This is a genomic window from Microbacterium sp. CCNWLW41, assembly GCF_037083505.1.
The window spans coordinates 228,618-283,480 of the sequence record NZ_JBAOJP010000003.1; the positions used below are offsets into that span (position 1 = coordinate 228,618).

A 54,863-nucleotide genomic window follows, 5' to 3' on the forward strand; every position below is an offset into this window, starting at 1 on the left:
CGGCGTCGTCGATGCGCGAGCGCAGGCTGTCCGCGCTGAAACCGCCGAACACGACGGAGTGGATCGCGCCGACGCGTGCGACCGCGAGCATGGACGCGATGGCCTCGGGGATCATGGGCAGGTAGATCGCGACCCGGTCGCCGTGGCCGATGCCGAGATCGGTCAGCACGTTCGCGAGGCGCTTGACCTCGTCGGTGAGCTCGGCGTAGGTGATGCGTCGTTCGTCGCCCGGCTCACCCTCCCAGAGGATCGCGACGCGGTCGCCGTTCCCGGCCTCGACGTGCCGGTCCAGGCAGTTGTACGCGACGTTGAGCTCGCCGTCCGCGAACCACTTCGCGAAGGGCGGCGTGCTCCAGTCCAGCACCTGAGTGAACGGGGTGTGCCAGTGCAGGAGCTCGCGGGACTGCTCGGCCCAGAACCCCTCCCGATCGGCGGCGGCCCGGTCGTAGAGCTCGGGCTTGGCGATCGACTGGGCGGCGAACTCCGGCGACGGGGGGAACCGGCGGTCCTCGTTCAGAAGGTGGTCGATCTGGCTGCTGCTCATGATGAGGAGGCGCTCCTTTGCGGCACGGGTGTTGCGGGGTCGCGACGGGACCGCGACATCGGGAATCTAGCCCTGCGGCGTGATCCGAGAGTACCGCCGAAAGTCGGTAGGCGAATGGGTTTTGTCAGACCCCTTACGTTGCGTATGCTGACCCACGGCCGAATTAACGATTCCGGCTTCACGCCGCGATTCCCCCGATCGCGCGCGTCTCTGGGCGGCATCCCATTCCCCCCGTGGGGTGCCGCCCTCTCTCCGTCGTGGGAGCGCTCGCACGCTCCTCGGCCGGCCATGCGTCTCGTCCTCCACGGAGGCGGATCCGGACGCGTTGTGCACCGCTGGTGTCCGGCCGTCTCCACGGCCGCGCGCCGGTTCCTAGCCTCGGCGTATGTCTGGTCCTTTCGTCATCGTCCCGCGCGGCGGGGAGGGGGATCCGCTCGTCGCGGCCCCCGATCCCGTCGCTCTCGATCCCGCCTTCGGGGATCTCGCCGTGCATTGCGCCGACGAACGCGTGACCGACCTCTTCGTCAACGGCGCGGACGGGCTGTTCGTCGACCGGGGCGCCGGTATCGAGCGGGTCTCCGGGTGGTCGGCCTCCGAGCGCGAGGTGCGCGACCTCGCCGTGCGGCTGGTCGGCGCCGGCGGGCGCCATCTCGACGACCAGTCCCCGTGCGTGGACGTTCGGCTCGGCTCGGGCATCCGGGTGCACGCGGTGCTCGCACCGGTCTGCACCGGCGGCACGGCGGTGTCCGTGCGGATCCCGCGCGTCCGCGCTGCGGACCTCGACGACCTGGTGGCTCTCGGCGGGCTCGGGCCGGAGAGCAGGTCCTGGCTCGAAGGCGCGGTCCGTGACCGCGAGAACCTCCTGATCACGGGCGGGACCGGCACAGGCAAGACCACCCTGCTGTCCGCGCTGCTGGCGCACGTCCCCTCCGCCGAGCGCATCGTCACGATCGAGGACGTGGCCGAGCTGCGGCCGCGGCACCCGCACCATGTGGCGCTCGAAGCGCGGCAGCCGAACCTCGAGGGCGTCGGCGGGATCACCGTGTCCCGCCTTCTGCGCGAATCGCTGCGGATGCGTCCCGACCGACTGGTGGTGGGCGAGTGCCGCGGCGAGGAGATCCGAGACCTGCTCACCGCGCTCAACACCGGTCACGACGGCGGCGCCGGCACCCTGCATGCGTCGGGACTGGCCGACGTCCCGGCCCGGCTGGAGGCGCTGGGAGCGCTGGCCGGAATGGATCCGCCGGCGTTGGCGCGACAGGCGGTGAGTGCGTTCTCGTTCGTGCTGCACCTCGTCCGGGGGTCCGACGGGACGCGCCGGCTGGCGCATGTCGGACGCCTCCGCCTGGAAGAGGATCGCCTCGGCATCGAGGAGGTGCGACCGTGGTGATCGCGGTGCAGCGCCGCCGCGCGGCGGGCCCGTCCGCGGTGGCGGTGCCGGTGCCCGAGGCGGTGCGCACGCTCGCGGTGCTGCTGCAGGCCGGGGCCGCGCCGCTGTCCGCGTGGCGCCACCTCGCCGACGCCGGGATCCCCGAGGCGGACGAGGTCGTCTCCGGCGTCGAGGGCGGGCGAGGGATCGCCGACGCCCTCCGGGAGACGAGCGTCGCGGCGGAGCCCCGCGGCGGCCCTCGCGGGCGCCGACGGACCGATGATCGGCAGCGGCGGGGAGCCGCGTGGCGTCAGGTGGCATCGGCATGGGCGATCGCCGCCACCGTCGGCGCGCCGCTCGGCGACACGCTCCGCGTGATCGCCGACTCTCTCGACGACGCGGAGGCGACCCGCGACGATGTGCGGATCGCCTTGGCCGAGCCGGCCGGAAGCGCGCGGCTCATGATGTGGCTGCCGGTCGCGGGCCTTCTCCTCGGCACGGCACTCGGCTTCGACACCCTCGTCGTCCTCCTGACGAACCCGATCGGGATGACGTGCCTTGCGGTGGGGAGCGGCCTGATCGGGGCGGCGCGGATCTGGACGACCTCCCTCGTCCGGGCCGCCGAGCCGCCTCCGGACGTGCCCGGCATCCGCGCGGAGCTCCTGGCCATCGCGCTCGCCGGCGGCGCGTCCATCGCTCGGGCCCGCGCCCTCCTGGCCGACGAGGGCGATGCGGCGGCCCCGACCTCGAACGGCGCGGCCGCCCGTGGCGGTCCCGGCGACGGACCCGACGACGCGATCGACCGGGTCCTGCGGCTGGCCGAAGCGGCGGGGGTGCCCGCCGTCGAGCTGCTCCGAGCGGACGCGACCCGGGCCAGGCGCGAGGCGCGGGTCGCAGGACGCACGAGCGCCGCCCGGCTTTCGGCCCGTCTCCTTCTTCCGCTGGGCGTGTGCACGCTGCCCGCCTTCCTGCTGCTCGGAGTCGCGCCCCTCGTCCTCAGCGTGCTGACGACGACCCCGTTGCCCGTTCCGCCGTGACGAGCGGGCGACGTCGCGCCCGGAGCGGCGCGGCGGCGCGGCGGAGCGGTGCGGCGGAAGACCCCGCGACGGACTCCCGAGAAGAGCCCCCATAAGAAGAGGTACACCCGAGGAAAGGAAACACCACGATGACCGATGCACGAACGACCCCCTGCCCAGCGACCACGTCCTCCCGGAGGGCCCGGTCCGCACCGACGAGCGCACCGCCGCTTCCCCCACTGACCCGCCGGCGTTCGGCCGCGCTCTTCGGCGACGATCGCGGCGCCGCGACGGCGGAGTACGCGATCGCCACGATGGCGGCCGTGGCCTTCGCCGGTCTGCTGGTCGTCATCATGCGATCGGACGAGGTGCAGGGCATCCTCACCGACCTGGTCCGTCGCGCCCTCACGGTGTCCTGATGCCGCGGTCCGCTCGGTCCCGCTCACGGGGGCCGGGCGCACCGGGGCTCCGGCCGGGCCTGGCCTCGCCTCCCTCGGGGCAGGCGACCCGGGACCCGACCGGGGACGCGGTCCGTGGCGAGGGGCGCGGCGCGGACGTCGGCTCGGCTCGAGGGGCAGGGCAGCGCGGCGCGGCGACCGCGGAGCTGGCGGTCGCCCTGCCCCTCGTCGTCGGCGTGCTGCTGTTCGGCGTGGCCGTGGCGGGTGCGGGGGTCCGCCAGGTGGCGCTGCAGGATGCGGCCGCCGATGCCTCGCGACTGCTCGGCCGCGGAGAGGGCGACGCCGTCGCCGCCGCCGCGGTGTCACGGGTGGATCCCGCAGCCGGGATCTCCGTGCACCGTGCGGACGACCTCGTGTGCGTCACGGCGTCCGTCGATCTGCCCCTCTTCGCCGGGTGGGTACTGCCGATCCGGGCGGGCAGCTGCGCGCTGGACGGCGGGCGCTGATGGCGGGCACGATCCTGGCCGCCGGGTCCGCGACGGTCGCGGCAGGGCTCGTGGTGGGGGCGGCGGTGCTCGCCGGGGCGGCCACGACCGCGCAGCGTGTGACGTCGGCCGCGGACGCCGCGGCGCTCGCCGCAGCCGACGTCGTCTCCGGCGCTGTTCCGCTCGCCGCCGACCCCTGCGCGGTCGCGGAGCGGGTGGCCGCCGCATCGGGAGCGACCCTGGAGTGGTGCCGCCTCGACGACGGCCCGGGCGTGGCGACCGTGCAGGTTTTCGCGGCGTACGCTGGTATCACCGCCGCCGCCCGATCCCGAGCAGGCCCACCCGAGGCCGCTGCGGGCGGCGGATGAACCGCATGAGGACGACCTCCTCAGGGCGGTGTGTATGGTGTGCTTCGAAGAAAGGACGCACCCGTGGCGCAAGGCAAGAAGCTCGTCATCGTCGAGTCCCCGACGAAGATGCGCTCGATCCAGGGTTACCTCGGCGACGGCTACGAGGTGCTCAGTTCGGTCGGGCACATCCGCGACCTCGCGGACAAGAAGGACATCCCCGCCTCCGACAAGCAGGCGTATGGGAAGTACTCGATCGACGTCGAGAACGACTTCGACCCGTACTACGTCGTCAGCGACCGCAAGACGAAGACGGTCGCCGAGCTCAAGCGCGCGCTCAAGAACGCCGACGAGCTCCTGCTCGCGACCGATGAGGACCGCGAGGGCGAGGCCATCGCCTGGCACCTCCTGGAGACGCTCAAGCCCAAGGTGCCGGTCAAGCGCATGGTGTTCCACGAGATCACCAAGGACGCGATCCAGGCGGCCGTGGGAAACACGCGCGAGCTCGACCTCGCTCTGGTCGACGCCCAGGAGACCCGCCGCATCCTCGACCGCCTCTACGGCTGGGATGTGTCTCCGGTGCTCTGGTACAAGGTGAAGTCCGGGTTGTCCGCCGGGCGTGTGCAGTCCGCGGCGACACGCATGATCGTGGACCGCGAGCGCGAGCGGATGGCCTTCGTCTCCGTCGAGTACTGGGACGTCGACGCCCAGGCGGCTGCGGGAGCCGGTACCGGGTTCCGGGTCCGGCTGGTGCGCGTCGACGGCGGGCAGCTCGCCCGGGGGACCGACTTCGACGACTCAGGGAAGCTCAAGAAGGCCGTCGTCGTCCTCGACGAGGCGCGGGCGCAGGCGCTCGCCGCCGCGATCGAGGACGCCGGATCCGGCACCGTCACCAAGGTCGAGGCGAAGCCCGGCACGCGCAGCCCCTACGCCCCGTTCACCACCTCCACCATGCAGCAGGAGGCGGGGCGCAAGCTCTCGATGACCGCGAAGCAGGCGATGAGCGTCGCCCAGCGGCTGTACGAGAAGGGGTACATCACCTATATGCGTACGGACTCGACCGCGCTGAGCAGCCAGGCCGTCCAGGCGGCCCGCGAGCAGGCGGTTGCGCTCTACGGCGATGCGTCGGTGCCGCTCAAGCCGCGCGTCTACAAGTCGAAGAGCAAGAACGCGCAGGAGGCGCACGAGGCCATCCGCCCGTCGGGGGAGCACTTCCGCACGCCCGCCTCGCTGGCGAGCCAGCTCGACCGCGAGGAGCAGCGGCTCTACGACCTCATCTGGAAGCGCACGGTCGCCAGCCAGATGGCGGACGCGAAGTACGAGACGACCACGGTCACCCTCGCGGTGGACGCGTCCGGGCAGTCCGCGGAGTTCACCGCGTCCGGAACCGTGTACACCTTCAAGGGGTTCCTTGAAGCGTACGAGGAGGGCCGCGACGAGAAGCGCGGCGAGGACGCGAACGCGGAGAACCAGTCCCTCCCTGCCGTCGCCGTGGGCGACGAGCTCGCCGTCTCGGACGCGCAGGCCAAGTCGCACCGGACCACGCCGAAGCCCCGCTACACCGAGGCCTCGCTGGTGAAGGCGCTGGAAGAGCACGGCATCGGCCGCCCTTCGACGTTCGCCAGCATCATCGGCACCGTCATCGATCGCGGGTACGCCACCAAGCGCGGCCAGGCCCTCGTGCCGACGTGGCTGGCGTTCAGCGTCGTGCGGCTCATGGAGCAGCACTTCTCGGATCTGATCGACTACGACTTCACCGCCTCCCTGGAGGACGATCTCGACGCCATCGCCCGGGGCGAGCAGAAGCGCGTCGAGTGGCTGCGCTCGTTCTACTTCGGCTCCGACGCCCACGTCGGGCTCCGGCAGATCGTCGACAACCTCGGGGAGATCGACGCACGCGCCCTCAACGCGACGCGGATCACCGACACCGCGACCCTCCGCTTCGGCAAGTACGGCCCCTACCTGGAGGTCGTCGACCCGGCGAACCCCGACGCCAAGCCGCGCATCGTCAACGTCCCGGAGGACCTCGCCCCGGACGAGCTCACCGCGCAGAAGGCGCAGGAGCTCATCGACGCGCCGGTCGCGGGCGATCGGGTCCTCGGGGAGAACCCGGAGAACGGCAAGGTCATCGTCGTCAAGGACGGCCGGTTCGGTCCCTACGTCCAGGAGAACGACCCGGAGCCCGAGGAGCAGGTCGACGAGGCCACCGGCGAGATCCTGCCCGCCGCGGCGCCCGCGAAGAAGTCGACGAAGAAGAAGGAGGCCGCGCCGAAGCCGCGCACCGCCTCGCTCCTGCGTTCCATGTCGGTCGACACGATCGACCTGGAGACGGCGCTGAAGCTGCTCAGCCTTCCCCGCGTCGTCGGCGTGGATCCCGCGACGAACGAGGAGATCACCGCGCAGAACGGACGGTTCGGTCCGTACCTGAAGAAGGGCACGGACTCCCGCTCCCTGGAGTCGGAGCAGCAGATCTTCGACATCACGCTGGAGCAGGCGCTGGAGCTCTACGCCCAGCCGAAGTACGGCGCGCGGCGGGCGTCGAGCGCGCTCGCCGAGTTCGAGGCGGATCCGGTCAGCGGCAAGCCGATCCGGATCCGCGACGGACGCTTCGGCCCGTACGTGACGGACGGCGAGACCAACGTCACGATCCCGCGCGGCCAGCAGCCCAGCGACATCACCTTCGAGATCGCCGTGCAGATGCTCGCCGACAAGCGCGCGAAGGGCCCTGCTCCCAAGCGCGGCCGTGCGGCCGCGACGAAGAAGGCGCCGGCCAAGAAGGCTCCCGCGAAGAAGTCCGCCGCGAAGGCGCCCGCCAAGAAGTCCGCGGCGGAGGTGTCGGCGGCGCGGTCGGCGGCCGCGAAGAAGGCGGCGGCGACCCGCGCGGCGAACGCGAAGAAGAAGGCGGATTCATGACCCCAGGGCGCGGGCTCTGGATCACGTTCGAGGGCGGTGACGGCTCGGGCAAGACGACGCAGGCGACGCTGCTCGCCGATCGCCTCCGGGGGCAGGGGCGCACCGTCGTGCGCACCCGGGAACCCGGGGGCTCGGAGGTCGGCGTCCTCATCCGCGACATCGTGCTCCACCACCGCGGCGACATCGCGCCCCGCGCCGAGGCGCTCCTCTACGCCGCCGACCGGGCGCACCACGTCGCCACCGTCGTTCGTCCCGCTCTGGACCGGGGCGAGGTCGTGATCCAGGATCGCTATCTGGACTCCTCGGTCGCCTACCAGGGTGCGGGCCGCGTCCTCGACGGCGACGAGGTCCGCGGACTGTCGCTCTGGGGCGCGGAGGGCGCGCTTCCCGACCTCACCGTGCTGCTCGACCTCGATCCCGTCGTCGCCCGGGCACGCCTGGACGCCGACGACAAGCCGTTCGACCGCCTGGAGGCGGAGCAGGAGGAGTTCCACGGACGGGTCCGCGCGGCGTTCCTCGCCCTCGCGGACGCGGAGCCCGAGCGGTTCCTCGTGCTGGATGCGACCGACGACCCGCAGACGATCGCCGCCCGCGTGGCGGCACGGGTCGACGACCTCGGGGCCTGATCCCTTCTCCGTCCGGAGTCGGGGCGCGTTCCGGGAGGAATGGGCCCCACGACGAGCCCCGAACGACCACGGCGGACCCCAAACCCGGAGGCGAGGGGGATGAGAGGGGACGAGGGGAGGGAGTGTCGGGTGGCGCGGCTAGGCTGAATCCATGCCCGACCCCGTCACCGCCCCCTTTCCGTGGACGGACGTCTGGGGGCAGGAGGAGGCGGTGCGGGCGCTGCGCGCGGCCGCGGCGGATCCGGAGGCCCTCGCGCACGCGTGGCTCATCACCGGCCCGCCCGGATCGGGGCGCTCCACGCTCGCCTACGCCTTCGCCGCGGCTCTCATCGCCGAGGGGCCGGACGACGAGGCGACCATGCGCCAGGTCCTCGCGCGCACGCATCCGGACGTCACGGCCCTGCGCACCGACAAGGTGATCATCACGATCGCCGAGGCGCGCGCGCTCGTCGAGCGTTCCTACTTCGCCCCCTCGTCGGGACGCTACCGCGTCATCGTCGTCGAGGACGCGGACCGGATGGTAGAGCGGACCTCGAACGTCCTGCTGAAGGCGCTCGAGGAGCCGCCGGAGCGGACGGTGTGGATCCTGTGCGCTCCGAGCGAGGCGGATCTGCTTCCCACGATCCGCTCGCGCGTGCGGCCGTTGCGCCTGCGGGAGCCGGAGGTCGACGACGTCGCCCGGCTGATCGTCCACCGCACGGGCGTCTCCCCGGAGATCGCCGAGCAAGCGGCGCGGCATGCGCAGCGGCACATCGGGATGGCGCAGCGCCTGGCCACCGACGAGGCCGCGCGGATCCGCCGTGACGACACCATGCGCGCGGTCCTCGGCGTGCGCGGCGTCGGCGACGCCGTGGAGGTGGCAGGGCGCATCGTCCAGGCGGCGACGGAGGACGCCAAGGCCCTCACCGCCGAGCGGGACGCCGCCGAGCGCGAGTCGCTGCTGCGGACGGTCGGGATCGCCGAGGGCCAGGCCGTTCCGCCGGCGCTGCGAGCGCAGGTCTCCGCGCTTGAGGACGAGCAGCGCAAACGTGCGACCCGGAGCCTTCGCGACGGCATCGACCGCGTGCTCACGGACCTGCAGTCGCTGTTCCGCGACGTCGTGCTGCTGCAGTTCGGTCGCACCGACGACCTGATCAACCGCGAGCTGAGCGATCAGCTCGCCGCGCTCGCGGACGCCTGGCCGGCCACGCGTACGCTGGACGTGCTCGACCACCTGGCGGAGACCAGGGAGTCGCTGGAGCGCAACGTCGCTCCGACCCTCGCCCTCGAGAGCTTGCTCGTCACCGTGACGAGCGGGAGGAAACCGTGAAGAACCGATCGACCCGGCGGATCCGCCGCCTCGCGACCGTCCTGGCGGGCCTCGCCGTCGCCTCCGTCGCCCTCTCCGGATGCCTGTACGCGATGATCCCGCCGGGGACGTCCTCGTCGCCGCTGCCGGAGCGCACCACGGAGCCGGACACGAGCGGCGTGTCCGAGGAGCTGATGCCCTTCTACGCGCAGAAGCTCGACTGGAAGCCGTGCTCGTCCGGGATGGAGTGCACGACCGTCACGGCTCCGCTGGACTGGGCCGCCCCGCAGGCCGGGGAGATCGACCTCGCGGTGGTGCGCCACCGCGCGGAGGGCACGCCGGCCGGTTCCCTTCTGACGAATCCCGGCGGTCCCGGCGCGAGCGGCCTCGACTTCATCTCGGAGAGCATCGACTACGCCGTGGGACCGGACGTCATCGCGGCGTACGACGTCATCGGCTTCGACCCGCGCGGCGTGGGCCAGTCGACGGCCGTGCGCTGCTTCGACGCCGCGGAGATGGACGAGTACCTCTACGCGATCCCCGAGGGCGTGCGCGGCTCCGACGAGTGGACAGCGGAGCTCGACGAGGCCAACGCCCGTTTCGCAGAGGCGTGCGAGGCCAACAGCGGCGGGATCCTGCCGTACATCACGACGGTCAACTCCGCGCGCGACATGGACCTGCTGCGCGCTGTGCTCGGCGACAAGAAGCTGAACTACCTCGGCTACTCCTACGGCACCTTCCTCGGGGCCACCTACGCGAACCTGTACCCGGAGCGCGTCGGTCACCTGGTGCTGGACGGGGCGATCGACCCGGCCGTCTCGGGCCTGGACGTCAGCACCACGCAGGCGCTCGGCTTCGAGTCTGCGCTGCGGGCGTACATGGCCGACTGCCTGTCCGGGAACGACTGCGCGTTCAACGGCACCGTGGACGAGGCGATGGCGGACCTCGGCGCTCTCCTGGCGAGCGTGGATCGGGTGCCGCTGCAGAACGGCGACGGCCGGATGCTGGGCGCCGACGCCCTGATGACCGCGATCATCTCCGCCCTCTACTCGCAGGACAGCTGGTCCTACCTCACGGACGCTCTCAGTGGTGCACTCGAAGGGGATCCGAGCACCGCGTTCTTCCTCGCGGACTTCTACAACGGCCGGACCCAGAACGGCGAGTACGAAGACAACTCGTCGGAGGCGTTCCGGGCCTACAACTGCATGGACTACCCGGTGGAGGACGACCCGCAGGCCGAGGCGGCCGCGAAGGCGCTGATCGCGGAGAAGGCTCCGACGATCGCGCCGTACTGGGAGGGCGCGGATCCGTGCGCCGTCTGGCCCTATCCGCCCACCGGCACCCGCGGAGAGATCACCGCGCCCGGTGCGGGGCCGATCCTCGTCGTGGGCACCACCAACGACCCGGCGACGCCGTACGACTGGTCGGTGTCGCTGGCCGAGCAGCTCGAGGGCGGGGTGCTCATCACCCGCGTCGGGGAAGGGCACACCGGATACAACAAGGGCAACCGCTGCGTCGACGGCGCCGTCGACGACTTCTTCCTCGACAGCACGGTGCCGGAGGACGGCCTGCGCTGCGAGTAGGACGAGCGCGCCTGTACGCCGGGGCCCGGCCGACCCACGTGGTCGGCCGGGCCCTCGCGGTCTCGCGTGCCCACCGCCATCGGCGCGCCGGTGCGGTCGCTGGGTATGCTGGTCCCGTGCTCAGGCAGCAGCGATTTCGGAACCCCCGGCCGGGACATGGCCGCGGGGTCCTCGACGCGCGCAGCTAGCGCCCAGGTCTTCGCAGGTGCGGCCGGGGGAAGCCCCTCCACCCCGACCGACCACCCCGGAGACCTTTCATGTCGAAGACCGACCACCTGACGCCCGCACAGCTCACGCGGGCCCTGTCCATCCGCGATCTCACGGATCCCGTCCAGGGACCGCATGCCGTCCAGGCGCTGCTCGACGGCGTCGTCGACGCTCTCCGCACGTCGTGGGGCTGCACAGTACGGATCGTCCGTTCGTCCCCGCTCGTCCCCGTGCGGGACAACTACGACCGCCTCGGCTACGGCGTCGAGGACGTGACGCGAGCCCGCCGCTACACGCGGTACGTCAACCCCACGGTGATGCTGCGCAGCCATACGAGCGCCCTTCTGCCGACCGCCCTGGAGGACTACGCCGGCGCGGACCGCGTCGATGAGCTGATCGTCGTCCCCGGTCTCGTGTACCGGCGGGACGTCGTCGACCGTACCCACGTCGGGGAGCCTCACCAGGTCGACCTGTGGCGCATCCGCACCGGAGCGACCACGGACGAGGAGATGCGAGAGATGATCGCGCTCCTGGTCGAGGCGGTCCTGCCCGGGGCCGAGTGGCGGGTGACGGACGCGGTGCACCCGTACACGATCGGCGGGAGGCAGATCGACGTTCGTCACGACGGGCGGTGGTTGGAGCTCGCCGAGTGCGGGCGCATCCATCCCGACGTGCTCCGCGGCGCGGGCCTGGACCCCGAGCGGTGGTCGGGACTGGCGCTCGGGATGGGCCTGGAGCGGGCGCTGATGCTGCGCAAGTCCATCCCGGACATCCGCTACCTGCGGGCCACGGATCCGCGGATCGCCGCGCAGATGCTCACCCTCGACCCGTGGCGCCACGTGTCGCCGCTTCCGGCCACTCGCCGGGACCTCTCCGTCGTGGTCGGAGCCGAGGCGGACGAGGAGACCCTGGGCGATCGCATCCGCACCGCCCTCGGGGACGACGCCGAAGTGATCGAGTCCGTCACGATCCTGGCGCGCACCCCGCACGAGGAGCTGCCCGGGTCGGCCCGCGAGCGCCTGGCGACGCGGGCCGGGCAGGTCAACGTCCTGCTGCGGATCGTCCTTCGCCCCATCGACAGGACGCTCACCGCAGAGGAGGCGAACGGGATCCGCAACGCGGTCTACCTCGCCGTGCACGAGGGGCCTGCCCGGGAGCTGATCTGATGCCGAAGGGCCCTGCCGGTGCGCTTACTCCATGTTCTCCGGGACGAGGACGATGCCTCCGGACGAGTGCGAGGAATGCGCGAGGTCGTCGATCCACTTCCGGCTCAGCGGCGGCGGCTCGGGGTCGTCGAACACGAACCGGAGCGGGATGGACGGGTGCAGCCAGATCGTGCTGCGTCCCTCCGGCTGACTGTCGGGGTGCTTCCAGGAGACCGTGAAGCTCTCTTCTCGCCGGAGCTTGGTCGTGATCACGACCTTCAGGTGCGCGAGCGCGCGATCATCGATCTCGATGGCGGTTTCGGGACTGCCGTAGTACAGGGTTCCCATGTCCCGACACACTACGCTCCCGCATCCGTCCCGCACCATGCGAGGACGGAGGAACGATCCTCCGTCCTCGTGCGGTCTTCGTGCTCCCGCGGGCGGCGGGTCAGAGGTCGCTGAAGTCGTTGCCCGGCGCGCTGATGGACTCGAGGACGCCGTTCACCACGTCGTAGCTCACGAAGACGCTTCCGGTCTCTCCCGGGTGCACCAGAGATGAGGTCCCATCGATCGCCTTCCGTTGGGAGACGAAGACCTCGTGGTTGCGGCCGTTCGCGTCATCGGACCAGGTCGAGTCCAGGCCGGCGCCCGTCGCCGCGACCTCGTCGCCGGTCATCCCGACGCTCGCGCCGTCGGACGAGCGCAGAGCGAGCGCGTCGATCTCCGCAGCCCGGAAGCTCACGCTGGCGTCGGACGACTGATCCGCCGTCCCGACGATGACGGCCTCGTCCCACTTCGTGGAGGTGAACCCGTACCGGTCGTCGCGTGTCGTGGCGGTGGGCTCGCCGAGATGGTCGGTCAGCACCGAGGTCACGGCCGCGGCGTCCGAGAGGGGAGCGCTCGTGAGGACGGCGCCGTCTGCGGACACCGCCGACAGGGTGTCGAGGGAAAGCACCAGCGCCGAGGTCTCGGGCGTCTCCTCCGGTGTCGGGGCGGGGGAGGGGCCGGCCCCGGTGCCCGTCGTCGGCGACGTCGAGGGTGTCGGTCCCGCGGCGGACGGGGCGCAGCCGGCGAGCAGAACGGCGGCGAGGGCGAGCGGGACGAGCAGGGAGAGGCGGCGCATGCCCGGATTGTACTCACCGTGTGGGTCTCACCCGTTGCGTGACGAGTCGAGTCGAGACGCGGTGGCCCGGGGGCGTTTCGTCTCGCTGCGCTCGCTCAACGACCGACAGTCCTCCTGGTCGTTGAGTGAGGAGCGCAGCGACGAGTCGAAACGTGGGGACCTGGGGCTGCGGGGCGTTTCGTCTCGCTGCGCTCGCTCAACGACCGACGCCGCAGCAGCGTCCGGAGCCCTGTCCATCCGATGGGGTAGGCTGTCCCCAGGTTGTTGAAGTTGTGTTTCTGCTGGAGCCTGGCTCCAGACCAGCTTCTGGCCCGGGCGATGGCCCGGCGGGTATCCAGTTCAGTGGCTTCGGATGCATCGCGCCCGCGGTGCCCGCTCTGTCGATTGGTTGCCGTATCTGCTCCGCCGCCCTCCTCCGCTCCGGCGAGAACCTGTGCATGATCGGAGCGCCCACGGGAGCTCGCCGATCACCCGACCACCTCAGACTTCCGCCGCGAAATCGCTGCGGATACACGGATCACTCCCGTGGTCCCGGACAACGAAGGAATGACGTCATGGCCACTGGCACCGTCAAATGGTTCAACTCCGAGAAGGGGTTCGGCTTCATCGCGCCCGACGACGGATCCGACGACGTGTTCGCGCACTTCAGCGCGATCACGGGCGACGGCTACCGCAACCTCGAGGAGAACCAGAAGGTCTCGTTCGACTCCGAGCGCGGTCCGAAGGGAATGCAGGCGGCGAACATCCAGGTCATCTGACCTTTCGCACCGAGACGGGTCCTCCGGCGCCGACGCGTCGGGGGACCCGTCTTCGTGTCCGGGGAGAGTGGTGCCTCCCGCCCGACGACGCGCGGGAGGAGTCGTATTCGGTTCGGGGCATGCGAGGACGCGTAGCGTGGCGCGTAGCGATCGGCGTCCGCCCTTGGCTTCCACGGCTCAAGGGCTCCGATCAGAGGAGAGAATCATCTCCCTTTCCCTCACTGCACCATCCCCGGCGGGCACCCTCGGTCCGGTCCGGCAGACCTACGCAGGCGCGGACGCGTTCCCGCCGATGGCGAAGGCGTACACCCAGCTCTCCCGGACCGTCCGGGAGACGGGGCTCCTGTCGCGGACGCCGCTCTTCTACGCCGCCGTCGGCACGGCGCTGACCCTGGGGTTCGCGGCCTGCATCGCGGGCTTCCTCCTTCTCGGCGACAGCTGGTTCCAGCTCCTCATCGCCGCGGCCCTGGGGGTGCTCTTCACCCAGGTCGCATTCCTCGCTCATGAGGCGGCCCACCGGCAGATCCTGACGAGCGGTCCCGCGAACCTCCGGCTCGCACGGGTCCTCGGCGGCGTGGTCGGAATGAGCTACTCCTGGTGGGACTCCAAGCACACCCGTCACCACGGCAATCCGAACCGGGTCGGGAAAGACCCCGACATCGAGGTCGACACGATCTCGTTCCTGGACGAGGACGCCGCCCGCTCGCGAGGGCTCGTCCGGGCGATCACCAGGAGACAGGGCTGGTTGTTCTTCCCGTTGCTCACCCTGGAAGGGCTCAACCTGCACGCGCTCAGTGTGCGTCACCTCCTCTCGCGGGGGCGGATCGCCGGCCGCGGCCAGGAACTGGCTCTGCTCGCCGTCCGCTTCGCCGTCGTGCTCGTCCCGGTGTTCGTTCTGCTTCCGCTGGGCATGGCGTTCGCCTTCGTGGGCGTCCAGCTCGCCGTCTTCGGCGTGTACATGGGGGCGTCGTTCGCCCCCAACCACAAGGGCATGCCGGTCATCGCCGCGGACGCACGCCTGGACTTCTTCACCAAGCAGGTGCGCACGTCCCGCAACATCCGCGGCGGCTGGTGGGCCACCTGGCTCATGGGCGGACTGAACTACCAGATCGAGCATCACCTGTTCCCGAACATGCCGCGGCCGCACCTCTCCCGTGCCCGCGCGATCGTGCGCGAGCACTGCCGCGCCAACGACGTGCCCTACACGGAGACGACGCTCGTCCGGTCGTATGCGATCGTGATCCAGTACCTGAACCGTGTCGGGCTCGCGGCTCGGGATCCCTTCGACTGCCCGATCAGCGCCGAGTACCGCCGCGGCTGAAGCGGTCCGGTGCGCGGTGAGCGGAGCGGGGGAGGACACGTTTCCGATTGGTGAGAGCCCGGAGAACCACGAAGCCCCCGTCCGGACCGGTGTCCTGACGGGGGCTTTCTGTGTGAGCCGCCTAAGGGAATCGAACCCTTGACCTATTCATTACGAGTGAATCGCTCTGCCGTCTGAGCTAAGGCGGCGTGCCACGAGTGGCGCCTGTGCGGCGAACCGCACGAACAACGATCTTACCCTGTCTGGAGCCGTGCTGCGAACCACGCGCCGGATCCCGCGCGGCCGATGCGGGCGCGAGGGTGGGGGCGTACGCTCGTGACATGGCCAGGGCACTGCTCATCGTCGACGTCCAGAACGACTTCACCGAGGGCGGGGCGCTCGCCGTGGACGGCGGCGACGCCGTGGCCGCGGGCGTGTCCGCGTATCTCGCCGATCACGCCGCGGAGTACGACGTGATCGTCGCATCGCGCGACTGGCACGACGCCGACGGCGACAACGGCGGGCACTTCGCCGAGGAGCCCGACTATGTCGATACCTGGCCCGTCCACTGCGTGGCGGGGACGCCGGGAGCCGAGTACGACCCGCTGCTGACGACCGACGCGGTGACCCACCACGTGCGCAAGGGCCAGGGCGTGCCCGCGTACTCGATGTTCGAGGGCGCCACCGAGGCGGGGGAGAGCGTCGCGGAGATCCTCTCTGGGCGCGGCGTCCTCGTCGCGGACGTGGTCGGGATCGCGACCGATCATTGCGTGCGCGCGTCCGCCCTCGACGCGATCGCTCACGGGGTGCGGGTGCGGATCCTCACGGGGCTCGTCGCCGGGGTGGGCGCGGCGTCCTCGGAAGCGGCCCTCGCCGAGCTCGCCCACGCGGGCGCCGAGCTCGTCGAGACGGCCGAGTGAGCACGGCAGCGGCCCCGGACGTCGAGCCGGAGGAGCGCGAAGTCCGGCAGCGGTGCGTCCTGCTGCTGCGTGCGGTGAACGTGAGCGGGCGCAACCGGGTTCCCATGGCGCAGCTGCGCGCGCTGCTGTCCGACCGGCTGGGGCTGGGCGATGTGGCCACGTACATCGCGAGCGGCAACGTGATCTGCCCGGATCCCGGTGACGCCGCTGCACGGGCGGACCTCTGCGAGCGCGTCCGCCTCCTCATCGCCGACGAGTTCGGGGTGGACACCCCGGTGATACTGCGCACCCGCGGACAGCTCCTCGACGCCCTCGACCGCAATCCGTTCCCGGACGCTGCGCACGACAAGCTGTTGCACGTCATGTTCCTCGCCGGACCGCCCGCGGGCGGCGCCGAGGATGCGCTCGCGGCACGGCTGGTGCCGGGGGAGCGGATCGCGCTGTGCGGGGAGGACCTCTGGATCGACTACGCGTCGTCCGGCGTGCACGGCACGAAGCTCACGAAATCGGTCCTCGACCGGGCGCTGGGCGTTGCGGGCACGGCACGGAACGTCCGCACCGTGCGCACTCTCGCCGAGCGGACCGCCTGATCGGGCAGGGCGTTTCAGACCGGGACGGCCCGGACCGCGCGGGCGGACCAGCGGTGGTCCTCGCGGCTCACCGCGATCGGATGGGCGAAGGCCGCGGAGATGGTCTCGGTCGTCACCACGTCTTCGACCGCACCCGCCGCGACCACCCGGCCCTCGGCGACGACCATCGCGTGCGTGGTGCTCTCCGGGAGCTCCTCCAGGTGGTGGGTGACGAGGATCGTCGCGAGGCCGGGCTCGCGGCGTCCGAGATCGTCCACGGTCTCCAGGAACTGCTCGCGCGCGGCGACGTCCAGCCCGGTCGTGGGCTCGTCCAGGAGGAGCAGACGCGGGTCGGCGATGAGGGCGCGGGCGATCAGCGCTCGTCCCCGCTCGCCCTGGGACAGCAGCGGCCAGGCGGTGCGTCGGCGGTGGGACAGCCCGACCCCGTCGATCTCCCTCGCGGCGCGGGCACGCTGCGCGTCGGTGGCGACCCAGCGCATCGGCGTCTCCACGGTCCCGGTGATCCCCGTCAGGACCACGTCCTCGACGGTCAGCGGGCTGCGCAGCGGGTGGCGCGGGTCCACGTGGCCGATCTCGCGCCGCAGCTCCTGCAGGTCCACGCGCCCCAGCCGTCGGCCCAGGACATCCACGGTGCCGGAGCTGGGATGCGTGCGCGCCCCGCAGAAGCCGAGGATCGTGCTCTTGCCCGCGCCGTTGGGCCCGAGCAGCGCCCAGTGCTCGCCCCGGTGCACGGCGAGGTCGATGCCGTGCAGGATGGTGTTGCCGTCGCGTCGGAAGACGACGCCGCGCAGCTCCAGGACGCGGTCGGCGGGGGAAACGGATCCGAGGGCCGTGCTCATGCGAGGGCCTCCGCGAGACCGGTCAGGTGCGCACGACTGCGCCGCGCCGCCTCCGTCGCGTCCCGGTCGGCGATGCTCGCGGCGAGCTCCTCGTGCGCCCGGTGGTCGGCCTCCGTGTCGTGGGCGCCGCGGATCCGCAGCATGTCGACCATGGCGGGGCGCAGGCGCGGCGTGAAGCCGTCGAACATCTCGCCGAGGATCGGGTTGTGCGCCGCGGCGACGATGCTGCGGTGGAACGCCATGTCCGCATCCACGGAGGACTCGATCGACGCGTGCTCCCCGGCACGGGCGCCCAGCGCCCGCCGGATCGCACGGAGATCCGCGGGAGTGCGACGCACGGCGGCGAGCGCGGCCGCCTCGGACTCGATGGCGACGCGCGCCTCGATGACCGAGAGGATGTCGGCGCGCTGCAGCACCGCATCCCAGTCCTCCGCGGCGTCCAGGGCCGCGACGAACACGCCGGCCCCCTGCCGGCTCACGAGGACCCCGCGACCCGCGAGCTGGCGGATCGCCTCCCGCACCGTGGAGCGTCCGACCCCGAGCTGCGGGCCCAGGGTCGTCTCTCCGGGAAGACGCGCGCCCAGAGCCCACTCGCCGGCGCGGATCCGATCGAGCAGGAGGGCCGCTGCCTGATCCGCGAGAGTGCCCCGGACGACCTGTCTCATGTCATTCCTATCTGCTTGTCTGAGGAGTTGTGCTACATTCTAGCCATGCTCGCGGGCATCCTCCTCCTTCGCTGCCACGGCGGGGCCTGATCGACCGGACCCCCTCCGTGGGGGTTCGACGTGTGCCGGTCGTCTCATCGATCCCGACCAGAAGGACCCGGACATGCCTCATCCCACCCTCTCGACCCCGCGTGGCCCCCGCCCCGCCGACGCTCCGGCCTGGAACCGTCAGCGTCACTCCCAAATGCCGTCGCACCGCTACGCCGACGTGCACTCCCGTGTGGAGGTCCCGCTCGTCGAGCGGACCTGGCCCGACCGTCGGCTGGAGCGCGCGCCGCTGTGGGTGCCCGTCGACCTCCGCGACGGCAACCAGGCCCTCGCCGAGCCGATGGATCCCCTCCGCAAGCGACGCTTCTTCGAGCTCATGGTCGCCATGGGGTACAAGGAGATCGAGGTCGGCTACCCGTCGGCGAGCCGCACCGACCACGACTTCGTGCGGCTGCTCGCCGAACAGCCGCTCGCGCCCGACGACGTGACCATCGTCGTGTTCACGCCGGCGCGGGCCGACCTCATCGCGAAGACCGTCGAATCGATCCGTGGGATCCGCAACGAGGTCGTCATCCACATGTACACCGCGACCGCCCCCGTCTGGCGCGACGTCGTGCTGGGGCGGGATCGAGAAGAGCTGCTGCGGCTCATCCTCGACGGCGCCCGGGAGGTCCGTGACCGCACGGCTTCCCTGGCGAACGTCCGGTACGAGTTCTCGCCCGAGGTCTTCAACCTCACCGAGCCGGACTTCGCGATCGAGGTGTGCGACGCGGTGACCGCGCTGTGGGAGGCGTCGCCGGACCGTCCGGTGATCCTGAACCTGCCGGCCACCGTCGAGATCGCGACGCCGAACGTCTACGCGGACCAGATCGAGCACATGCACCGCAGCGTGGCGCGTCGCGACGGCGTCATCCTGTCCGTGCACCCGCACAACGACCGCGGGACCGGCGTCGCCTGCGCGGAGCTCGCGGTCCTCGCCGGCGCCCAGCGCGTCGAGGGGTGCCTGTTCGGCAACGGTGAGCGCACCGGCAACGTCGACCTGGTGACGCTCGCGCTGAACCTCCACGCCCAGGGCGTCGATCCGATGATCGACTTCTCCGACATCGACGAGATCCGCAGGGTCGTCGAGCACAGCAACCGCATCGAGGTCCATCCGCGCCATCCGTACGTCGGCGACCTCGTCCACACCGCCTTCAGCGGCACGCACCAGGATGCGATCCGGAAGGGCTTCGCGGAGCACCGGGAGCGGGCGCGCTCGACCGGCGTCGCGGAGCGGGAGATCGCCTGGCGGGTGCCCTACCTGCCGATCGACCCGGCGGACATCGGGCGCAGCTACGACGCGGTGATCCGCGTGAACTCGCAGTCCGGCAAGGGCGGGATCGCGTACCTGCTGGAGAGCGAGTACGGCGTCGAGCTGCCCCGCCGCCTCCAGATCGACTTCGCCCGGCACGTGCAGGAGCACGCGGACGAGGCCGGGGACGAGATCTCCGCGGCGGCCCTGTGGGACATCTTCACGACGGCATACCTCGCCTCGCCCGCCTCAGCGGTCGCGCTCGCCGGGTTCGACGTGGCGGAGGAGGACGGGCGCTCGCGCACCCGGGTGATGCTGGAGGCGGACGGCGGCCGGGCCGACTCGGTGTTCGACGACATCGGGCCGGTCGAGGCACTCGTGGCGGCGCTGGCGGAGCGCGGCATCCCGGTCGACGTGCTGAGCCTGCACCAGACGAGCCTCGACCGGGGGAGCGATGCGCAGGCGCTCACGATGCTCGAGTATCGCCGCGGCGACGAGGTCGCGTGGGCGGCGGGCGTGCACGCCTCCACGCTCGGGGCCTCCCTCGCGGCGGTGATGGCCGCGGCGGCGCGAGCGTCCGCAGCGGTCCCGGCGGTCTGAGGCGGCGGTGCGCACGACCCGCGGGTCCGGTCGTCAGCGGCCGGGCGCCGCGGGCGTGCGCGGAGGCGGGGTGTCGGCGGGCGCGCCGATGCCCCGGCTCACGGCGAGCGGGGGCAGGGCCGGCGTGGGGACGAGATCGACCCGTCGGGTGCCGCAGGCGGCGCAGCGCACGTACACGATCACGCCCTCCGAGGTGGGATGGCGGGACTCGGAGATCCACCCGTGCTCGTGCCGGGCGGCGGTGCGCTCGACGGGGGCCGGCAGAGGGACGGGACGCGTGGCGGGAGCGGACATGAGCCCAGGATGATGTAATGGGCTTATGCATCTCAACCCTTACGGTGAGTACGCGACGCTCCTGGCCGCGTCGCTGGCGGACGACTGGCCCGCGGACCGCGCAGGGATCGAGGCGCGCACGCGGCGGTTCGGCATGACCATGGTCTTCCGGGCCGCCCCGGACGACCATGAGCGCACGCGCGCCGTGATCGACGAGTGGCTGCGGGTCGTCGACGCCGAGGACCCGGCGGATCGCGCCGTCCTCCTGAACCGGATGATGGCCGAGGCCGCCGCGCATCCGCACCTCACCGACCACGACGGCGAAGGCTGGCACCTGCACTACCGGGATCCGGACGACGCCCTGCCGTACGTGCTGCGCGCCGTCATCGCCGTGGGGACGGCGCTGCATCTGGCCACGCGAGGCATGCACCGGCTCGGTCGATGCGCGGCCGATCCCTGCACCAACGTCATCGTGGACATCACCCGCAACGGTCGGCAGCGCTACTGCTCGGTCCGCTGCGCCAATCGGGACGCCGTCCGTCGGCATCGGGCCCGCCGGGTCTGACGCGGGCCCGGTGCCACCTCAGTCCTCGTTGTGCTCCTGCGGGGGCAGGGCGGCGATCAGCGGGTGGTCGTACGGGAGCGGGCCGGTCCGCGCGGCCCCGCCGGGGGATCCGATCTCGTCGAAGAACTCGACGTTCGCCTTGTAGTAGTCCTGCCATTCGTCAGGGAGATCGTCCTCGTAGAAGATGGCCTCGACCGGGCACACGGGCTCGCACGCCCCGCAGTCCACGCACTCGTCCGGGTGGATGTAGAGGGAGCGCTCGCCCTCGTAGATGCAGTCCACGGGGCACTCGTCGATGCACGCGCGGTCCTTCAGGTCCACGCACGGCAGCGCGATCACGTAGGTCATGGGTGCTCCCGCCCTCCTTCTCGTCCGGTCCTTCACCGTAAGATCTCAAGTGCACTTGAGGTCAAATCGAAGGAGGACCCGTGGTTGCCGCGCACGAGCCGGAGGAGCTGCTGACGATCGGGGAGATGAGCGCGCGCACGGGTGTCGCCGTGTCGGCGCTGCGCTACTACGAGGACCTCGGGCTCATCGCGTCCGTGCGCACCGCGGGCAATCAGCGTCGATTCGCGCGGCACATGCTGCGCCGCGTCTCGCTGATCGCGGTGGCGAAGAACCTCGGCATCCCGCTGACCGACGTCCAGGAGGCGTTCGCCGCCGTGCCGCTCGACAGGACGCCGAGCCACGAGGACTGGCAGCGCGCGTCGCGGGCGTGGAAGCGCCAGCTCGAGGAGCGCCGCCGACGCCTCGAGCGGCTGGAGCACGAGCTGACCGGGTGCATCGGCTGCGGCTGCCTGTCCATGAAGGCCTGCGCGCTGCTGAACCCGGGCGATGCGCTCGCCGCTCTCGGGGCGGGGCCGCGCCGTTTGGCCGACGCGGACGACGAGTGAGCGGTGACGCGGATCGGTCGATTTGACCTCAAGCGCACTTGAGGTTTTACGGTGGATGCGACCCTTTCGGAAAGGAATCGCATGGCCGTCTACACACTGCCCGAGCTGCCCTACGACTACTCCGCCCTCGCGCCGCACGTCTCGGCGCGGATCATGGAGCTGCACCACTCCAAGCACCACCAGGCGTACGTCACGGGCGCGAACACCGCGCTCGAGCAGCTGGAGGAGGCGCGCGAGAGCGGCGACCTCGCCGCCGTGAACAAGCTGGAGAAGGACCTGGCCTTCAACCTCGGCGGGCACCTGAACCACTCGGTGTTCTGGCAGAACATGTCCCCGGACGGCGGCGGCCGGCCCGAGGGCGAGCTCGCGGCGGCGCTCGATGACGCCTTCGGCTCCTTCGAGAAGTTCCAGGCGCACTTCACCGCGACGGCCCTCGGCGTCCAGGGCTCCGGATGGGCCGTGCTCGCCTGGGACCGTCTCGGCGCGAAGCCGCTGGTGTTCCAGATGTTCGATCAGCAGAGCAACGTGCCGCTGGGCGTCACACCGCTGCTACAGCTGGACGTCTGGGAGCACGCCTACTACCTGGACTACCAGAACGTCCGGGCTGACTACGTGAAGGCGTTCTGGGAGATCGCGAACTGGTCCGACGTCGCGGCGCGCTTCGCCGCCGTCGCCAACTGACGCGCCCGGCCATCCGCCGCCGCGCGCGGACGCCCGCATCCGGGCGCCCGCCTGGGCCGGTCGTCGCGCGCCCACGAGGACGACGCCGGCCGGCCCCCACCGATCCCCGTACCAGAGAGCCCATCGCGCATGATCCGTCCCCTCAACGTCGCCGTCGTCGGCGCCGGCCCCGCCGGCGTGTTCACCGCCGACATCCTCCGCCAGCAGCCCTTCGCCACCCGTGTCGACCTGTTCGAGCGGCTCCCGGTGCCGTTCGGCCTCGTCCGCTACGGCGTCGCCCCCGACCACCCCCGCATCAAGGCGATCATCGACTCGCTCCATGCGGTCCTCGACCGGCGGGACATCCGGCTCGTCGCCGGCGTCGACGTCGGCACGGACATCGGCATCGACCGGCTGCGCGCGGCCTATGACGCCGTGATCCTGACCACCGGGGCCGACGACGACGCGCCACTGCCGATCCCGGGTGTGGACCTGCCCGGATCCTTCGGCGCGTCCGCGTTCGTCTCCTGGTACGACGCGCACCCCGACACCGCCCGGGAGTGGCCGCTGGACGCGGAGCACGTGGCCGTCATCGGTGCGGGCAACGTGGCGCTGGACGTCACACGGATGCTCGCCAAGCGCGCCGACGACCTGCTCGCCACCGAGATCCCGGACCACGTCCACGAGGGTCTGCGTCGCAGCCGGATCACCGACGTGCACGTGTTCGCGCGCCGGGGGCCGGCGGAGGCCGCGTTCTCGCCGCTGGAGCTGCGCGAGCTCGGCGAGGTGGCGGACGTCGACGTGATCGTGGACCCGGCGGACATGGTCTTCGACCGTTCCAGCGAGGAGCTCATGAAGAGCTCGAACCAGCGGAGGATCGTCGCGCGCACCATTCGGGAGTGGTCGGAGCGGGATCCGGCGACGCGCACGGCCTCGCGGCGCGTCCACCTGCACTTCATGCAGGCGCCGGTGCGGCTGGACGGGACCGATCGCGTGGAGGGCATCACGGTGGAGCGGACGCGGCACCTCGTCAACGGGACCGTCGAAGGCACGGGGGAGCTGCGCCACTACCCGGTGGGTCAGGTGTATCGCGCCGTGGGGTATGCGTCGAGCCCGGTGCCGGGCGTGCCCTTCGATCCCGAGCGTCGCCGCATCCCGAACGAGCAGGGGCGCGTGCTGGACAGCGCCGGGACGCCGATCCCCGGTCTGTACGTCAGCGGCTGGATCAAGCGGGGGCCGGTGGGGCTGATCGGGTCGACGAAGTCCGACTCGCTGCAGACCGTCTCCCAGCTCGTCGCGGATCTCGAGCGGCGCCCGCTCGACGGGCCGGACCGGGATCCGCTTCCCCCGCTGCGGGAGGCCGCCGGCGTCACCGCGGTCGACTGGGACGGCTGGCTGCGGGTCGACGCGCACGAGCGCGCGCTCGGCGCCGAACGCGGGCGGGAGCGGATCAAGGTCGCGGACCGGGAGGAGCTCAGGGACATCGCCGCCCGGGCCGAGGCGGTGGTGGCGTGAGCGCCGTCGATCCCTCGCTGTACGACAGCTTCGCCCGTTACGGCAGCGGCATCACCCTCGTCGCGACCCGCGGCGACGACCACGATCTCTTCTTCATCGCCGCGTCGGTGCTCACGGCGTCGGTGAACCCGTTCACCCTCGCCGTCTCCGTCGGGCAGGATCGCGACGCGTTGCCCGCGATCACGGCCGGCGCGCCGTGGGCGGTGTCGGTGCTCGCCGCGCACCACCTGCCCCTGGTGCGGCGGCTCACCTCTCCGGGCACGCGCGCCGAGCGTCTGGACGCGCTGGGCGAGGCGGGCGCCGTCGCCTCCGCGGAGGGACCGCTCTTCCTTCCCGATGCGCTCGTGACGCTGTGGTGCACGACCCACTCGACCACGCCCGTCAACGACCAGATGCTGCTCGTGGGGGAGGTCACGCGCGGCAGCGCTCCCGAGGAGGGGGTGCCGCTCCTGCGCTGGAACCGCGCCTTCCACACCACGACGCGGCTCGCCGTGCCGTCCGCCGCCTGACCGGTGGGCCCCGTGGGGCTCGAACCCACGACCCGCGGATTAAAAGTCCGATGCTCTGCCAACTGAGCTAGAGGCCCGTGCGACCATTCTATGGCGCACGCCGACGGCCCCCGGCGCCGTCGCGCCGGGGGCCGCCGCCCGCGCCCGCCCCCGGAGGCGCGGGCAGCGGTCACTGCGCCGGAGGCATCAGGACCGAGTCCACGAGGTACACGGTGGCGTTGGCGGTCTGGACGCCGCCGCAGATCACGGAGGCTCCGTTCACCATCAGGTCGTCTCCGCTGCCGGTGACCTCCACGTCCGCGCCCTGCACCGTCTTGTGCGTGCCGGGGATCGCGTCCGGGGCGATCTGTCCGGGGACGACGTGGTACGTGAGGATCGACGTCAGCGTGGCGCTGTCCGTCTTCAGGCCCTCGATGGTTGCCGGATCGATCTTCGCGAACGCGTCGTCGACCGGTGCGAACACGGTGAACTCGTCCCCGTTGAGGGTGTCGACCAGGTTCACGTCGGGGTTGAGCTGGCCGCTCACCGCGGACACCAGCGTGGTGAGCAGCGGGTTGTTCGACGCGGCCACGGCCACGGGATCCTGGGACATCCCCTGGACCGATCCCGGGCCGTCCGGGACCTCGGACGCATAGGCCGCGCAGCCGGGGCCCACGAGATCCGCCGACGGGTCGGCCATCGACGGCATCGCCGAGGGCTCCTCCGAGGGGGAGCTGGGCATCGACGACTCGGACGTCTCGGAGCCGGACGACCCGGACGATCCCATCGCGCAGCCGGACAGGGTGAGCGCCCCGGCGAACACGAGGGCGGTCACCACGACGATCTTCTTCTTGGTGCTGAACATCTCTCCACCTCCGGTGGTGATGCGCCGCGGGCCTCTCCTGCGGCGTCGTGTGCTGTTCGGCGCCGCCGGCGGATCGGATGGGAAGCGGATTCGCGTCGGGACCGAGGGCCGCGCCGGACCAATCCGAACCCGGCCCGGCCGCGAACAGCCCGTGACAGGAACGGGGACTCATGGACGTCGTCATCATCGGTCTGCTCGGCGGGCTCATCACCGGCATCTCGCCGTGCATCCTGCCGGTGCTGCCGGTCATCTTCCTCACCGGCGGCGCCCAGTCGGCACGGTTCGAGGAGGAGACCGCACCGGCGGGCCGCGCACGGCCCTACCTCGTGATCGCGGGGCTGGTGACGAGCTTCACCGCGGTCACCCTCGCCGGCTCGCTCCTGCTGGGACTGCTCGGGCTTCCCCAGGACCTGATCCGCTGGATCGGGATCGTCGTGCTCGCGCTCCTCGGGGTCGGACTGCTCTTCCCCGGCGTGGAGAGGCTGCTGGAGAAGCCGTTCCAGTGGATCCCGCGGCGCAACGTCGAGAACCGGGGGAGCGGCTTCGGCGTGGGCCTCGCGCTCGGCACGGTCTTCGTCCCGTGCGCGGGACCCGTGCTCGCCGCGATCATCGTCGCCGGGGCGACCGGTCGGATCGGCCCGGAGACGGTGCTGCTGACCGTGTCGTTCGCCGTGGGGGTCGCGGTGCCGCTGCTCGCCTTCGCCCTCGCCGGACGCGGGCTGATCGAGCGCATCCGGGCGTTCCGCACCCGGGAGCGAGGACTCCGGATCACCGCCGGGGTCGCGATGATCGCGCTCGCCGTGGGGCTCGTCTTCAACGTTCCGCAGCTGATCCAACGGCTTATCCCCGACTACACCGCGTCCTTCCAGGAGGGGCTGACCTCCTCGGAGGGCGGGCAGGAGGCGCTCGGGCTCGGCGGGCTGGTCACCGACGAGAACCGGGACCTCGACCGGTGCGTCCCGGGGTCAACGGAGCTCGCCGAGTGCGGGACGGCTCCCGCGCTGCGCGGCATCGAGACGTGGCTGAACACGCCGGACGGCGCCGCCGTCGACCTGGCGGCGCTGCGCGGACGTGTCGTGCTCATCGACTTCTGGGCATACTCCTGCATCAACTGCCAGCGCTCGCTGCCGCACGTCGTGGCCTGGGACGAGGCCTACCGGGACGCCGGGCTGCAGGTGATCGGCGTCCACTCGCCGGAGTACGCGTTCGAGAAGGATCCCGCGAACGTCGCCGCCGGGGCGGAGTCGTTCGGGATCGACTACCCGGTGGGCCTCGACAACGCGCTGTCGACCTGGACGGCCTACCGCAACCGGTACTGGCCCGCGCACTACCTCATCGACGCGGAGGGCGTCGTGCGGCAGATCTCGTTCGGCGAGGGCGGGTACGCGACGACCGAGGACCACATCCGCGAGCTTCTGACCGAAGCGGACCCCGGCCTGGTCCTGCCCCCGCGCACCGATGTGGCCGACGAGACCCCCGAGGTCGGATCCACGACCCGGGAGACCTTCCTGGGGTCGGCCAAGGACGTGAACTTCGCCGGGCCCGGGCCGTACCGCGCCGGCGTTGTCGACCACGAGTTCCCGGCGACGCAGCCCGACGACACCTTCGCCCTGCACGGACGATGGGACGTCCGGACGCAGTTCGCCGCGCCGGTGGGGGAGGCGGGGCGGGTCCGGTTGGACTTCCGGGCCGCGGAGGTGCGCACGGTGCTGGCCGGCGAGGGCACGATCACGGTGCAGGACGGCTCGCGCACGACGCGGATCGAGGTCTCCGGCACGCCCCGGTCCTACGCCGTGGTGCCGCCGGGGGAGAGCCGTCGCGGGGTCCTCGAGGTGGAGGTCCCTCCGGGCGTGCAGGTCTATTCCTTCACCTTCGGCTGAGCGCCTCCGAGGGGATGACGGAGGATGCGGCATGCTGAGGGAGATGGTCATCGACGGGATCGACGTACCCGAGGACGGAACGGCGCGCGACGCCGTGGCCGACCTCCTCGTGCGCATCGCCGCCGACGACCGCGACGCGTTCGCCGAGCTCTACGATCTGCTCTCCGGCCGCGTGTTCGGTCTCATCCTGCGGGTCGTGGTCAACCGTGCGCAGAGCGAGGAGGTGCTCCAGGAGGTCTTCCTGGAGATCTGGCAATCCGCAGCGCGCTTCGCTCCGAACAGGGGACAGGGACGATCCTGGATCCTCACGATCGCCCACCGCCGCGCGGTCGACCGCGTGCGCTCGTCGCAGGCGGGCAGCGACCGGGACGTGAGAGCGGGGATCCGGGACCTGGGCGTCCCGTACGACAGCGTCGCCGAGCAGGCGGAGCTGGGGATCGAAGGACGACGGGTCGTGGCAGCGCTCGGGGAGCTTCCCGAGCCGCAGCGGGACGCGCTCGTCCTCGCCTACTACGGCGGTTACAGTCAGAGCGAGATCGCCGCGATGACCGCGACCCCGCTGGGAACCGTGAAGACGCGCATGCGCGACGGGCTGTCGCGCCTGAGGAGTGAGCTGGGGGTGACCGCATGACCGAGAACATGGACGAGGCGGAGTTCCGCGCGCTCTCCGCAGGACACGCGCTGCATGCGCTCTCGCCCGCGGACGAGGAGCGCTTCCTCCGCGCCGCGCGGGAGCACCCCGAGTGGACGGCGCTCGTGGCCGAGGACACGGCGACCGCCGCGCTGCTCGGGATGGGCGTCGTTTCCGAGGACCCGCCGCCCGCCGTCCGCGGGGCGCTGCTGGCTCGGATCGCCGAGGACGCCGTCCCGTCGGCGTCCGGCGCCTCTGTCGTCGGGGGGCCGGTGGCCGGGGTGCAGGGCGCGGGCGGGGACGAGCCGGCCGTCGGCCCCGCCCGTCATCCGCGTCGCCGCTCGCGCCGACTGTTCGCGCTCGCGGCATCGGTGGCGCTGATCGCTGCCCTCGGCGTGGGGGCGGCGACGCTGCTGCCCGCGATCCTGCGTCCGGCCGCCGTCGTCGCGCTGGAGCAGATCGAGCAGGCCCCGGACGCCCGCCAACGCACGGCGGAGGTGGCCCAGGGCGGATCGGTGACGGCGCACTGGTCCTCCTCCCTCGGCCGGGCGGTGCTCGTGACGGACGGCATGGCCGCACTCCCGGACGACAAGGCGTACGAGCTGTGGTTCGTCCGCGGCGACGAGCCGATCTCCGCGGGACTCCTGTCGGCCCCGGACGGCACGGCGGCGCTGGAAGGAGCCTTCCGTGACGGCGACCTTCTCGCCATCACGGTGGAGCGGGCCGGCGGTTCCGCGACGGGCGCGCCGACCACGGATCCGATCGTCGCGATCCCCACGTCGTGAGGCACCGCGTCCCCCGGTTCCCGGCAGACGCCCGTCGTCGGGCGCGTACCCTGGATCGGTGCCTCAGGACTTCCACCGGCCCGTTCGCCGCCCCAACGAGTCGTTCGACAACCTCGTCGGCGCGCACGATCCTGCCGAGAAGACCCGGATCGCGCACGCGACGGCCTCCGCACTGCTCGCCCGGGTGCGCGCCGACGACAGCGGGGCCAGCGCGGAACGGCTGATCGCGTACGCGGATTCCCACGGCATCGACGAGATCGCGGAGCTGTGGTCCACGGCGACGTCCCGCTCTCTGCCGGGGGCGCTGTGGCGACTGTACGTCCTGCAGGCCTCCATCCACGGCGATCCCGCGACCAGCGCCCTGCTCTACGAGCGCGGCCGGACCGAGTTGTCCACGGTGGACGCCGTGGTGGCCGGCGCGCCGAGCCCCGCCGGGCCGGAGGAGCTCGTGGCGCTCATCGACACGATCCTCCGCGGCGCCTTCCGCGGGGACTTCGCCGTCGCGCTGGAGCGGGCGGCGGCGTTCTGCCGCATCCAGGCCTCCGGCGCGACGCATCTCGCCGACGACTACGAGGCGACCGAGCCCGAGCGGGCAGGCAGCCTCACGCGGCGCGCGCTGCGGCTGAGCGGCTACGCCCTCGACCTCGCAGCGTCGGCGGGGGCCTGGCGCCAAGGCATGCTGGCCTGACGCTGCCTTCGCGCGGCGCCTTCTCTTGACGCTGCCCTCGTCGTGACGCGGCCCTCGGGCGCGCGGCTGCCTCGGGCGCGCGGGATCAGGCAAACGCGCGGGATCAGGCCAGGGGTGCGCACGAGTGCCTGATCTCGCGCGTATGCCTGAACTGGCGCGTGCGTGCGGGCTGGTGGGCGGTGGAGTCTCGGATCTGTCGGTCTGGGCGCGGGATCAGGCAAACGTACGGGATCAGGCCAGGAGTGCGCACGAGTGCCTGAACTCGCGTGTATGCCTGAACTGGCGCGTGCGTGCGGGCTGGTGGGCGGTGGAGTCTCGGATCTGTCGGTCTGCGCGCGGGATCAGGCGGACGCGCGAGTTCAAGCCAGGGGTGTGCACGAGTGCCTGAACTCGCGCGAATGCCTGATCCGGCGTGCGCGCGCTGCGCGTTGACGCGGCACGCCGTCGCACCGAGTCCATGCAGGACGGTGGATACGAAAGGGCCGGGCCGCAAGAACGCCTCTCGGCGGAAGGCCGCTCGCAGCGGCAGAAGTTGGAGCCCGGGGTTATGCGGCCCGGCCATCACAGTGTAACGCGTCGGCCCGGAGAGTATTCCCGCCGGTCGGACCCGATCGATGGCACCTCGGCTCGAGACGACGACTCTCGGATCGAGACGACGACTCCGGCTCGAGACGACGGCTGACCGGTCCGAGACGGCCGCGCGCCTATGCTCGATCCATGGCCACCCGCTTCGCGCTCCTGATCGTCCCCGCCGACGCCGCCGAGGAGCGCGCGGACTTCTCCGATTCGTTCACCCCGGCCGATCCCTCGGCGCCCGCGCTGAGCGTGGGCGAGCTCAGCACCCAGCGCGGAGACGGCGTGTTCGAGTCGATCGGCGTCGTCGACGGGCATCCCCAGGAGACGGAGGCGCACGTGCAGCGCCTCGCCCACTCCGCGCGGCTGTGCGAACTCCCGGAACCGAACCTCGAGCAGTGGCGACAGGCCGTCGCGGTCGCGGCCGCGGAGTGCCCGCCGGGGGAGGCCGTGATCAAGCTCATCCTCAGCCGGGGAGTGGAGCACGGGCCGACGCCGACGGCCTGGGCGACCGTGACCCCGGCCGCGGACTTCTCCGCGCCCCGGACCCACGGGGTCCGCGTCGTCACCCTGGATCGCGGATACGACATCGGCGCCGCCGAGCGGGCGCCGTGGCTGCTGCTCGGGGCCAAGACGCTCTCCTACGCGGTGAACATGGCGGCCCTCCGGGAGGCGCACCGGCGCGGGGCGGACGACGCCATCTTCCTCAGCAGCGACGGTTTCGTTCTCGAAGCGCCCACGGCGTCGCTCATCCTGCGCATCGGCGACCGCTTCGTCACCCCGGCTCCGTCCGGCGGGATCCTGCACGGCACGACCCAGCTGAGCGTCTACGAGCACCTCGCCGGGCTCGGGCTCACCGCGGAGTACGCCCGGATCCCCGCGGCGGACCTGGCTGCGGCGGACGCGGCCTGGCTCGTCTCCAGCGTCCGGCTGGCCGCGCCGATCCGCGAGATCGACGGGCGGCCGCTCGCGGTCGACGCCCCCTTCACCGCCGCGCTCAACGCGTACCTCCTCTCGCCGCGCGACTGACCCGCGTCGGCTCGCCGACAGACGACGAGTGGTCAGTTTCTGTGGGTTCAGGCGCGCTGAACCCACAGAAACTGACCACTCGGCGCCGGCCGCGGCCGCGGGCGCGGGCTGCGGAGGAGCGGTGCGGATCAGCCGAAGCGACCGGAGACGTAGTCCTCGGTGGCCTGCACGGACGGCGTCGTGAACATGGTCGCCGTGTCGTCGTACTCGATGAGCTTGCCGGGCTTGCCGGTGCCGGCGATGTTGAAGAACGCCGTCTTGTCGCTCACGCGCGACGCCTGCTGCATGTTGTGCGTCACGATCACGACCGTGTACTCGTTCTTCAGCTCGCCGATCAGCTCCTCGATCGCGTAGGTCGAGATCGGGTCGAGCGCGGAGCACGGCTCGTCCATGAGGAGCACGTCCGGGGAGACGGCGATGGCCCGCGCGATGCACAGACGCTGCTGCTGGCCGCCGGAGAGGCCGGAACCGGGCTTGTCCAGACGATCCTTGACCTCGTTCCAGAGGTTCGCCCCCTGCAGCGACCGCTCGACGAGGGCGTCGGCGTCGCTCTTGGAGATGCGCTTGTTGTTCAGACGCACGCCGGCGAGGACGTTCTCCCGGATCGACATGGTGGGGAAGGGGTTCGGACGCTGGAAGACCATGCCCACCTGGCGGCGGACGCTCACGGGGTCGACGCCGGGTCCGTACAGGTCCTCGCCGTCGAGGCGCACCTCGCCCTCCACGCGCGCGCCCGGGATGACCTCGTGCATGCGGTTCAGCGTCCGCAGGAACGTGGACTTGCCGCAGCCGGAGGGGCCGATGAACGCGGTGACGCTGCGCGGCTCGATGTCGAGGGACACGCCCTCGACCGCGAGGAAGTCGCCGTAGTAGACGTTGAGGTTGTTGACTTCGATGCTCTTGGACACGGTGTTCCTTCTGGGAGTCGGAGGCGCTGGCGGATCGGGGCTCAGCGGCCGGTCTTGGGCGCGAAGAACTTCGCGACGAGGCGGGCGATGAGGTTCAGCACCATGACGATGATGATGAGGGTGAGGGCGGACGCCCAGGCGCGATCGACGTAGGCCTCGGCGGGAATGCCCTGGTAGGCGTACTGCGAGTACGTGAAGACCGGCAGCGTCTGCATGCGCCCGCTGAAGAGGTTGTAGTTCATCGCGTCGGTGAACCCGGCGGTGATGAGCAGCGGCGCGGTCTCGCCGATGACGCGCGAGATGGCGAGCATGACGCCGGTCGTGATGCCCGCGATGGAGGTGGGGAGCACGACCTTGAGGATCGTCAGCCACTTCGGCACGCCGAGGGCGTACGAGGCCTCGCGCAGCTCGTTCGGCACGAGGCGCAGCATCTCCTCGCTGGAGCGCACGACGACGGGGATCATGAGCACGGCGAGGGCGACGGATCCCATGATGCCCATCCGCACGCCGGGTCCGAAGATGAGTGCGAACAGGGCGTACGCGAACAGGCCCGCGACGATCGAGGGGATGCCGGTCATGACGTCCACGAGGAACGTGATCGCCCGGGCCATCCGCCCGCCCTGGCCGTACTCGACCAGGTACACGGCGGTCATCAGGCCGATCGGCACCGAGATGAGCGTGGCGGCGAGCGTGACCAGGAGCGTGCCCATGATGGCGTGTAGGCCGCCGCCGCCCTCGCCGATCGCGCCGCGCATCGACATGCTGAAGAAGTCCGCGTCGAAGCGGGCGATGCCGTTCGCGACCACCGTCCAGGCCACGGAGACCAGCGGCACCATCGCGATCGCGAAGGCCGCCGTCACGACGCCGGTGATGAGCCGGTCGGTGGCCTTGCGGCCGTCCTCGACGATGCGGGAGAGGACGTAGATGAGCACGAGGTAGACGACCGCGCCGAGGATCAGGGTCCCGGCGAGGTTGAACTCGGAGCCCGAGCTGATGCTCGCGATCCCGAACGGGGCGGCGACGATCGCCAGGGAGCCGACCAGCAGCGCCCAGGGGGCCCATCGGGGGAGGTGTCCGGAGCTCAGCGAGGTCGCGGTGCGGGCCAGGGTCCCGCGGGCGGTGTCGGGGGCAGTGAGGGTCATGTCAGTTCGCTCCCGAGAATTCCTTGCGGCGGTTCACGATCCAGCGTGCGATCGCGTTCACCGCGAAGGTGACGATGAAGAGGATGAGGCCCGTCGCGATCAGGATGTTGATGTTCACCTTGTACGCCTCGGGGAAGGTGAGGGCGATGTTCGCGGCGATCGTGGACGGGTTCGTCGAGGTGAAGAGCTGGAAGGTGACGGCGCCGCTCACGGACAGGACCATGGCCACGGCCATCGTCTCGCCGAGCGCGCGGCCGAGCCCGAGCATGGAGGCCGAGACGATGCCGGAGCGGCCGAACGGCAGCACGGCCATCCGCACCATCTCCCAGCGGGTGGCCCCGAGCGCCAGGGCGGCCTCCTCGTGCAGGCGCGGGGTCTGCAGGAAGATCTCGCGGCAGATCGCGGTGATGATCGGCACGACCATGACGGCGAGCACGATCGCCGCGGTGAAGATGGTGCGCCCGGTCTTGGACAGCTCGCCCGAGAACAGCGGGAACCACCCGGCGTGGGCGTTGAGCCAGCCGTACACGGGCTGCGCCGCGGGCGCGAGGACGAGGATGCCCCAGAGCCCGAAGACGACGGAGGGCACCGCGGCCAGCAGGTCGACGATGTAGCCGAGGCCCTGCGCGAGCCGGCGCGGCGCGTAGTGGGTGATGAAGAGGGCGACGCCGATGGAGAGCGGCACGGCCATGAGAAGGGCCAGGAAGGCGGCCCAGACGGTCCCGAACAGCAGCGGGCCGACGTACTGCCAGAAGTTCCCCCGGAGCACCGATGCGGTCTCGGGAGTGGCGCTGAAGGCGGGGATCGACTGGACGACGAGGAAGATCGCGACCGCGGCGAGCGTGATCATGATCATGGATCCGGCGGCCACCGCGGTCCCGGAGAACCAGATGTCGCCGGCGCGCCGCTTGGCGACGATCCGCTGCGGAGCCTGCGCCGGGGAGGCTGTCATGGGTGCTGCTTCCTGTTCGGTGTGATCGGGCGTGCCGGAGGAGTCAGGGGAGGTGGGGGACATGGGACGGTCTCCGGGATGCGTGCGCATCCCGGAGACCGTCCGCGTCTCACTTGATGAGGTCGATCGCGGCCTGCGACTGGCTGCGCAGGTCGTCCGAGATCGGGGCGCTGCCGGCGTTGGCGGCGGCGGCGTCCTGGCCCTCGGCGCTGATCGCGGTGCTGAAGAAGGCCTTCGTCAGCGCGGCGATGTTCTCGTCCTCGTACTGCGTGCAGCCGATGAGGTAGCTGACCAGGAGCACGGGGTACGCGCCCTTGGCGGTGGTGGTGCGGTCGATCTCGAACGCCAGGTCGCCCTCGGAGCGGCCCTCCTCGATCTTGGAGGCGTCCAGCGTCGCGGCGGCGCCGGCGGCCGAGTGCTCGACGAACTCGTCGCCGACCTTGACCTTCACCGAGGAGAAGCCCTCGGCCTGGGAGGAGTCGATGTAGCCGATCAGGCCCTGGCCGCCCTTGACGGCGTTGGCGACACCGGAGGTCTTCTCCGCGGCCTCGCCGCCGAGCTCGGCCGGCCACTCCTCGACGGAGCCCGCCGTCCACACGTCGCCCGCGGTCTGCGAGAGGTAGTCGGTGAAGTTGCCGGTGGTGCCGGACTTGTCGGAGCGGTGCACCGGCGAGATGGTCTCGTCCGGAAGCGTGACGCCCTCGTTGGTGGCGGCGATGGCCGGGTCGTTCCACTTGGTGATCTTGCCGGCGAAGATGCCCGCGATCGTCTGCGGGTCCATGCTCAGCGAGTCGACGCCGTCGAGCGAGAAGACGATGGCGATCGGGGAGATGTAGGCCGGGATCTCGACGATCTCGGAGTCGGCGGCGCAGGCCTCGAAGCCGCCGGCCGAGATCTCGTCGATCTTGAACGCGCGGTCGGAGCCGGCGAAGTTGACGGCGCCCTGCTGGAAGGACTCACGGCCCGCGCCGGAGCCGGCCGGGTCGTACTCGACGGTGGCGTCGGCGTTGGTCTTCTGGAACTCGGCGGTCCAGGACTGGATCGCGACCTGCTGCGAGGAGGCGCCGGAGCCGACGAGGTTGCCGGTGAGCGCGGACGCGCCGTCGGACGGAGCGGTGGTGGAGCCGCCGTCGCCGCCGGCGGGGGCCTCGTTCGCGGCGCAGCCGGCGAGGGCCAGCGCGGCGATGGCGCCGATGGCGCTGATTCGAGCGATTCGGGAGAGCTTCACTGTGGATCCGTTCGATCGTGGAATGGGTGGGGCCCGGTGCAGGGCACACAGTGACGTTAGGAGCGCCGGTTAACGAGACTCTCCCGCGGGGGTAAACGGAAGGTGAACGGATCGGGGCCGGTCGGCGCTCGCCGAGGAGTCCCCGGCACGTCTCAGCGGAGGGGTATCGAGGGCGCTGTGCTCCGCAAGGATGGCGCCGCCACCCTCTGACCGACGATCGACCGTGCGCGGAGCGGGGAGGGTCAGGCCTTGGGGGCGTGGGTCTCGATCGAGATGATCCCGGAGCCCGGGTTGGTCGCCGACAGATGGACGACGCTGAACGCCGCCACCTCCAGCGCGGCGGCGCTGGAGAGGTACGACCCGGACGGGGTGCCGGTCGCGAGGGCGACCTCGCGCAGCAGATCGGGCAGCACCGGACCGTGGCTGCACAGGACGGCGGGCTTGCCCGCGCGGACGCGTCGGCCGACGACCGTGCGCGGATCGGCCCGGCCCTCCTCCCAGGCGTCCTGGCTGATGAGGTCCGTCTTGACGCTCTTGATCCCCAGGGCGCGGGCCAAAGGGCGCACGGTACGACGGCAGCGGACCGCATCGCTCGTGACGATCTTGCGGACGCCGAAGGCCCGGAGCGGGCCCACGATCGCCTCCGCTTGCGCCTGGCCCCGCGGGGTAAGCGGGCGGGAGGCGTCCGTCCCCTTCCAGTCCGAGCGCGGCTGGGCCTTGGCGTGCCGCAGCACGATCACGGGGAAGGTCTCCCGAATCCCGTCCTCCACGAGCCCCTCGAACGCATCGAGGATCTCCACGTCGACGGGATAGCTGAGGGCCTTGCGCGCCTTCTTCAGGCTCATCCACTCGATCGCCGCGATCTCGCGGTTCGGCACGAAGGCGGAGGCCCGGATCGCCTCTTCGGTCGCCTCCGCGGCCCAGTAGTGCACGACCTTCTGCTTGCGGTTCGCCATCCGGTACCGGGACACGCCCACCGGCACGCCGAGCGCGACGCGGATCCCGGTCTCCTCGAAGATCTCCCGGACGGCGGTCTCCGCGAGCATCTCGCCGGGATCCACCTTGCCCTTCGGGAGGGTGACGTCGCGGTACTTGGTGCGGTGGATGAGCAGGACGCGCAGCTTCCCGTCCACGATCCGCCACACCAGCCCGCCGGCGGCGTAGACGGCGTGGCTCTCCGAGCGCGCTGAGCTCATCGGGCCGCCCGCGGGCGGCGACGACGCTGGATCTGCAGCATGGTCTTATCCTGCAGGTCCGTCAGCGCCACGCCGTCCGCGTCCACGGAGTGGCGCGTCCACAGCCCGCCCTCGCCCAGGTGCCACGAGGACGTCGTGGGGGCCATCGCCGTGTCGAAGAAGGACAGCAGCTCCTTGACGTGCGCGGGCGCGGCGACCCGGACCAGCGCCTCGACCCGTCGGTCGAGGTTGCGGTGCATCATGTCGGCGCTGCCGATGTACACCTGCGGGTCTCCGTCGTTGTCGAACGCGAAGATCCGCGAGTGCTCCAGGTATCGGCCGAGGATGCTCCGCACCGTGATGTTGTCGCTCACGCCCGGCAGATCCGTACGGATGCTGCAGATGCCGCGGACCCAGACCTCGACCTTCACCCCGGCGATGCTCGCGCGGTACAGGGCGTCGATGATCTGCTCGTCGACCATCGAGTTGACCTTGATGCGGATCCGCGCGGGCTTGCCGGCCAACGCCTGCTGGCGCTCCTTCTCGATATGACGCAGCAGCCCCTTGCGCAAGTGCAGCGGCGCGACCAGGAGCCGCTTGAACTTCTTCTCGATCGCGTAGCCGGACAGCTCGTTGAACAGGCGGGTGAGGTCCTTGCCGACCTGCGGATCCGCGGTGAACAGTCCCAGGTCCTCGTAGAGCCGGCTCGTCTTGGGGTTGTAGTTGCCCGTCCCGACGTGCGAGTAGTGGCGGAGCGTGCCCTCCTCCTGGCGGATCACGAGGGCGAGCTTGCAGTGCGTCTTGAGACCGACGAGCCCGTAGACGACGTGCACCCCCGCCTTTTCCAGCTTGCGCGCCCACACGATGTTGTTCGCCTCGTCGAAGCGCGCCTTCACCTCGACGAGGGCGAGGACCTGCTTGCCGGCCTCGGCTGCGTCGATCAGCGCCTGCACGATGGGGCTGTCGCCGGACGTGCGGTAGAGGGTCTGCTTGATCGCGAGCACGTGCGGGTCCCGCGCGGCCTGCTCCAGGAACGCCTGCACACTCGTCGCGAAGGACTCGTACGGGTGGTGCACCAGCACGTCCGCCTTGCGGATCGCCTTGAAGATGTCGGCGCGCTCGTTGTTGTCCCCTGGCTGGAACGCCACGGCCGTCGTCGGCAGGTGCGGCGGGTAGTGCAGGTCGGGCCGGTCGATCTTGGACAGGTCGAAGAGGCCGCGCAGATCCAGCGGCACCGGGAGTCGGTAGACCTCCTGGTCCGTGATGTCCAGTTCCTTCAGGAGGAGGTCGAGGGTCACGTCGTCCATATCGTCCGTGATCTCGAGGCGGATCGGCGGGCCGAAACGGCGCCGCAGCAGCTCCGCCTCCAGCGCCTGGATCAGGTTCTCCGACTCGTCCTCCTCGATCTCCACGTCCTCGTTGCGGGTCAGGCGGAAGGCGTGGTGGTCGAGCACCTCCATCCCGGGGAAGAGGTCTCCGAGGTGATTCGCGATCAGCTCCTCCAGGCGGATGAACCGCAACGCGCCGCCTCCGCCTCCGCCGCGCACCTCTACGAAACGCGGGAGCATCGGCGGCACCTTGAGCCGGGCGAAGTCCTGCCTCCCGGTACGCGCGTTGCGGATCCGGATCGCGAGGTTCAGGGAGAGGCCGGAGATGTAGGGGAAAGGGTGGGCCGGGTCGACGGCCAGCGGCATGAGGACCGGGAAGACGTTGGACTGGAAGTACTCCGTCAGGCCGGCCTGCTCGTCGCTGCTGAGCTCCTCCCAATCGGCGATCTCGATGCCGGCGTCGGCGAGGGACGGGCGGACCGACGTGGTCCACGCCTCCGCGTGACGCAGCTGCAGGCGGTGCGCCTCCGCGGAGATGTCCGCGAGGACGTCCGCCGGCGCGCGGCCGACGTTCGTCGGCACGGCCAGCCCCGTCACGATGCGGCGCTTGAGCCCGGCGACGCGGACCATGAAGAACTCGTCGAGGTTGCTGGCGAAGATCGCGAGGAAGTTGGCCCGCTCGAGCACCGGCAGGGTCTCGTCCTCGGCCAGCTCCAGCACCCGCTGGTTGAACGCGAGCCAGCTGAGCTCGCGGTCGAGGTATCGATCGTCGGGGAGGAGGTCGTCGGTGGTGTCGAGGATCGCGTCGAAGTCGTCGTCCTCCGCGTCGCCGAGGCCAGAGTCTGCCAGTACCGGATCGATCATGGGGTACATCTAATCACCGCTGTGTGACGGGCGAGTGAACGCGGCGACGCCGGGCGACTCCGGCTCAGCCGGCGCCGCTCTCCACGGTGCGCTGCTCGCCCTCCTCCTCGACGTTGAACCGGTATCCGACGTTTCGGACCGTGCCGATGATCTGCTCCTGGTCGCCGAGCTTCGCCCGCAGGCGCCGCACGTGGACGTCCACCGTCCTGGTCCCCCCGAAGTAGTCGTACCCCCAGACCTCGCTGAGCAGCTGCTCCCGGGTGAAGACGCGCGACGGGTGCGTCGCCAGGAAGTGCAGGAGCTGGAACTCCTTGTAGGTGAGGTCGAGGGGACGACCGTGGAGTTTGGCCGAGTAGGACTGCTCGTCGATCGTGACGCCGGAGGCCTGCACCCGCACCGGCTCCTCGGGGCCGTGTCCTCGGGAGAGGACGAGACGCACGCGCGCGTCGATCTCGGCGGGCCCCGCCGTCGCGAGCACGACGTCGTCGATGCCCCAATCGCCGTTGACGACGCCCAGGCCGCCCTCGGTGACGACGAGGAGGAGGGGAGCGCGCAGCCCCGTCGCGCGGATGAGCGTGCACAGCGACTTCGCGGCGACGAGGTCGGCTCGGGCGTCCACGACGACGACGTCGGCCTCGGGGGCGGTCACCAGTTCCGCGGGCTGGGCGGGGATGGTGCGCACGCGGTGGCTCAGCAGTTCCAGGGCGGGCAGGACCGGCTCCGCGGAGGGAGACGGGGTCAAGACCAGGAGGAGCGCCACACGGTACCTTTCGTGCGCACCATGATAGCCGCGGGGATGGGGGACAATGGGGGCATGTCGGAACCCGCCCTCGCACCGCCCCGCCCGATCTGGGGCCTGGCCGCGACCTGGGCGGTCGGTGCCGTCGCCGCGATCCTGGTCGGGATACTCGCCCCGCGCGACGCGACGATGACGTGGTTCATGATCGGGTTCGGCGCCTGCATCCTGTTCTCGTTCGCCGCCCAGCTCCTGCGCGGCGTGACTCGCGGGTTCATCCTCCGCGCCGCCACCGGCGCCCTGGGGGCGCTGCTGGTGATGGGGGTCGTGTCGGTCGGCTTCGCCATCGGGTCGCTCTTCGCCCTCTGACGCAACCCGCGATCGCGCCGATTCAGGCACACGCGCCGGATCAGGCGTGCCGCGCGCGATCCCGCCTGTTCTGGCGCGTGTGCCTGATCTCGCGCGCGACGGAGGGGGAAGACGGAGGGCGAAGACGATGGCGAGTCGGGAGAAGAGGCGGAGAGAAAACGGAGAAGGTACAGTAGGGATATGGACTTCGTCGCGCTCGAGCTCTTCTTCGTGGGTCTGCTGGGTCTGGCGACCCTCGCGATCGCCTACTGTGCGGGCGTCGTCCTGGTGAACCTCTTCCGCGGCCAGCGCTGACGCGCGTCGCCCCCCGGTCTTCCGCCGCCCGCGCGGAACAGGAGCGTGCCCATGCTTGATCTCCCCTCCGGACTCCCCGCGGACATCGGACCGCTGTCGTGGCTGCTCGGCGTCTGGGAGGGCACCGGCGTCATCGACTACGACGCCGCAGGCGTCCGCTATACCGGCGAGTTCCGCCACCGCGTGAGCTTCAGCCACGACGGCGGCCCCTTCCTCAACTACGCGGCCACCGCGGCGTTCCTGCCCGAGGACGCCGCCCCCGTGCCCCTCGTCGCCGAGACCGGCTTCTGGCGACTGTCCCGTCCGGACGACGAGGCTGACGCCGGACCGGGCCTGCTCCCGCCGACCTGGGCCGTCGGGACGAGCGGCCCCGCCCCGGCTCCGCGCACCGCCGAGGACGTCGAGGCGCTGCGCACCCCCGCAGGCTTCGCGATCGAGGTCTCGCTCGCCCATTCCGACGGGACGATGGAGCTCTATCTCGGCACCGCGAACGGTCCGCGGATCGACATCGCCACGGACGCCGTCGTGCGACCGGCCGGCGCGCGCGCGTACACCGCCGCCTCCCGGATGTACGGCCTCGTGGACGGGCACCTGCTCTGGGCCTGGGACGTCGCCGCGCTGGGCTCCGAACTGCGCTCGCACGCGTCGGCACGACTGGCGAAGGTGTAGACGATCGTGGACGTCTTCTCGGCACTCGCCTCGGCCGTCCTCGACGACGGCCTCGTCGCCCACCTCGGCGATCCCGTGCGCGAACAGCGCGCTCTGGTCGCCGGCACAGCGCTCAGCCCTCTCGGCGACCGCACCGTCGTGGAGCTGCGCGGGAACGACCGGCTCACCTGGCTCGACTCGATCACCTCGCAGTCCGTGGCGCGTCTGGCCCCGGGGGAGAGCACGGAGCTCCTCGTGCTCGACCCGCAGGGGCGGGTCGAGCACGCGGCCGCGGTCTTCGACGACGGGGTGTCCGCCTGGCTGATCGCCGATGCCGCCGACGCCGAGGGACTCGCCGCCTGGCTCTCGCGCATGGTCTTCCGCGCCGACGTGACCGTCACCCTCCGTCCCGAGCTCGCCGTGATCGGGTTCTTCGCCGGCGGCCCGGCGGAGCAGACCGCGCAGCGCGCGGCTGCCGCCCCGGCCGGGATCCCGGTGATCTGGGCGGATCCGTGGCCTCACGTGCGACCGGGCGGGCACCAGTACCACCGGGGCGAGGCCCACCCGGGCGCCGACTTCCACTGGCGCGCCGCCGTGGTGGATGCCGACGCCGCGGCCGCCCTGGTCGCGGAGCCGGAGATCGTGTGGGCCGGATCCCTCGCCGCCGAGGCATTGCGCGTGGCCGCGTGGCGGCCGCGGTGGGCGCGTGAGGTGGACGAGCGGTCCCTTCCGCACGAGACGGACTGGATCCGCAGCGCCGTGCACCTCGACAAGGGGTGCTATCGCGGACAGGAGACGGTCGCGAAGGTGCACAATCTCGGGCATCCTCCCCGTCGCCTCGCGGCACTGCACCTCGACGGCAGCGACGACCTGCTTCCTGCGCCGGGATCCCCGGTGCTCGCGGGGGAGGAGGAGGTCGGTCACGTCACGTCCGTCGCCCGACACCACGAGCTGGGCCCGATCGCGCTGGCCGTCCTCACCCGCCGGGCGCCCGTCGGCGACCTCGTCGTGCGCACCCCGGACGGAGACGTCGCCGCCGCGCAGGAGGTCATCGTCCCGGCCGACGCGGGCGCGACCGCGGACGTGCCCCGGCTCACCCGCCTCTCGCGCCGTCCGTCGGCGCCGGACCCGCGGGACGCCCGCTGAGCGCGGACCCCGCCGGGACTGTCCCGGACCGAGGAGCGGACCGCACGCCGTTGCGCACGCTGCTCATCGACAACTACGACTCCTTCACCTACAACCTCGTCCACCAGCTCGTGGCGGCAGGCGGCGCGGAACCCGTCGTCGTGCCGAACGACTGGACCGGCTGGGATCCGTCCGTCCTCGACGGATTCGACAACGTCGTGCTCTCGCCGGGGCCGGGCGATCCCCGGGTGCCCGGCGACTTCGGGATCTGCGCCGAGGCGATCCGCGCGGCGGCGGGGCGGCGGATGCCCCTGCTCGGGGTGTGCCTCGGGCATCAGGGCATCGCGCATGCGTTCGGCGCGCGGGTGAGTCGCGCGCCGGAGCCCCGGCACGGTCGGCCGTCCCTCGTGTCCCACGATGGAACCGGTCCGTTCCGCGGGATCCTGTCGCCGACGGAGGTCATCCGCTATCACTCCCTGCGGGTCGAGGACCTTCCCGCCGAGCTCGTCGCCACGGCCTGGGCGGACGACGGCGTGGTGATGGGGCTGCGGCACCGGGACCTGCCGCTGTGGGGCGTGCAGTTCCATCCCGAATCGATCGGCACCCCGGACGGGACGCGCATGGTCGAGAACTTCGCCGCCTTCACGCGCGAGCACCGGACCACCGTGCCCCCGGCGCGGGGCGTGCCGGCCGACGCACGGGCCACCGCTCCGGATGTGCCGCCGCCCGCGTCCGTCATCCCGCCGAGCGCCCCGGCCCACCGCGAACTGCCGTGGCACGGGGACGCCGCCCGCCTGTTCGCCGCGCTGTACGGCGATGCCCCGCAGGCGGTGTGGCTCGACGGGAACCGGCCGGGAGATCCGCGGGCGCGGTTCTCGATCCTCGGCGGCGGGGCGGACCTGCCGACGGCGACCGCGGAGGTGCGCTCCGGTAGCGTGACCGTGCAGGACGACCGCGGCACCGCCGTCCACGAGCGCGCCTTCTTCGACTGGCTCGACGACGAGCTCGCCGCCGATCCCGGCGCTTCGGTCCCCGGGATCCCGTTCGCGCTCGGGTGGATCGGCTGGCTCGGCTACGAGCTGCGCGCGGAGTGCGGGTCGCCGCACCGGCGGTCGTCGGCCGTGCCCGACGCCGCCGTCGTCCGATTGGACGAGGGGGTCGTGATCGACCACGAGCGGTCACGGATCCACCTTCTCTCGCGCCGGGACGACGGCTGGATCGAGCGCACGGCGGCGCTCGTCGAACGCGTCGGCGCGGATCCCGGAGACACGGGCGACATCGCCGCGGAGCCCGGTGCCGCGACGGACGCCGCACCGTTCCCGACGCTGCGTGCGCGGCACGGACGCGCCGCGTACCTGCGGCTCATCGCAGAGGCGCAGGAGCTCATCGCCGCCGGGGAGACGTACGAGGCGTGCCTGACGAACATGCTGACGGCGTCCGTGCCGGAGGGGACGGCCCCGATCGACCCACTGGGCGCCTACCTCGCCCTCAGGACACAGAATCCGGCTCCGTTCGGGTCGTTCCTGCGCATCGGCGGGGTCAGCGTGCTCAGCACGTCCCCGGAGCGGTTCGTGCGGATCACCGCGGACGGCGACGTCGAGTCCAGTCCGATCAAGGGCACCCGCCCTCGCGGCGACACCCCCGCCGAGGACGAGGCGATCCGGCTCGAGCTCGCCGGGGCCGAGAAGGACCGCGCCGAGAACCTGATGATCGTCGATCTCGTCCGTCATGATCTGGGGCGGACCGCCGCCCGCGGATCGGTGCGCGTCGACGGCCTCTTCCGCGTCGAGACCTACGCGACCGCGCATCAGCTCGTCAGCACGGTGCGCTCCCGCCTCGGCACCGCGTCTCCGGTCGCGTGCGTTCGCGCGGCCTTCCCGCCCGGATCGATGACCGGAGCGCCGAAGCAGCGCACGATGGCGATCCTCGATCGACTCGAGCAGGGCCCGCGCGGGGTGTACAGCGGCGCGGTCGGCTATTTCTCCCGAGACGGCGCGGTCGATCTCAGCGTCGTGATCCGCACGGCCGTGGTGCATCCCGGCGGCCTGGACTACGGCGTGGGCGGGGCGATCGTCGCGCTCTCGGATCCGGACGAGGAGTATGGGGAGACCGTCGTGAAGGCGCGTCCGCTCCTGCGCTGGGCGGGGGCCTCGTTCCCGACCGGGTGAGCGCCGCTCAGCCGACCGGGTGAGCGTTGCTCAGCGCGGTGCCACGGCCTCCCACGGCACGGTCAGCTCGCCGAGCCGCAGCCGCCCGCGGGGCGACTGCACCGGCCAGCCCGCGGACCCGAGAGCCGTCGCCGCCGCGAGGAAACGCTGCGTCGCCCCGAACGCCGACAGCGCGGCCGCGCGCTCCCATTCCCGGTCCAGGTCCGTCAGCAGCGTGTGGATCCTCTCGCCGGGGACGTTCCGGTGGATGAGCGCCTTCGGCAGACGTTCGGCGACGACGCCCGGATGCTCCAGGCCGGCGAGCCGCAGCGACAGCGTGAACCGTCGGGGCGCGCCGGTCGGATCCACGTCGACCCAGCTCGCGATCCGCCCGATCTCGTCGCAGGTGCCCTCGACGAGCAGTCCGCCGGGGGCGAGCCGGGCCGCCATCGTCCGCCACGCCTCGGCCACGTCGGCCTCGTCGTACTGCCGCAGCACGTTCATCGCGCGGATGATGGCAGGACGCCGGCCGTCCGGCACGGGGACCTCGAAGCCGCCGCGCGCGAACGAGACGGGGAGGTCCGGCGGGAACGGGCGCTCGCCTCGGCGCACCTGTGCGAGCTGGGCCTGCGCTGCGGAGACGCGTTCGGGGTCGAGCTCGAGGCCCTGCACCTCGGCGTCGGGGCGGACGCGCAGGAGGCGGGCGGCGAGCTCGAACGCGGTCACGCCGCTGGCGCCGTAGCCCAGGTCGATGACGAGCGGGTCGACGGCTCGGCGGAAGGCGGTGCTCGCGGCGATCCAGCGGTCGTTGCGGCGGAGTCGGTTCGTCCCGGTCGTGCCCCGGGTGGGGCGCCCCTGGGGAGACGTCGCCATCCCTCCATCCTGCCGTGATCCGGGCGAATCCCGAAGCGCGGTCCCGCGCTGGGAAGGACCGGCGACGCCGTGCGTCACGGCGTTCGGACGGCACCGGGGAGAAGTCCTAGGCTGGAGGGCATGACGCGCACCCTCATCCTGCTCCGTCACGGGCAGAGCGAATGGAACCAGCTCAACCTCTTCACCGGATGGGTCGACGTCCGGCTCACCGACCAGGGCAAGGCCGAGGCCCGCCGCGGCGGCGAGCTGCTGGCGGAGTCCGGGATCCTTCCGGACGTGCTGCACACCTCCCTGCTCAGCCGCGCGATCCAGACGGCGGACATCGCCCTCGACGCGGCCGACCGACTGTGGATCCCGGTGACGCGCTCCTGGCGGCTCAACGAGCGTCACTACGGGGCGCTGCAGGGCAAGGACAAGGCGCAGACGCTGGAGGAGTTCGGGCCCGAGCAGTTCCAGCTCTGGCGCCGGTCGTTCGACGTCCCGCCGCCGCCTCTCGACGACGACAGCGAGTTCAGCCAGGTCGGCGACGCCCGTTACGAGGGCATCGACGGAGAGGTGCCGCGCACCGAGTCCCTCAAGCTCGTCATCGACCGGCTCCTGCCGTACTGGGAGAGCGCGATCGTCCCCGACCTGGCGGCGGGCAAGACCGTCCTGGTCACCGCGCACGGCAACTCGCTGCGCGGGCTCGTCAAGCACCTCGAGGGGATCAGCGACGAGGACATCGCGGCGCTGAACATCCCCACCGGGATCCCGCTCGTCTACGAGCTGGACGACGAGAACCGCCCGACCGGGCCCGGCCGGTACCTGGACCCCGAGGCCGCCGCGGCGGGGGCCGCCGCGGTCGCCGCGCAGGGCAAGAAGTAGCCCGCCGCACGCACGACGTTGCATCCCGCCCCGACCGGTCCATCCGGCTCGGGGCGGGATTCGGTGTTTCGGGGCTCGCTTCGGGGCCGACGGGCACCGTGACGCGCCCCAAGATGCGAAGATCCGCCCCGAACCGGAAGGGAACGGGGCGGATCGAAGGCGGGCCGGGAAGGAGGGGCCGGGAAGATCCGGGTCAGGCGAGACCGGAGCCGGCCTCCGCCTCGGACTGCGCCTCGACGGCCAGCGCGATGTCCTCCTCGCCGACGGCCCAGTCGCCGGTGGCCAGGTAGACGACCTTCTTCGCGACGGCGACCGCGTGGTCGGCGAAGCGCTCGTGGTAGCGGCTGGCGAGCGTCGCGTCGACCGTGGCCGTGGCCTCGCCCTTCCAGTTGTCGCTGAGCACCTTCTCGAAGACGCGGGCGTGCAGTTCGTCCACATCGTCGTCGGAGTTGCGGATCGCGTCGGCCAGGCGCAGGTCCTGCGTGCGCAGGAGCTCGCTGAGCGTGCGGGAGATCTCGACGTCCAGCTCGCCCATCCGGGTGAAGGTGCCCTTGAGGCCCTTGGGGATGGCGCGCTCGGGGAACCGGTAGCGGGCGAGCTGGGCGATGTGCTCGGCCATGTCGCCCATGCGCTCCAGCGACGCGCTCACGCGCAGGGCGGTGACGACGATGCGCAGATCCCGCGCGACCGGCTGCTGGCGGGCGAGGATCTCGATCGCGAGCTCGTCGAGCTCGACGGCCCGCTCGTCGATCTGGGTGTCGTCCGCGATGACCTCGTCGGCCAGGGTGACGTCACTGGTCGCGAACGCCCGCGTCGCCTTGTCGATCGCGACGGTCACGAGGTCGGCGATCTCGACGAGTCGCGACTGCACGTCCTCGAGGGACTGGTGGAACACTTCGCGCATGAGGGCGCACCTTTCTCGATGTCGGGCGTCCGGCGGACGGGCGGGTCGACGGACGACCCGGCACACACGCAGCGATTGTGTTCGCCGAAGGTTAACGGTTGGTGCCCTGCACGTGAATAGTAGTCCGACAGCCCCCGCGAGGGCCGGGAAACCGCCGTTTCCGGGGGTGAACGACCTCTACGCTGGATCCCATGGACACCACGCTGCTGGCGCTTCTCGCCCTGGCCCTGGGAGTGGTGATCGGCGCAGGCGTGGTCCTCATGATCACCGCCGCGCTGCGCGCGCGGGCCGCCACGCGTGTGCAGACCTCGACCGCTCTTCCGGAGGGGCTCACCGCGGTGCTGGAGGCGATGGACGACGCCGCGTGCGCCGTGGATCCGTCGGGTCTCGTCGTCGCGGCCTCGGCCGCGGCCTCGCGGTTCGGGATCGGCATCGAGGCGACCCTGGACAACCCGGAGCTGCGCCAGCTCGCGCGGTCCGTCCGTGAGGGAGGCACGCAGACGCTCTCGCTGCGGCTCACCCGCGGGGGAGCGAGCCTGGATCCTCGTCTGGTCTCCGCCCGCGCGAGCCGGATCGGCCCCCGGCTCGTGCTCCTCATCATCCGCGACGTCACCGAGCAGGAGCGCCTCGACCAGATGCGCAACGACTTCGTCGCCAACACCAGCCATGAGCTGAAGACGCCCGTCGGCGCGGTGAGCCTGCTGGCGGAGGCCATCGAGTCCGCGGCGGACGACCCCGCGCAGGTCCGCGCCTTCGCCACCCGCATCTCCGCCGAGGCCGCGCGCCTCGGTCAGCTCACCGGCCGCATCATGAGCCTGTCCCGCCTTCAGTCCTCCGACGGCCTGGGCGAGTTCGCGCCGCTGGCGATCGACGAGGTGGTCACGGCCTCGGTCGAGGCGCACGTCGTGCAGGCGGACTCGGCCGGCGTCGAGTTGTCCCGCGGCGGCGACCGCGGCGTGTGGGTGCGCGGGGACGCCCAGATCCTCATCGAGGCGATCGGCAACCTCATCGCGAACGCGATCGTGTACTCGCCGCGCGGGTCGCGCGTCGGGGTCGGCGTCAAGGCCGACGGCGACGTCGTGGAGATCTCCGTGGCGGACCAGGGCATCGGGATCGAGGAGGCCGACCGGGAGCGGATCTTCGAGCGCTTCTACCGCGCCGACGAGGCCCGCTCGCGCCGCACCGGCGGCACGGGACTGGGCCTGTCGATCGTGAAGCACGCCACGCAGCGCCACGGCGGCGAGGTGCGGCTGTGGTCGCGGCCGGGGCGCGGATCGACGTTCACGATGCGCCTGCCGCAGATCCCCGCGCCCGAGCCCGAGGACGCCTCGGTCAAGAAGTCCAAGAAGAAGCCCAAGAAGAAGGATGCGAAGAAGCGCGGCGCCCGACCGACGCCGGCTGTCGCCGCATCCCGCCCCCAGACCGCGGCACCCGCCCGCGCCGACACGGAAGAGCACGCATGACCCGGATCCTTCTCGTCGAGGACGAGCCCGACCTCGCCGACCCGCTCGCCTACCTCCTGCGCCGGGAGGGATACGAGGTGGAGATCGCCGAGGACGGCCCCGCCGCCCTCGCGGCCTTCCGTGAGAGCGGCGCCGACGTCGTCCTCCTGGACCTCATGCTCCCCGGCATGCCCGGGACGGAGGTGTGCCGGCAGATCCGCGCCACTTCGACCGTCCCGATCATCATGCTCACCGCCAAGGACTCCGAGGTGGACATCGTCGTGGGCCTGGAGCTCGGCGCCGACGACTACATCACCAAGCCGTACTCGTCCCGGGAACTGCTGGCCCGCATGCGCGCGGTCCTGCGCCGCGTGGTGCAGGCGGAGAGCGAGCTCGACGAGCGCGTCCTGGAGGGCGGCAGGGTCACGCTGGACATCGACCGGCACACCGTCGCGGTCGACGGCGAGGTCATCAACATGCCGCTCAAGGAGTTCGAGCTGCTCGAGGTCCTCATGCGCAACTCGGGCCGCGTGCTCACGCGCGGGCAGCTCATCGACCGGGTGTGGGGGAGCGACTACTTCGGCGACACGAAGACCTTGGACGTGCACATCAAGCGCATCCGCTCGCGCATCGAGGCGAACCCCTCGGAGCCGGTCATGCTGGTGACCGTCCGCGGGCTGGGCTACCGCTTCGAGGCCTGACCGGCCGCGCCCGCCGACGACGAAGGCCCCCGGGAACGGGGGCCTTCGTCGTCGGTGCCGGGATCAGGACTCGGGGGTCTCGTCCGGGTTCGGGGTCTCGGCCGGCGCCGGGGTGGCCGGGGCGCTGGGCGTCGGGGCGGGAGTCGCGGTCGGCTTCGCGGAGGGCACGAGGTCCGCGTAGTACGGCAGGGTGCCGTCCAGCACGGGGACGCTGGCGAGCTCCCCCTCGGTGTCGCCGGACTGGAAGTACACCGGCAGGGTCGCGCCGGGCTTGGTGGCGATGCCGTCCAGGCGCAGCGGCGAGTCCTCCCCGCCGAGGCTGATGGTCTCACCTGCACGGAGGCGGATGGTGGCGGTCTCGCTGCCGTCGACCTGGATCGACAGCGTGGCGTCCTGAGTGGACACGTTGACCAGGCCGGCCACGAGGTTGCCCGTCTCGCCCTCCTCGTCGGCGACCACGAACGCATTGCGGACCACGACGGGGCCGTCGCCCTTCACGTTGACGCCGTCCGAGGCGGAGTACTGGATCGTCGTCGCCTGGGGCGAGATCATCGAGCACCCGGTGGCGCCGACGATGACGAGGGCGCTGAGGGCGACAGACGCAGCAAGGCGCGATTTCACGGGTCCTCCTGAGGTACGACGTGGTGATCCGCCGTCCATTCTAGGGCTTTCGCGGAGCGCGCCCGGGATGCACGGTCCTCGCCGGCTCCCGTCGCGCGGAGAGACGCGGCTCCACCGGGACGGAACGGCCTTCGGCCGACGTGCTCGGCAAACCCTAGTGCATGTCCGCTGTGGTATCCTGGAGATTGCCGAAAGGACACGACTTTATGCTTTTTGAGGTTGGCGAGACCGTCGTCTATCCGCACCACGGCGCCGCGACGATCATCGAGGTCAAGGACCGCGTGATCAAGGGCGAGACCAAGAAGTACCTGAAGCTCAACGTCACGCAGGGCGACCTCATCATCGAGGTCCCGGCGGAGAACGTCGATCTGGTGGGCGTTCGGGATGTGATCGGCCAGGAGGGACTGGACCGCGTGTTCGAGGTGCTGCGCGCCCCGTTCACGGAGGAGCCCACCAACTGGTCCCGCCGCTACAAGGCCAATCTGGAGAAGCTCGCCTCCGGCGACGTCATCAAGGTCAGCGAGGTCGTCCGCGACCTGTGGCGCCGCGATCAGGACCGCGGCCTGTCCGCGGGCGAGAAGCGCATGCTCGCCAAGGCGCGTCAGATCCTCACGTCCGAGCTCGCGCTCGCGGAGAAGATCGACGAGGAGAAGGCCGGATCCCTGCTCGACGAGGTCCTCGCGTCCTGACGAACGGATTCCCACGAAGGGCGGATGCTTCGGCATCCGCCCTTCGTGGCGTCTGCGGGCCCGCCGCCGCGATCGTCCGCGGCAAGGGCGCGTCCACTAGCGTGTGATCCGTGGCCGTCTCCGCATCCCCGCCCGCGCTCCTGCCCGTACCCCGTGTCGCGATCATCGTCGTCGCAGCCGGTTCCGGAACACGCCTGGGCGCCGACGCTCCCAAGGCGTTCGTGGGCATCGACGCGCGCACGATCCTGCGCCATGCGCTCGACGGCGTGTTCGCCGCGGCGCCCGCCCAGGTCGTGATCGTCGCACCGCGCGGCTACGAGGGCGAGGCGGAGTCGGACGCGTTCGCCGCGGCGGGCGAGCGCAGGGACCTGGTGCGCGTCGTGACCGGCGGGGCCACGAGGCAGCAGTCCGTCGCCGCCGGGCTCCGCGCGCTGTGGGGGGATGTCGAGACCGTGCTCGTGCACGACGCGGCGCGGGCGCTGACGCCGCCGGAGACGATCGACGCCGTGCTCGCCGCCGTGCACGACGGAGCCGGCGCCGGAGTGATCCCGGCCCTGCCCGTCGTCGACACCTTGAAGCGCGTGGCCGGTGACGACGTCGTGGACGTGGTGGACCGGGAGACCCTCGCCGCCGCGCAGACGCCGCAGGGGTTCCCGCGCGCCGCGCTCGACCTCGCCTATGCCCGCGCCGCCGCGGACGGCATCGAGTACACGGACGACGCCGCGCTCTTCGCCGCGGCCGGTCACCCCGTGCGCCGCATCCCCGGGTCGGCCCGCGGGTTCAAGATCACCACGCCGGAGGACCTCGAACGCGCTCGCCGTCTGCTGGCACCCGCCCCCGGGGTCGTCGGTCACGGGGCGCCGCGGATCGGGATCGGCACCGACGTCCATGCGTTCGGCGGAGAGGGCAGCCTCTGGCTCGCGGGCATCGAGTGGCCGGACGAGCCGCCGCTGTCGGGGCACTCGGACGGCGACGCCGTGGCGCACGCGATCGTGGACGCGCTGCTCGGCGCCGCCGGCCTGGGCGACATCGGCGCGCACTTCGGCACGGACCATCCGGAGTTCGCCGGGGCGCACGCGGACGTCTTCCTCGCCCGCACGCGGGAGATCCTCGCCGAGGCGGGATATGCCATCGGCAACGTCTCCGTGCAGTTCCAGGGCAACCGGCCGCGGTTCAGCCGCCGCAGAGCCGAGGCGGAGCAGGCGCTGTCCGCGGCCCTCGGGGGGGCCCCGGTCGCGGTCTCGGCCACGACGACCGACGCCCTCGGCTTCCCCGGTCGAGGGGAAGGAATCTCCGTGACGGCGGTCGCCCTCATCCACGGGCCGGGAGCCGCCGCCGAGTAGTCTTGAGCGGTGACCCTCCGCCTGTACGACACGCGCGCGCAGCAGCTGCGCGACTTCACGCCCCTCGACCCCGAGAACGTGACGATCTACGTGTGCGGACCCACTGTGCAGTCGGGACCCCACATCGGGCACGTGCGCGGCGCTCTGAGCTTCGACATCCTGCGCCGGTGGCTTGCGCGCACCCACGGCCGGGTCACGCTCGTGCGCAACGTCACGGACATCGACGACAAAGTGCTCGCCAACGCGACGCCCGAGGAGCCGTGGTGGGCTCTCGCCTACCGGATGGAGCAGGAGTTCACGGCCGCGTACGCCGCGGTGCGCATCCTGCCGCCCACCTACGAGCCGCGCGCGACCGCCTCAGTGCCGCAGATGCAGGAGATCATCGCCCGCCTGATCGAGCGCGGACACGCCTACGCGGCGGAGGACGGCTCCGGCGACGTGTACTTCGACGTGCGGTCGTGGCCGGAGTACGGGGCGCTCACTCGGCAGTCCGTGGACGCGATGGAGGACGCCGCGGATGCCGATCCGCGCGCGAAGCGCGCGCCGCAGGACTTCGCCCTGTGGAAGGGAGCCAAGCCCGACGAGCCCGCCGACGCGACCTGGGCCTCGCCGTGGGGGCCGGGGCGCCCCGGCTGGCATATCGAGTGCTCGGCGATGTCCCGGCGCTATCTCGGCGCCGACTTCGACATCCACGGCGGCGGACTCGACCTGCGCTTCCCGCACCACGAGAACGAGCTGGCGCAGTCGACCGCGGCAGGGGACGGGTTCGCCCGGTACTGGGTGCACAACGGGCTGGTGACCGTGGACGGCCAGAAGATGTCGAAGTCCCTCGGGAACTTCACGCTCGCCGCGGACGTCCTCGCCGCGCACGATCCGCTCGTGGTGCGCTACGCCCTCTCGGCCGCGCACTACCGGTCGAGCCTGGACCTCACCGACGCCTCCTGGGCGGAGGCGGAGGCGGCTCTCGGCCGCATCCGCGGCTTCCTGGAGCGCGCGCAGCGGGCCTCCGCGCGGAACGAGGCCCGGCGCCGCGCCGCGCCGGAGGAGGCGTCGGCCCCCGAGAACACGGAGTACATCCCCCTCGTCCCCGTGGAGTTCGCGCGGGCGATGGACGATGACCTCGGCGTGCCCCAGGCGCTCGCGGTGCTGCACGATCGCGTGCGGCGAGGCAATCAGGCGCTCGATGACGGCGACGACGCGGCCGCGGAGCGCGCGCTGATCGAGGTGCGCGCGATGGCCGAGGTGCTGGGCGTCGATCCGCTGGCCCCCGAGTGGGGCTCGGAACGGGGCGGCGCCGAGGCGAGCGCCCTCGACGCCCTCGTGCAGACGATGATTGCCCAGCGCGCCCAGGCGCGGGCGGAGAAGGACTGGCCCGCGGCCGATCGCATCCGCGATGCGATCGCTGCCGCGGGCATCACGCTGGAGGACTCTCCGGCAGGAACCCATTGGAGCATCGATGGCTAAGCCAGGCCGCCCCGGAGCGGGCAACAGCAAGAAGAAAGGCCCTCAGAAGGGCACCGGAGGACACAGCCGCAAGGCGCTGGAGGGGAAGGGCCCGACGCCCAAGGCGGAGGACCGCGCGTGGCACGTCGCCGGCAAGCGCAAGGCCGCCCAGGAGCGGTACGCCGCCGCCGGAGGTCGCGGCAAGCCCGGCCAGAAGCCGTCCGGGTCCAACCCGAACCGGGCCGCGGGCCGCGGCGGAGGCAAGGCGGCTGCGAACGACACGGAGACCGTTACGGGTCGCAACTCGGTCCTGGAGGCGCTGCGCGCCAAGATCCCGGCCACCACGATGTACATCGCCCAGCGTGTCGAGATGGACGACCGCGTGAAGGAGATGCTCGCGATCGCCCGCCACCGAGAGATCCCCGTGCTGGAGGTCACCCGTCAGGAGCTGGACCGGATGGCCGGGTTCGACGGGGTGCACCAGGGCGTCGCGCTCAAGGTCCCGCCGTATGAGTACGCCCATCCGCAGGACCTGCTGGAGGAGATCATCGACCGGGGCGAGACCCCGCTGCTGGTCGCCCTGGACGGCGTGACGGATCCACGCAACCTCGGTGCGATCATCCGGTCCACCGCGGCCTTCGGCGGGCAGGGGATCATCCTGCCGCAGCGCCGTTCGGCGAGCGTGAACTCGGCGGCGTGGAAGACCAGCGCCGGAGCGGCCGCGCGCATCCCGGTCGCGCTCGCGTCGAACCTCACGACCCAGCTCAAGGAGTTCAAGAAGCAGGGCGTGTTCGTACTGGGCCTGGACGGCGGCGGCGACGTCTCCCTGCCGGCGCTGGAGCTCGCGGACCGTCCCGTCGTCATCGTCGTCGGATCCGAGGGCAAGGGACTGTCGCGGCTGGTGACGGAGACCTGCGACCAGATCGTGTCCATCCCCATCTCGGCGGCGACCGAGTCGTTGAACGCGGGGATCGCCGCCTCCGTCGCGCTCTACCAGGTGGCGACGCTGCGCGCGCCCGCCGGCACCGGGGACTAGTCGTGGCCGCGGCGGGGGAGACGCACATCGCGTTCCCTCGCCGTGTGCGGGACGCCCCCGGACTGCCGCCGAGGGTCTTCGACGCGATCGACGTCGCGGCGACCGGCCTGTTCGGGCTGGAGGGGGCCTTGGCCGCGGCGCACGTGGGGCTCGACGTGCTCGGGGTCGTCGTGGTGGGGTTCCTCGTGGCCCTCGGGGGAGGGATCCTCCGGGATGTGCTGCTGGGCGATCTGCCTCCGGCGGCGTTCCGGTCGCCCGTCCGGATCGTCGTCGCCTTGGCCGCCGCCGTCCTCGCGTTCGTCGCTTTCGCGACGATCGACACGGTGCCGACGGCGGTGCTGGCCGTCCTGGACGCGGTGGGCATGGCCCTGTTCGCCGCGACCGGCGCCCAGAAGGCGGTCGAGCACGGCATGAGCCTCTGGGTGGTCGGGGTGCTGGGGACGCTCACCGCGACCGGCGGCGGCATCCTCCGGGACGTGCTGCTGGGCCGGACCGCGCTGGTGCTGTCCGAGAGCGTGTACGGCACCGCCGCTCTTCTCGGCGCCGTGCTCGCCGGCGTCCTGCTGCGCACGACGCCGATGCCGCGTCTCGCGCTGCTCCTCGGCTTCGTCTCGGCAGCGGCTCTGCGCATCGCGGCCTACTTCGCGGACTGGCAGCTGCCGCGCATCGACGGCTGACGGCCGCCAACGCGCACATCCGATCGGCGCATGGCTCCGAACCTTCGGTGAGCGGCACTCGCCGCCACGACGAAGGAGGAAATCATGCGTACGTCCCCGAACCGTCTCATCGCCGTCGTCTTCGGCGCCGTCTATGTCCTCGTGGGGCTGCTCGGCTTCGCGGTCACCGGCGGCGTCTCGTTCCTGGCCACCGAAGGAGGGCTGCTGCTGGGGATCTTCATGGTCAATCCCCTGCACAACGTGGCGCACATCCTGATCGGCGCGGCCCTGCTGGTCGCGGGCCTCGTCTCCGTGCGCGCGGCGAAGGCCGTCAACATCGTCGTGGGCGCCGCGTACCTGCTGCTGGGCATCGTCGGGTTCTTCCTGGTGGGGACCGCGGCGAACGTGCTCGCGCTGAACACGTTCGACCACGTCCTCCACCTGGCCAGCGCCGTCCTGCTCCTCGCGGTCGGTC

At 71.7% G+C, this 54,863-nt stretch carries 56 protein-coding genes and 2 tRNA genes (2 of these 58 cut by a window edge); 38 read left to right on the forward strand and 20 right to left on the reverse strand.

Annotated elements, in window-relative coordinates; all coding sequences use genetic code 11:
- Positions 1–544, reverse strand: partial view of an acetate--CoA ligase gene (gene acs / locus V6R91_RS12735; protein WP_336395646.1) — the start only. It extends 1,427 nt beyond the left edge of the window; the window shows 544 of its 1,971 coding nt (coding positions 1–544); the start codon lies at positions 542–544; the stop codon falls past the left edge of the window.
- Between the two features lie 385 nt (positions 545–929).
- Between acs and V6R91_RS12740 the strand changes: the two genes are divergently transcribed.
- From V6R91_RS12740 to srmL, 10 genes are all read left to right on the forward strand, one after another.
- On the forward strand, positions 930–1,934 hold the full coding sequence (locus V6R91_RS12740; RefSeq protein WP_336395647.1) for a TadA family conjugal transfer-associated ATPase: 1,005 nt from the start codon (positions 930–932) through the stop codon (positions 1,932–1,934).
- Complete coding sequence (locus V6R91_RS12745) at positions 1,928–2,950, forward strand: type II secretion system F family protein (RefSeq protein ID WP_336395648.1); 1,023 nt, start codon at positions 1,928–1,930, stop codon at positions 2,948–2,950. Before V6R91_RS12740 ends, V6R91_RS12745 begins: the two co-directional genes overlap by 7 nt.
- A 128-nt stretch (positions 2,951–3,078) precedes the next feature.
- Positions 3,079–3,348, forward strand: coding sequence for a DUF4244 domain-containing protein (locus V6R91_RS12750; RefSeq protein ID WP_442928120.1), 270 nt, complete (start codon positions 3,079–3,081; stop codon positions 3,346–3,348).
- Positions 3,348–3,833 (forward strand): TadE family protein, encoded by a 486-nt coding sequence (locus tag V6R91_RS12755; protein WP_336395649.1) that lies wholly within the window; start codon positions 3,348–3,350, stop codon positions 3,831–3,833. The genes V6R91_RS12750 and V6R91_RS12755 overlap by 1 nt, the downstream gene beginning before the upstream one ends.
- Positions 3,833–4,180, forward strand: a complete 348-nt coding sequence (locus V6R91_RS12760) for a helicase (RefSeq protein WP_219086262.1) — start codon at positions 3,833–3,835, stop codon at positions 4,178–4,180. Before V6R91_RS12755 ends, V6R91_RS12760 begins: the two co-directional genes overlap by 1 nt.
- A gap of 63 nt (positions 4,181–4,243) precedes the next feature.
- A complete protein-coding gene (gene topA, locus V6R91_RS12765; RefSeq protein ID WP_336395650.1) occupies positions 4,244–7,072 on the forward strand; it encodes a type I DNA topoisomerase in 2,829 nt (942 codons plus the stop codon).
- Positions 7,069–7,698: a dTMP kinase gene (tmk, locus tag V6R91_RS12770; protein ID WP_271061443.1), complete on the forward strand. Its 630-nt coding sequence runs from the start codon at positions 7,069–7,071 to the stop codon at positions 7,696–7,698. The genes topA and tmk overlap by 4 nt, the downstream gene beginning before the upstream one ends.
- Positions 7,699–7,849: 151 nt before the next feature.
- The gene (locus V6R91_RS12775) at positions 7,850–9,007 is read left to right on the forward strand and encodes a DNA polymerase III subunit delta' (protein WP_067250351.1); all 1,158 of its coding nucleotides are present in this window, start codon (positions 7,850–7,852) and stop codon (positions 9,005–9,007) included.
- Positions 9,004–10,569, forward strand: a complete 1,566-nt coding sequence (locus tag V6R91_RS12780) for an alpha/beta hydrolase (protein WP_336395651.1) — start codon at positions 9,004–9,006, stop codon at positions 10,567–10,569. Before V6R91_RS12775 ends, V6R91_RS12780 begins: the two co-directional genes overlap by 4 nt.
- A gap of 257 nt (positions 10,570–10,826) precedes the next feature.
- Complete coding sequence (gene srmL, locus V6R91_RS12785) at positions 10,827–11,942, forward strand: PheS-related mystery ligase SrmL (RefSeq protein ID WP_271061441.1); 1,116 nt, start codon at positions 10,827–10,829, stop codon at positions 11,940–11,942.
- A gap of 24 nt (positions 11,943–11,966) precedes the next feature.
- On the opposite strand, the gene V6R91_RS12790 is transcribed toward srmL, so the two are convergent.
- Positions 11,967–12,269 (reverse strand): DUF7882 family protein, encoded by a 303-nt coding sequence (locus tag V6R91_RS12790; protein WP_271061440.1) that lies wholly within the window; start codon positions 12,267–12,269, stop codon positions 11,967–11,969.
- Positions 12,270–12,369: 100 nt separating this feature from the next.
- On the reverse strand, positions 12,370–13,044 hold the full coding sequence (locus V6R91_RS12795; RefSeq protein ID WP_336395652.1) for a hypothetical protein: 675 nt from the start codon (positions 13,042–13,044) through the stop codon (positions 12,370–12,372).
- A 554-nt stretch (positions 13,045–13,598) separates the two neighbouring features.
- On the opposite strand from V6R91_RS12795, the gene V6R91_RS12800 reads away from it, so the two are divergent.
- Complete coding sequence (locus V6R91_RS12800; RefSeq protein WP_067249177.1) at positions 13,599–13,802, forward strand: cold-shock protein; 204 nt, start codon at positions 13,599–13,601, stop codon at positions 13,800–13,802.
- A 292-nt stretch (positions 13,803–14,094) separates the two neighbouring features.
- Positions 14,095–15,123 carry a fatty acid desaturase family protein gene (locus tag V6R91_RS12805; protein WP_442928121.1) on the forward strand — a complete coding sequence of 343 codons (1,029 nt, stop codon included), beginning with the start codon at positions 14,095–14,097 and terminating at the stop codon, positions 15,121–15,123.
- Between the two features lie 115 nt (positions 15,124–15,238).
- On the opposite strand, the gene V6R91_RS12810 is transcribed toward V6R91_RS12805, so the two are convergent.
- Positions 15,239–15,311 (reverse strand) — tRNA-Thr (locus V6R91_RS12810).
- A gap of 132 nt (positions 15,312–15,443) precedes the next feature.
- On the opposite strand from V6R91_RS12810, the gene V6R91_RS12815 reads away from it, so the two are divergent.
- Positions 15,444–16,022 (forward strand): isochorismatase family protein, encoded by a 579-nt coding sequence (locus V6R91_RS12815; protein ID WP_271061436.1) that lies wholly within the window; start codon positions 15,444–15,446, stop codon positions 16,020–16,022.
- Entirely contained in the window at positions 16,019–16,612 is a 594-nt protein-coding gene (locus V6R91_RS12820; protein ID WP_336395653.1) for a DUF1697 domain-containing protein, read from the forward strand. Before V6R91_RS12815 ends, V6R91_RS12820 begins: the two co-directional genes overlap by 4 nt.
- A 14-nt stretch (positions 16,613–16,626) precedes the next feature.
- Here the strand turns inward: V6R91_RS12820 and V6R91_RS12825 are convergent, their stop codons facing one another.
- Together V6R91_RS12825 and V6R91_RS12830 are read right to left on the reverse strand one after the other, a co-directional pair.
- Complete coding sequence (locus V6R91_RS12825; RefSeq protein ID WP_271061434.1) at positions 16,627–17,451, reverse strand: ABC transporter ATP-binding protein; 825 nt, start codon at positions 17,449–17,451, stop codon at positions 16,627–16,629.
- Entirely contained in the window at positions 17,448–18,116 is a 669-nt protein-coding gene (locus tag V6R91_RS12830) for a FadR/GntR family transcriptional regulator (protein ID WP_336395654.1), read from the reverse strand. Before V6R91_RS12830 ends, V6R91_RS12825 begins: the two co-directional genes overlap by 4 nt.
- Positions 18,117–18,279: 163 nt before the next feature.
- Between V6R91_RS12830 and V6R91_RS12835 the strand changes: the two genes are divergently transcribed.
- Complete coding sequence (locus V6R91_RS12835) at positions 18,280–20,055, forward strand: 2-isopropylmalate synthase (protein WP_336395655.1); 1,776 nt, start codon at positions 18,280–18,282, stop codon at positions 20,053–20,055.
- Positions 20,056–20,088: 33 nt separating this feature from the next.
- Here the strand turns inward: V6R91_RS12835 and V6R91_RS12840 are convergent, their stop codons facing one another.
- A complete protein-coding gene (locus tag V6R91_RS12840) occupies positions 20,089–20,349 on the reverse strand; it encodes a hypothetical protein (protein ID WP_271061432.1) in 261 nt (86 codons plus the stop codon).
- A gap of 25 nt (positions 20,350–20,374) precedes the next feature.
- Here V6R91_RS12840 and V6R91_RS12845 point away from each other — a divergent pair, with 25 nt between their 5' ends.
- The gene (locus tag V6R91_RS12845) at positions 20,375–20,893 is read left to right on the forward strand and encodes a CGNR zinc finger domain-containing protein (protein ID WP_271061431.1); all 519 of its coding nucleotides are present in this window, start codon (positions 20,375–20,377) and stop codon (positions 20,891–20,893) included.
- An 18-nt stretch (positions 20,894–20,911) separates the two neighbouring features.
- Here the strand turns inward: V6R91_RS12845 and fdxA are convergent, their stop codons facing one another.
- Complete coding sequence (gene fdxA, locus V6R91_RS12850) at positions 20,912–21,241, reverse strand: ferredoxin (RefSeq protein WP_336395656.1); 330 nt, start codon at positions 21,239–21,241, stop codon at positions 20,912–20,914.
- A gap of 80 nt (positions 21,242–21,321) precedes the next feature.
- Here fdxA and soxR point away from each other — a divergent pair, with 80 nt between their 5' ends.
- The 4 genes from soxR (at position 21,322) to V6R91_RS12870 (ending at position 24,470) form a co-directional block, all read left to right on the forward strand.
- Positions 21,322–21,786, forward strand: coding sequence for a redox-sensitive transcriptional activator SoxR (soxR, locus tag V6R91_RS12855; protein ID WP_255218178.1), 465 nt, complete (start codon positions 21,322–21,324; stop codon positions 21,784–21,786).
- An 81-nt stretch (positions 21,787–21,867) separates the two neighbouring features.
- Entirely contained in the window at positions 21,868–22,467 is a 600-nt protein-coding gene (locus V6R91_RS12860; RefSeq protein ID WP_067249201.1) for a superoxide dismutase, read from the forward strand.
- A gap of 129 nt (positions 22,468–22,596) precedes the next feature.
- Positions 22,597–23,961, forward strand: a complete 1,365-nt coding sequence (locus V6R91_RS12865) for an FAD-dependent oxidoreductase (protein ID WP_336395657.1) — start codon at positions 22,597–22,599, stop codon at positions 23,959–23,961.
- Positions 23,958–24,470, forward strand: a complete 513-nt coding sequence (locus tag V6R91_RS12870) for a flavin reductase family protein (protein ID WP_271061429.1) — start codon at positions 23,958–23,960, stop codon at positions 24,468–24,470. The genes V6R91_RS12865 and V6R91_RS12870 overlap by 4 nt, the downstream gene beginning before the upstream one ends.
- Positions 24,471–24,474: 4 nt before the next feature.
- Here the strand turns inward: V6R91_RS12870 and V6R91_RS12875 are convergent.
- Positions 24,475–24,547, reverse strand: a tRNA-Lys gene (locus tag V6R91_RS12875).
- A gap of 92 nt (positions 24,548–24,639) precedes the next feature.
- Positions 24,640–25,314: a fasciclin domain-containing protein gene (locus V6R91_RS12880; RefSeq protein ID WP_336395658.1), complete on the reverse strand. Its 675-nt coding sequence runs from the start codon at positions 25,312–25,314 to the stop codon at positions 24,640–24,642.
- 170 nt (positions 25,315–25,484) lie between these two features.
- Here V6R91_RS12880 and V6R91_RS12885 point away from each other — a divergent pair, with 170 nt between their 5' ends.
- From V6R91_RS12885 to V6R91_RS12905, 5 genes are all read left to right on the forward strand, one after another.
- Positions 25,485–27,194, forward strand: coding sequence for a cytochrome c biogenesis protein CcdA (locus V6R91_RS12885; RefSeq protein WP_336395659.1), 1,710 nt, complete (start codon positions 25,485–25,487; stop codon positions 27,192–27,194).
- Between the two features lie 31 nt (positions 27,195–27,225).
- Complete coding sequence (gene sigK / locus V6R91_RS12890) at positions 27,226–27,825, forward strand: ECF RNA polymerase sigma factor SigK (RefSeq protein WP_231820252.1); 600 nt, start codon at positions 27,226–27,228, stop codon at positions 27,823–27,825.
- Entirely contained in the window at positions 27,822–28,610 is a 789-nt protein-coding gene (locus tag V6R91_RS12895; RefSeq protein WP_336395660.1) for an anti-sigma factor, read from the forward strand. The genes sigK and V6R91_RS12895 overlap by 4 nt, the downstream gene beginning before the upstream one ends.
- A 58-nt stretch (positions 28,611–28,668) precedes the next feature.
- Entirely contained in the window at positions 28,669–29,298 is a 630-nt protein-coding gene (locus tag V6R91_RS12900) for a DNA-directed RNA polymerase subunit beta (protein WP_336395661.1), read from the forward strand.
- Positions 29,299–30,015: 717 nt separating this feature from the next.
- Positions 30,016–30,900: an aminodeoxychorismate lyase gene (locus V6R91_RS12905; RefSeq protein WP_336395662.1), complete on the forward strand. Its 885-nt coding sequence runs from the start codon at positions 30,016–30,018 to the stop codon at positions 30,898–30,900.
- A gap of 128 nt (positions 30,901–31,028) precedes the next feature.
- Here the strand turns inward: V6R91_RS12905 and pstB are convergent, their stop codons facing one another.
- The 7 genes from pstB to V6R91_RS12940 all read right to left on the reverse strand — a co-directional run bounded on the left by pstB (position 31,029) and on the right by V6R91_RS12940 (position 39,257).
- The gene (gene pstB / locus V6R91_RS12910; protein ID WP_219084861.1) at positions 31,029–31,808 is read right to left on the reverse strand and encodes a phosphate ABC transporter ATP-binding protein PstB; all 780 of its coding nucleotides are present in this window, start codon (positions 31,806–31,808) and stop codon (positions 31,029–31,031) included.
- 41 nt (positions 31,809–31,849) lie between these two features.
- Positions 31,850–32,950: a phosphate ABC transporter permease PstA gene (pstA, locus tag V6R91_RS12915; protein ID WP_067249348.1), complete on the reverse strand. Its 1,101-nt coding sequence runs from the start codon at positions 32,948–32,950 to the stop codon at positions 31,850–31,852.
- A gap of 1 nt (position 32,951) precedes the next feature.
- Positions 32,952–33,902, reverse strand: coding sequence for a phosphate ABC transporter permease subunit PstC (pstC, locus tag V6R91_RS12920; protein WP_067249350.1), 951 nt, complete (start codon positions 33,900–33,902; stop codon positions 32,952–32,954).
- Between the two features lie 109 nt (positions 33,903–34,011).
- Entirely contained in the window at positions 34,012–35,130 is a 1,119-nt protein-coding gene (pstS, locus tag V6R91_RS12925; protein ID WP_336395663.1) for a phosphate ABC transporter substrate-binding protein PstS, read from the reverse strand.
- 242 nt (positions 35,131–35,372) lie between these two features.
- Positions 35,373–36,326, reverse strand: coding sequence for an NUDIX hydrolase (locus V6R91_RS12930; RefSeq protein ID WP_271062657.1), 954 nt, complete (start codon positions 36,324–36,326; stop codon positions 35,373–35,375).
- Positions 36,323–38,497 carry an RNA degradosome polyphosphate kinase gene (locus V6R91_RS12935; protein WP_336395664.1) on the reverse strand — a complete coding sequence of 725 codons (2,175 nt, stop codon included), beginning with the start codon at positions 38,495–38,497 and terminating at the stop codon, positions 36,323–36,325. The genes V6R91_RS12930 and V6R91_RS12935 overlap by 4 nt, the downstream gene beginning before the upstream one ends.
- Before the next feature lie 64 nt (positions 38,498–38,561).
- On the reverse strand, positions 38,562–39,257 hold the full coding sequence (locus V6R91_RS12940) for a winged helix-turn-helix transcriptional regulator (RefSeq protein WP_336395665.1): 696 nt from the start codon (positions 39,255–39,257) through the stop codon (positions 38,562–38,564).
- A gap of 54 nt (positions 39,258–39,311) precedes the next feature.
- Between V6R91_RS12940 and V6R91_RS12945 the strand changes: the two genes are divergently transcribed.
- From V6R91_RS12945 to pabB, 4 genes are all read left to right on the forward strand, one after another.
- Entirely contained in the window at positions 39,312–39,602 is a 291-nt protein-coding gene (locus tag V6R91_RS12945; protein WP_336395666.1) for a hypothetical protein, read from the forward strand.
- 345 nt (positions 39,603–39,947) lie between these two features.
- A complete protein-coding gene (locus V6R91_RS12950) occupies positions 39,948–40,565 on the forward strand; it encodes an FABP family protein (protein ID WP_336395667.1) in 618 nt (205 codons plus the stop codon).
- 6 nt (positions 40,566–40,571) lie between these two features.
- A complete protein-coding gene (gene ygfZ, locus V6R91_RS12955) occupies positions 40,572–41,690 on the forward strand; it encodes a CAF17-like 4Fe-4S cluster assembly/insertion protein YgfZ (RefSeq protein ID WP_336395668.1) in 1,119 nt (372 codons plus the stop codon).
- Between the two features lie 50 nt (positions 41,691–41,740).
- Positions 41,741–43,837 (forward strand): aminodeoxychorismate synthase component I, encoded by a 2,097-nt coding sequence (gene pabB, locus V6R91_RS12960; protein WP_336395669.1) that lies wholly within the window; start codon positions 41,741–41,743, stop codon positions 43,835–43,837.
- Positions 43,838–43,867: 30 nt separating this feature from the next.
- Here the strand turns inward: pabB and V6R91_RS12965 are convergent, their stop codons facing one another.
- A complete protein-coding gene (locus V6R91_RS12965) occupies positions 43,868–44,689 on the reverse strand; it encodes a class I SAM-dependent methyltransferase (RefSeq protein WP_336395670.1) in 822 nt (273 codons plus the stop codon).
- 120 nt (positions 44,690–44,809) lie between these two features.
- On the opposite strand from V6R91_RS12965, the gene V6R91_RS12970 reads away from it, so the two are divergent.
- Positions 44,810–45,553 (forward strand): phosphoglyceromutase, encoded by a 744-nt coding sequence (locus V6R91_RS12970; protein WP_067248298.1) that lies wholly within the window; start codon positions 44,810–44,812, stop codon positions 45,551–45,553.
- A 193-nt stretch (positions 45,554–45,746) separates the two neighbouring features.
- On the opposite strand, the gene phoU is transcribed toward V6R91_RS12970, so the two are convergent.
- Complete coding sequence (gene phoU / locus V6R91_RS12975) at positions 45,747–46,457, reverse strand: phosphate signaling complex protein PhoU (protein ID WP_067248295.1); 711 nt, start codon at positions 46,455–46,457, stop codon at positions 45,747–45,749.
- A 191-nt stretch (positions 46,458–46,648) separates the two neighbouring features.
- Here phoU and V6R91_RS12980 point away from each other — a divergent pair, with 191 nt between their 5' ends.
- Complete coding sequence (locus V6R91_RS12980) at positions 46,649–47,920, forward strand: sensor histidine kinase (protein WP_336395671.1); 1,272 nt, start codon at positions 46,649–46,651, stop codon at positions 47,918–47,920.
- Entirely contained in the window at positions 47,917–48,600 is a 684-nt protein-coding gene (locus V6R91_RS12985; RefSeq protein WP_336395672.1) for a response regulator transcription factor, read from the forward strand. The genes V6R91_RS12980 and V6R91_RS12985 overlap by 4 nt, the downstream gene beginning before the upstream one ends.
- Before the next feature lie 63 nt (positions 48,601–48,663).
- Here the strand turns inward: V6R91_RS12985 and V6R91_RS12990 are convergent, their stop codons facing one another.
- Positions 48,664–49,221 (reverse strand): DNA modification methylase, encoded by a 558-nt coding sequence (locus V6R91_RS12990; protein WP_067248285.1) that lies wholly within the window; start codon positions 49,219–49,221, stop codon positions 48,664–48,666.
- Between the two features lie 206 nt (positions 49,222–49,427).
- On the opposite strand from V6R91_RS12990, the gene V6R91_RS12995 reads away from it, so the two are divergent.
- The 6 genes from V6R91_RS12995 to V6R91_RS13020 form a co-directional block, all read left to right on the forward strand.
- Entirely contained in the window at positions 49,428–49,910 is a 483-nt protein-coding gene (locus V6R91_RS12995) for a CarD family transcriptional regulator (RefSeq protein ID WP_045250651.1), read from the forward strand.
- A gap of 110 nt (positions 49,911–50,020) precedes the next feature.
- Positions 50,021–51,253: a 2-C-methyl-D-erythritol 4-phosphate cytidylyltransferase gene (gene ispD, locus V6R91_RS13000; RefSeq protein WP_336395674.1), complete on the forward strand. Its 1,233-nt coding sequence runs from the start codon at positions 50,021–50,023 to the stop codon at positions 51,251–51,253.
- A gap of 9 nt (positions 51,254–51,262) precedes the next feature.
- Positions 51,263–52,717, forward strand: coding sequence for a cysteine--tRNA ligase (cysS, locus tag V6R91_RS13005; RefSeq protein ID WP_336395675.1), 1,455 nt, complete (start codon positions 51,263–51,265; stop codon positions 52,715–52,717).
- Positions 52,710–53,732, forward strand: a complete 1,023-nt coding sequence (gene rlmB, locus V6R91_RS13010; protein ID WP_336395676.1) for a 23S rRNA (guanosine(2251)-2'-O)-methyltransferase RlmB — start codon at positions 52,710–52,712, stop codon at positions 53,730–53,732. The genes cysS and rlmB overlap by 8 nt, the downstream gene beginning before the upstream one ends.
- A gap of 44 nt (positions 53,733–53,776) precedes the next feature.
- Entirely contained in the window at positions 53,777–54,409 is a 633-nt protein-coding gene (locus tag V6R91_RS13015) for a trimeric intracellular cation channel family protein (protein WP_336395677.1), read from the forward strand.
- 84 nt (positions 54,410–54,493) lie between these two features.
- Positions 54,494–54,863, forward strand: the 5' portion of a protein-coding gene (locus V6R91_RS13020) for a DUF4383 domain-containing protein (protein WP_336395678.1). The gene runs 41 nt beyond the window's last position; only the first 370 of its 411 coding nucleotides appear in the window; it begins with the start codon at positions 54,494–54,496; its stop codon lies beyond the right edge, outside the window.

What these genes read in the sequence shown, in the direction of transcription:
- V6R91_RS12775 (WP_067250351.1), top strand. Translation starts at nt 7,850, where the DNA reads ATGCCCGACCCCGTCACCGCCCCCTTTCCGTGGACGGACGTCTGGGGG.
- V6R91_RS12815 (WP_271061436.1), top strand. Translation starts at nt 15,444, where the DNA reads ATGGCCAGGGCACTGCTCATCGTCGACGTCCAGAACGACTTCACCGAG.
- V6R91_RS12880 (WP_336395658.1), bottom strand. Translation starts at nt 25,314, where the DNA reads ATGTTCAGCACCAAGAAGAAGATCGTCGTGGTGACCGCCCTCGTGTTC.
- V6R91_RS12795 (WP_336395652.1), bottom strand. Translation starts at nt 13,044, where the DNA reads ATGCGCCGCCTCTCCCTGCTCGTCCCGCTCGCCCTCGCCGCCGTTCTG.
- V6R91_RS12970 (WP_067248298.1), top strand. Translation starts at nt 44,810, where the DNA reads ATGACGCGCACCCTCATCCTGCTCCGTCACGGGCAGAGCGAATGGAAC.
- srmL (WP_271061441.1), top strand. Translation starts at nt 10,827, where the DNA reads ATGTCGAAGACCGACCACCTGACGCCCGCACAGCTCACGCGGGCCCTG.
- V6R91_RS12740 (WP_336395647.1), top strand. Translation starts at nt 930, where the DNA reads ATGTCTGGTCCTTTCGTCATCGTCCCGCGCGGCGGGGAGGGGGATCCG.
- tmk (WP_271061443.1), top strand. Translation starts at nt 7,069, where the DNA reads ATGACCCCAGGGCGCGGGCTCTGGATCACGTTCGAGGGCGGTGACGGC.
- V6R91_RS12750 (WP_442928120.1), top strand. Translation starts at nt 3,079, where the DNA reads ATGACCGATGCACGAACGACCCCCTGCCCAGCGACCACGTCCTCCCGG.
- pstA (WP_067249348.1), bottom strand. Translation starts at nt 32,950, where the DNA reads ATGACCCTCACTGCCCCCGACACCGCCCGCGGGACCCTGGCCCGCACC.
- V6R91_RS12885 (WP_336395659.1), top strand. Translation starts at nt 25,485, where the DNA reads ATGGACGTCGTCATCATCGGTCTGCTCGGCGGGCTCATCACCGGCATC.
- V6R91_RS12905 (WP_336395662.1), top strand. Translation starts at nt 30,016, where the DNA reads ATGGCCACCCGCTTCGCGCTCCTGATCGTCCCCGCCGACGCCGCCGAG.
- V6R91_RS12790 (WP_271061440.1), bottom strand. Translation starts at nt 12,269, where the DNA reads ATGGGAACCCTGTACTACGGCAGTCCCGAAACCGCCATCGAGATCGAT.
- V6R91_RS12845 (WP_271061431.1), top strand. Translation starts at nt 20,375, where the DNA reads ATGCATCTCAACCCTTACGGTGAGTACGCGACGCTCCTGGCCGCGTCG.
- V6R91_RS12760 (WP_219086262.1), top strand. Translation starts at nt 3,833, where the DNA reads ATGGCGGGCACGATCCTGGCCGCCGGGTCCGCGACGGTCGCGGCAGGG.
- V6R91_RS12985 (WP_336395672.1), top strand. Translation starts at nt 47,917, where the DNA reads ATGACCCGGATCCTTCTCGTCGAGGACGAGCCCGACCTCGCCGACCCG.
- V6R91_RS12895 (WP_336395660.1), top strand. Translation starts at nt 27,822, where the DNA reads ATGACCGAGAACATGGACGAGGCGGAGTTCCGCGCGCTCTCCGCAGGA.
- V6R91_RS12800 (WP_067249177.1), top strand. Translation starts at nt 13,599, where the DNA reads ATGGCCACTGGCACCGTCAAATGGTTCAACTCCGAGAAGGGGTTCGGC.
- V6R91_RS12860 (WP_067249201.1), top strand. Translation starts at nt 21,868, where the DNA reads ATGGCCGTCTACACACTGCCCGAGCTGCCCTACGACTACTCCGCCCTC.
- sigK (WP_231820252.1), top strand. Translation starts at nt 27,226, where the DNA reads ATGCTGAGGGAGATGGTCATCGACGGGATCGACGTACCCGAGGACGGA.
- V6R91_RS12930 (WP_271062657.1), bottom strand. Translation starts at nt 36,326, where the DNA reads ATGAGCTCAGCGCGCTCGGAGAGCCACGCCGTCTACGCCGCCGGCGGG.
- V6R91_RS12935 (WP_336395664.1), bottom strand. Translation starts at nt 38,497, where the DNA reads ATGATCGATCCGGTACTGGCAGACTCTGGCCTCGGCGACGCGGAGGAC.
- V6R91_RS12805 (WP_442928121.1), top strand. Translation starts at nt 14,095, where the DNA reads ATGGCGAAGGCGTACACCCAGCTCTCCCGGACCGTCCGGGAGACGGGG.
- pstC (WP_067249350.1), bottom strand. Translation starts at nt 33,902, where the DNA reads ATGACAGCCTCCCCGGCGCAGGCTCCGCAGCGGATCGTCGCCAAGCGG.
- V6R91_RS12995 (WP_045250651.1), top strand. Translation starts at nt 49,428, where the DNA reads ATGCTTTTTGAGGTTGGCGAGACCGTCGTCTATCCGCACCACGGCGCC.
- V6R91_RS12965 (WP_336395670.1), bottom strand. Translation starts at nt 44,689, where the DNA reads ATGGCGACGTCTCCCCAGGGGCGCCCCACCCGGGGCACGACCGGGACG.
- V6R91_RS12840 (WP_271061432.1), bottom strand. Translation starts at nt 20,349, where the DNA reads ATGTCCGCTCCCGCCACGCGTCCCGTCCCTCTGCCGGCCCCCGTCGAG.
- V6R91_RS12755 (WP_336395649.1), top strand. Translation starts at nt 3,348, where the DNA reads ATGCCGCGGTCCGCTCGGTCCCGCTCACGGGGGCCGGGCGCACCGGGG.
- V6R91_RS12945 (WP_336395666.1), top strand. Translation starts at nt 39,312, where the DNA reads ATGTCGGAACCCGCCCTCGCACCGCCCCGCCCGATCTGGGGCCTGGCC.
- V6R91_RS12865 (WP_336395657.1), top strand. Translation starts at nt 22,597, where the DNA reads ATGATCCGTCCCCTCAACGTCGCCGTCGTCGGCGCCGGCCCCGCCGGC.
- V6R91_RS12825 (WP_271061434.1), bottom strand. Translation starts at nt 17,451, where the DNA reads ATGAGCACGGCCCTCGGATCCGTTTCCCCCGCCGACCGCGTCCTGGAG.
- phoU (WP_067248295.1), bottom strand. Translation starts at nt 46,457, where the DNA reads ATGCGCGAAGTGTTCCACCAGTCCCTCGAGGACGTGCAGTCGCGACTC.
- V6R91_RS12950 (WP_336395667.1), top strand. Translation starts at nt 39,948, where the DNA reads ATGCTTGATCTCCCCTCCGGACTCCCCGCGGACATCGGACCGCTGTCG.
- V6R91_RS12830 (WP_336395654.1), bottom strand. Translation starts at nt 18,116, where the DNA reads ATGAGACAGGTCGTCCGGGGCACTCTCGCGGATCAGGCAGCGGCCCTC.
- V6R91_RS12835 (WP_336395655.1), top strand. Translation starts at nt 18,280, where the DNA reads ATGCCTCATCCCACCCTCTCGACCCCGCGTGGCCCCCGCCCCGCCGAC.
- V6R91_RS12980 (WP_336395671.1), top strand. Translation starts at nt 46,649, where the DNA reads ATGGACACCACGCTGCTGGCGCTTCTCGCCCTGGCCCTGGGAGTGGTG.
- rlmB (WP_336395676.1), top strand. Translation starts at nt 52,710, where the DNA reads ATGGCTAAGCCAGGCCGCCCCGGAGCGGGCAACAGCAAGAAGAAAGGC.
- fdxA (WP_336395656.1), bottom strand. Translation starts at nt 21,241, where the DNA reads ATGACCTACGTGATCGCGCTGCCGTGCGTGGACCTGAAGGACCGCGCG.